The 54,742-nt window shown below is 69.2% G+C and carries 55 protein-coding genes (2 of these 55 only partly in view); 33 read left to right on the forward strand and 22 right to left on the reverse strand.

Features of this window, described 5'->3' with window-relative positions; genetic code table 11:
- Nucleotides 1-1,204: the 3' end of a FecR family protein gene (locus tag AC1DSA_RS02485; RefSeq protein ID WP_477885695.1), read on the forward strand. The gene continues 1,364 nt to the left of window position 1, outside the view; only the last 1,204 of its 2,568 coding nucleotides appear in the window; the start codon falls outside the window, past its left edge; the stop codon is at nt 1,202-1,204.
- Here AC1DSA_RS02485 and AC1DSA_RS02490 read toward each other — a convergent pair.
- Entirely contained in the window at nt 1,197-1,454 is a 258-nt protein-coding gene (locus AC1DSA_RS02490; RefSeq protein ID WP_477885697.1) for a hypothetical protein, read from the reverse strand. The genes AC1DSA_RS02485 and AC1DSA_RS02490 overlap by 8 nt on opposite strands.
- 172 nt (nt 1,455-1,626) lie before the next feature.
- Between AC1DSA_RS02490 and AC1DSA_RS02495 the strand changes: the two genes are divergently transcribed.
- Nucleotides 1,627-3,120: an AMP nucleosidase gene (locus AC1DSA_RS02495; RefSeq protein WP_477885699.1), complete on the forward strand. Its 1,494-nt coding sequence runs from the start codon at nt 1,627-1,629 to the stop codon at nt 3,118-3,120.
- 7 nt (nt 3,121-3,127) lie between these two features.
- Here AC1DSA_RS02495 and asd read toward each other — a convergent pair whose 3' ends face one another.
- Complete coding sequence (gene asd / locus AC1DSA_RS02500; RefSeq protein ID WP_477885701.1) at nt 3,128-3,991, reverse strand: archaetidylserine decarboxylase; 864 nt, start codon at nt 3,989-3,991, stop codon at nt 3,128-3,130.
- A gap of 89 nt (nt 3,992-4,080) precedes the next feature.
- On the opposite strand from asd, the gene AC1DSA_RS02505 reads away from it, so the two are divergent.
- The 4 genes from AC1DSA_RS02505 to AC1DSA_RS02520 are packed head-to-tail and all read left to right on the forward strand — an operon-like array spanning nt 4,081 to nt 7,650.
- Nucleotides 4,081-5,007, forward strand: a complete 927-nt coding sequence (locus tag AC1DSA_RS02505) for an ATP-binding cassette domain-containing protein (protein WP_477885703.1) — start codon at nt 4,081-4,083, stop codon at nt 5,005-5,007.
- Complete coding sequence (locus tag AC1DSA_RS02510) at nt 5,007-5,810, forward strand: ABC transporter permease (RefSeq protein ID WP_477885705.1); 804 nt, start codon at nt 5,007-5,009, stop codon at nt 5,808-5,810. Before AC1DSA_RS02505 ends, AC1DSA_RS02510 begins: the two co-directional genes overlap by 1 nt.
- 8 nt (nt 5,811-5,818) lie before the next feature.
- Entirely contained in the window at nt 5,819-6,304 is a 486-nt protein-coding gene (locus AC1DSA_RS02515; protein ID WP_477885707.1) for a hypothetical protein, read from the forward strand.
- The gene (locus tag AC1DSA_RS02520) at nt 6,301-7,650 is read left to right on the forward strand and encodes a GAF domain-containing protein (protein WP_477885709.1); all 1,350 of its coding nucleotides are present in this window, start codon (nt 6,301-6,303) and stop codon (nt 7,648-7,650) included. Before AC1DSA_RS02515 ends, AC1DSA_RS02520 begins: the two co-directional genes overlap by 4 nt.
- Here AC1DSA_RS02520 and AC1DSA_RS02525 read toward each other — a convergent pair.
- Both AC1DSA_RS02525 and AC1DSA_RS02530 read right to left on the reverse strand, forming a co-directional pair.
- Entirely contained in the window at nt 7,647-8,381 is a 735-nt protein-coding gene (locus AC1DSA_RS02525; RefSeq protein ID WP_477885711.1) for a hemerythrin domain-containing protein, read from the reverse strand. The two genes, AC1DSA_RS02520 and AC1DSA_RS02525, sit on opposite strands and share 4 nt — an antisense overlap.
- Nucleotides 8,382-8,485: 104 nt before the next feature.
- Nucleotides 8,486-10,144: a GMC family oxidoreductase gene (locus tag AC1DSA_RS02530; RefSeq protein ID WP_477885713.1), complete on the reverse strand. Its 1,659-nt coding sequence runs from the start codon at nt 10,142-10,144 to the stop codon at nt 8,486-8,488.
- 75 nt (nt 10,145-10,219) lie between these two features.
- Between AC1DSA_RS02530 and AC1DSA_RS02535 the strand changes: the two genes are divergently transcribed.
- From AC1DSA_RS02535 to AC1DSA_RS02550, 4 genes are all read left to right on the forward strand, one after another.
- Nucleotides 10,220-11,029 carry a crotonase/enoyl-CoA hydratase family protein gene (locus tag AC1DSA_RS02535; RefSeq protein ID WP_477885715.1) on the forward strand — a complete coding sequence of 270 codons (810 nt, stop codon included), beginning with the start codon at nt 10,220-10,222 and terminating at the stop codon, nt 11,027-11,029.
- 91 nt (nt 11,030-11,120) lie between these two features.
- Nucleotides 11,121-11,570 (forward strand): MarR family winged helix-turn-helix transcriptional regulator, encoded by a 450-nt coding sequence (locus AC1DSA_RS02540; RefSeq protein WP_477885717.1) that lies wholly within the window; start codon nt 11,121-11,123, stop codon nt 11,568-11,570.
- 51 nt (nt 11,571-11,621) lie between these two features.
- Nucleotides 11,622-12,041, forward strand: coding sequence for an organic hydroperoxide resistance protein (locus AC1DSA_RS02545; RefSeq protein WP_477885719.1), 420 nt, complete (start codon nt 11,622-11,624; stop codon nt 12,039-12,041).
- A gap of 23 nt (nt 12,042-12,064) precedes the next feature.
- Nucleotides 12,065-13,072, forward strand: a complete 1,008-nt coding sequence (locus tag AC1DSA_RS02550) for a serine/threonine protein kinase (RefSeq protein ID WP_477885721.1) — start codon at nt 12,065-12,067, stop codon at nt 13,070-13,072.
- Here the strand turns inward: AC1DSA_RS02550 and AC1DSA_RS02555 are convergent.
- Nucleotides 13,069-13,944 carry a fumarylacetoacetate hydrolase family protein gene (locus AC1DSA_RS02555; RefSeq protein WP_477885723.1) on the reverse strand — a complete coding sequence of 292 codons (876 nt, stop codon included), beginning with the start codon at nt 13,942-13,944 and terminating at the stop codon, nt 13,069-13,071. The two genes, AC1DSA_RS02550 and AC1DSA_RS02555, sit on opposite strands and share 4 nt — an antisense overlap.
- Nucleotides 13,945-14,018: 74 nt before the next feature.
- Here AC1DSA_RS02555 and AC1DSA_RS02560 point away from each other — a divergent pair, with 74 nt between their 5' ends.
- Genes AC1DSA_RS02560 through AC1DSA_RS02570 form a run of 3 tightly spaced genes read left to right on the forward strand, consistent with a single transcriptional unit; the run spans nt 14,019 to nt 16,671 of the window.
- Entirely contained in the window at nt 14,019-14,984 is a 966-nt protein-coding gene (locus tag AC1DSA_RS02560) for a tripartite tricarboxylate transporter substrate binding protein (RefSeq protein WP_477885725.1), read from the forward strand.
- An 11-nt stretch (nt 14,985-14,995) separates the two neighbouring features.
- A complete protein-coding gene (locus AC1DSA_RS02565; RefSeq protein WP_477885727.1) occupies nt 14,996-15,976 on the forward strand; it encodes a tripartite tricarboxylate transporter substrate binding protein in 981 nt (326 codons plus the stop codon).
- Nucleotides 15,976-16,671 (forward strand): molybdate ABC transporter substrate-binding protein, encoded by a 696-nt coding sequence (locus AC1DSA_RS02570; protein WP_477885729.1) that lies wholly within the window; start codon nt 15,976-15,978, stop codon nt 16,669-16,671. The genes AC1DSA_RS02565 and AC1DSA_RS02570 overlap by 1 nt, the downstream gene beginning before the upstream one ends.
- Nucleotides 16,672-16,744: 73 nt before the next feature.
- Here AC1DSA_RS02570 and htpG read toward each other — a convergent pair whose 3' ends face one another.
- The gene (htpG, locus tag AC1DSA_RS02575) at nt 16,745-18,655 is read right to left on the reverse strand and encodes a molecular chaperone HtpG (RefSeq protein ID WP_477885731.1); all 1,911 of its coding nucleotides are present in this window, start codon (nt 18,653-18,655) and stop codon (nt 16,745-16,747) included.
- A 159-nt stretch (nt 18,656-18,814) separates the two neighbouring features.
- On the opposite strand from htpG, the gene AC1DSA_RS02580 reads away from it, so the two are divergent.
- Complete coding sequence (locus AC1DSA_RS02580) at nt 18,815-19,006, forward strand: hypothetical protein (protein ID WP_477885733.1); 192 nt, start codon at nt 18,815-18,817, stop codon at nt 19,004-19,006.
- A gap of 157 nt (nt 19,007-19,163) precedes the next feature.
- On the opposite strand, the gene AC1DSA_RS02585 is transcribed toward AC1DSA_RS02580, so the two are convergent.
- On the reverse strand, nt 19,164-20,516 hold the full coding sequence (locus AC1DSA_RS02585; protein WP_477885735.1) for a sensor histidine kinase: 1,353 nt from the start codon (nt 20,514-20,516) through the stop codon (nt 19,164-19,166).
- Complete coding sequence (locus AC1DSA_RS02590; protein ID WP_477885737.1) at nt 20,513-21,190, reverse strand: response regulator transcription factor; 678 nt, start codon at nt 21,188-21,190, stop codon at nt 20,513-20,515. Before AC1DSA_RS02590 ends, AC1DSA_RS02585 begins: the two co-directional genes overlap by 4 nt.
- 306 nt (nt 21,191-21,496) lie before the next feature.
- Here AC1DSA_RS02590 and AC1DSA_RS02595 point away from each other — a divergent pair, with 306 nt between their 5' ends.
- The 5 genes from AC1DSA_RS02595 to AC1DSA_RS02615 all read left to right on the forward strand — a co-directional run bounded on the left by AC1DSA_RS02595 (nt 21,497) and on the right by AC1DSA_RS02615 (nt 26,509).
- Complete coding sequence (locus tag AC1DSA_RS02595; RefSeq protein ID WP_477885739.1) at nt 21,497-22,015, forward strand: hypothetical protein; 519 nt, start codon at nt 21,497-21,499, stop codon at nt 22,013-22,015.
- A 63-nt stretch (nt 22,016-22,078) separates the two neighbouring features.
- Complete coding sequence (locus AC1DSA_RS02600; protein ID WP_477885741.1) at nt 22,079-22,549, forward strand: hypothetical protein; 471 nt, start codon at nt 22,079-22,081, stop codon at nt 22,547-22,549.
- Between the two features lie 38 nt (nt 22,550-22,587).
- Complete coding sequence (locus AC1DSA_RS02605) at nt 22,588-23,310, forward strand: fimbrial biogenesis chaperone (RefSeq protein WP_477885743.1); 723 nt, start codon at nt 22,588-22,590, stop codon at nt 23,308-23,310.
- Complete coding sequence (locus tag AC1DSA_RS02610; RefSeq protein ID WP_477885745.1) at nt 23,307-25,676, forward strand: fimbria/pilus outer membrane usher protein; 2,370 nt, start codon at nt 23,307-23,309, stop codon at nt 25,674-25,676. Before AC1DSA_RS02605 ends, AC1DSA_RS02610 begins: the two co-directional genes overlap by 4 nt.
- Nucleotides 25,673-26,509, forward strand: coding sequence for a spore coat protein U domain-containing protein (locus AC1DSA_RS02615; RefSeq protein ID WP_477885747.1), 837 nt, complete (start codon nt 25,673-25,675; stop codon nt 26,507-26,509). Before AC1DSA_RS02610 ends, AC1DSA_RS02615 begins: the two co-directional genes overlap by 4 nt.
- A gap of 58 nt (nt 26,510-26,567) precedes the next feature.
- On the opposite strand, the gene AC1DSA_RS02620 is transcribed toward AC1DSA_RS02615, so the two are convergent.
- On the reverse strand, nt 26,568-26,945 hold the full coding sequence (locus AC1DSA_RS02620; protein ID WP_477885749.1) for a DUF805 domain-containing protein: 378 nt from the start codon (nt 26,943-26,945) through the stop codon (nt 26,568-26,570).
- A 140-nt stretch (nt 26,946-27,085) separates the two neighbouring features.
- Between AC1DSA_RS02620 and AC1DSA_RS02625 the strand changes: the two genes are divergently transcribed.
- The 8 genes from AC1DSA_RS02625 (at nt 27,086) to AC1DSA_RS02660 (ending at nt 32,264) form a co-directional block, all read left to right on the forward strand.
- The gene (locus tag AC1DSA_RS02625; RefSeq protein ID WP_477885751.1) at nt 27,086-27,568 is read left to right on the forward strand and encodes a hypothetical protein; all 483 of its coding nucleotides are present in this window, start codon (nt 27,086-27,088) and stop codon (nt 27,566-27,568) included.
- A 94-nt stretch (nt 27,569-27,662) separates the two neighbouring features.
- Nucleotides 27,663-28,205, forward strand: coding sequence for a glycine zipper 2TM domain-containing protein (locus tag AC1DSA_RS02630; RefSeq protein WP_477885753.1), 543 nt, complete (start codon nt 27,663-27,665; stop codon nt 28,203-28,205).
- 13 nt (nt 28,206-28,218) lie between these two features.
- Nucleotides 28,219-28,458: a PepSY domain-containing protein gene (locus tag AC1DSA_RS02635; RefSeq protein WP_477885755.1), complete on the forward strand. Its 240-nt coding sequence runs from the start codon at nt 28,219-28,221 to the stop codon at nt 28,456-28,458.
- Between the two features lie 10 nt (nt 28,459-28,468).
- The gene (locus AC1DSA_RS02640; RefSeq protein WP_477885757.1) at nt 28,469-29,140 is read left to right on the forward strand and encodes a response regulator transcription factor; all 672 of its coding nucleotides are present in this window, start codon (nt 28,469-28,471) and stop codon (nt 29,138-29,140) included.
- On the forward strand, nt 29,137-30,471 hold the full coding sequence (locus AC1DSA_RS02645) for an ATP-binding protein (RefSeq protein ID WP_477885759.1): 1,335 nt from the start codon (nt 29,137-29,139) through the stop codon (nt 30,469-30,471). Before AC1DSA_RS02640 ends, AC1DSA_RS02645 begins: the two co-directional genes overlap by 4 nt.
- Before the next feature lie 81 nt (nt 30,472-30,552).
- Nucleotides 30,553-30,927: a nuclear transport factor 2 family protein gene (locus AC1DSA_RS02650; protein ID WP_477885761.1), complete on the forward strand. Its 375-nt coding sequence runs from the start codon at nt 30,553-30,555 to the stop codon at nt 30,925-30,927.
- 57 nt (nt 30,928-30,984) lie between these two features.
- Nucleotides 30,985-31,878 carry a reductase gene (locus AC1DSA_RS02655; protein ID WP_477885763.1) on the forward strand — a complete coding sequence of 298 codons (894 nt, stop codon included), beginning with the start codon at nt 30,985-30,987 and terminating at the stop codon, nt 31,876-31,878.
- An 80-nt stretch (nt 31,879-31,958) separates the two neighbouring features.
- Nucleotides 31,959-32,264: a hypothetical protein gene (locus tag AC1DSA_RS02660; RefSeq protein ID WP_477885765.1), complete on the forward strand. Its 306-nt coding sequence runs from the start codon at nt 31,959-31,961 to the stop codon at nt 32,262-32,264.
- Nucleotides 32,265-32,273: 9 nt separating this feature from the next.
- On the opposite strand, the gene AC1DSA_RS02665 is transcribed toward AC1DSA_RS02660, so the two are convergent.
- The 4 genes from AC1DSA_RS02665 to AC1DSA_RS02680 form a co-directional block, all read right to left on the reverse strand.
- Nucleotides 32,274-32,996: a c-type cytochrome gene (locus tag AC1DSA_RS02665; protein WP_477885767.1), complete on the reverse strand. Its 723-nt coding sequence runs from the start codon at nt 32,994-32,996 to the stop codon at nt 32,274-32,276.
- An 87-nt stretch (nt 32,997-33,083) separates the two neighbouring features.
- Entirely contained in the window at nt 33,084-33,809 is a 726-nt protein-coding gene (locus tag AC1DSA_RS02670) for an anti-sigma factor (RefSeq protein ID WP_477885769.1), read from the reverse strand.
- Between the two features lie 9 nt (nt 33,810-33,818).
- A complete protein-coding gene (locus AC1DSA_RS02675; RefSeq protein ID WP_477885771.1) occupies nt 33,819-34,409 on the reverse strand; it encodes an RNA polymerase sigma factor in 591 nt (196 codons plus the stop codon).
- Nucleotides 34,410-34,503: 94 nt separating this feature from the next.
- On the reverse strand, nt 34,504-35,163 hold the full coding sequence (locus tag AC1DSA_RS02680; protein WP_477885773.1) for an NUDIX hydrolase: 660 nt from the start codon (nt 35,161-35,163) through the stop codon (nt 34,504-34,506).
- 79 nt (nt 35,164-35,242) lie between these two features.
- Here AC1DSA_RS02680 and AC1DSA_RS02685 point away from each other — a divergent pair, with 79 nt between their 5' ends.
- Nucleotides 35,243-36,649, forward strand: coding sequence for an amidase (locus AC1DSA_RS02685; RefSeq protein ID WP_477885775.1), 1,407 nt, complete (start codon nt 35,243-35,245; stop codon nt 36,647-36,649).
- 10 nt (nt 36,650-36,659) lie between these two features.
- On the opposite strand, the gene AC1DSA_RS02690 is transcribed toward AC1DSA_RS02685, so the two are convergent.
- From AC1DSA_RS02690 to AC1DSA_RS02700, 3 genes are read right to left on the reverse strand one after another with little or no spacing between them, the layout of a single operon-like run.
- Nucleotides 36,660-37,376: a hypothetical protein gene (locus AC1DSA_RS02690; protein ID WP_477885777.1), complete on the reverse strand. Its 717-nt coding sequence runs from the start codon at nt 37,374-37,376 to the stop codon at nt 36,660-36,662.
- A 1-nt stretch (nt 37,377) separates the two neighbouring features.
- Nucleotides 37,378-38,604: an FAD-dependent oxidoreductase gene (locus AC1DSA_RS02695; RefSeq protein ID WP_477885779.1), complete on the reverse strand. Its 1,227-nt coding sequence runs from the start codon at nt 38,602-38,604 to the stop codon at nt 37,378-37,380.
- Between the two features lie 23 nt (nt 38,605-38,627).
- Nucleotides 38,628-39,386, reverse strand: a complete 759-nt coding sequence (locus AC1DSA_RS02700) for a response regulator (RefSeq protein ID WP_477885781.1) — start codon at nt 39,384-39,386, stop codon at nt 38,628-38,630.
- Between the two features lie 175 nt (nt 39,387-39,561).
- Here AC1DSA_RS02700 and AC1DSA_RS02705 point away from each other — a divergent pair, with 175 nt between their 5' ends.
- Together AC1DSA_RS02705 and AC1DSA_RS02710 are read left to right on the forward strand one after the other, a co-directional pair.
- Nucleotides 39,562-40,524, forward strand: coding sequence for a hypothetical protein (locus AC1DSA_RS02705; RefSeq protein WP_477885783.1), 963 nt, complete (start codon nt 39,562-39,564; stop codon nt 40,522-40,524).
- A gap of 16 nt (nt 40,525-40,540) precedes the next feature.
- Nucleotides 40,541-41,743, forward strand: coding sequence for an MFS transporter (locus AC1DSA_RS02710; RefSeq protein ID WP_477885785.1), 1,203 nt, complete (start codon nt 40,541-40,543; stop codon nt 41,741-41,743).
- On the opposite strand, the gene AC1DSA_RS02715 is transcribed toward AC1DSA_RS02710, so the two are convergent.
- Nucleotides 41,697-44,489 (reverse strand): hybrid sensor histidine kinase/response regulator, encoded by a 2,793-nt coding sequence (locus AC1DSA_RS02715; protein WP_477885787.1) that lies wholly within the window; start codon nt 44,487-44,489, stop codon nt 41,697-41,699. The genes AC1DSA_RS02710 and AC1DSA_RS02715 overlap by 47 nt on opposite strands.
- Nucleotides 44,490-44,671: 182 nt before the next feature.
- Here AC1DSA_RS02715 and AC1DSA_RS02720 point away from each other — a divergent pair, with 182 nt between their 5' ends.
- On the forward strand, nt 44,672-45,484 hold the full coding sequence (locus AC1DSA_RS02720; RefSeq protein ID WP_477885789.1) for an alpha/beta fold hydrolase: 813 nt from the start codon (nt 44,672-44,674) through the stop codon (nt 45,482-45,484).
- A 3-nt stretch (nt 45,485-45,487) separates the two neighbouring features.
- On the opposite strand, the gene pgi is transcribed toward AC1DSA_RS02720, so the two are convergent.
- The 5 genes from pgi to AC1DSA_RS02745 all read right to left on the reverse strand — a co-directional run bounded on the left by pgi (nt 45,488) and on the right by AC1DSA_RS02745 (nt 52,330).
- Complete coding sequence (gene pgi / locus AC1DSA_RS02725; protein WP_477885791.1) at nt 45,488-47,020, reverse strand: glucose-6-phosphate isomerase; 1,533 nt, start codon at nt 47,018-47,020, stop codon at nt 45,488-45,490.
- Between the two features lie 4 nt (nt 47,021-47,024).
- Nucleotides 47,025-47,972: a transaldolase gene (gene tal, locus AC1DSA_RS02730; protein WP_477885793.1), complete on the reverse strand. Its 948-nt coding sequence runs from the start codon at nt 47,970-47,972 to the stop codon at nt 47,025-47,027.
- Between the two features lie 38 nt (nt 47,973-48,010).
- Nucleotides 48,011-49,057, reverse strand: a complete 1,047-nt coding sequence (locus tag AC1DSA_RS02735) for an ABC transporter ATP-binding protein (RefSeq protein WP_477885795.1) — start codon at nt 49,055-49,057, stop codon at nt 48,011-48,013.
- Nucleotides 49,054-51,249, reverse strand: a complete 2,196-nt coding sequence (locus AC1DSA_RS02740) for an ABC transporter permease (protein ID WP_477885966.1) — start codon at nt 51,247-51,249, stop codon at nt 49,054-49,056. The genes AC1DSA_RS02735 and AC1DSA_RS02740 overlap by 4 nt, the downstream gene beginning before the upstream one ends.
- 67 nt (nt 51,250-51,316) lie before the next feature.
- Nucleotides 51,317-52,330 carry an ABC transporter substrate-binding protein gene (locus AC1DSA_RS02745; RefSeq protein ID WP_477885797.1) on the reverse strand — a complete coding sequence of 338 codons (1,014 nt, stop codon included), beginning with the start codon at nt 52,328-52,330 and terminating at the stop codon, nt 51,317-51,319.
- A 170-nt stretch (nt 52,331-52,500) separates the two neighbouring features.
- Here AC1DSA_RS02745 and zwf point away from each other — a divergent pair, with 170 nt between their 5' ends.
- Complete coding sequence (zwf, locus tag AC1DSA_RS02750; protein ID WP_477885799.1) at nt 52,501-53,955, forward strand: glucose-6-phosphate dehydrogenase; 1,455 nt, start codon at nt 52,501-52,503, stop codon at nt 53,953-53,955.
- Nucleotides 53,955-54,742, forward strand: partial view of a MurR/RpiR family transcriptional regulator gene (locus AC1DSA_RS02755; protein ID WP_477885801.1) — the 5' portion only. Its footprint extends 61 nt past the window's final position; 788 of the gene's 849 nt are visible here — the first part of the coding sequence; it begins with the start codon at nt 53,955-53,957; its stop codon lies beyond the right edge, outside the window. The genes zwf and AC1DSA_RS02755 overlap by 1 nt, the downstream gene beginning before the upstream one ends.

Here is a 54,742-nt window from a genome sequence, read left to right on the forward strand (position 1 = left end):
GCAAGCGAAAGCCGACGCCGACGCCCGTGCGATGGCGCAGGCGCAGGCCGACGCGCGTGTCAAGGCGGAAGCCGACAACCGCGCCAAGGCGGACGCGGACGCACGTCTGAAGACGCAGGCGAAGGCCGACGCCGACGCGCGCGCCAAGGTCCAGGCGCAGGCCGACGCACGCGCCAGGGCCGAAGCCGATGCGCGTGCGAAGACCGAGGCCGATGTCCGTGCGAAAGCGCAGGAGTCGGCCGACGCCCGCGCCAGGATGGAAGCGGAAGCCCGGCTCAAGGCACAGGTGAAGGCCGAAGCGCAGGCCCGTTCGAGGGCGCAGGCGCAGGCCGATGCCCGCGCCAAGGCCGACGCCGAAGCCCGCGCCAAGGTCCAGGCACAGGCCGAAGCCCGAGCCAGGGCGGCGGAAGCGGAAGCCCTGGCCAAGGCACGCGCGAAGGCCGACGTGGAAGCCCGCGCCAAGGCGGATGCCGCCAGGGCCCAGGCGGCACGCGAGCAGCAGGAACGCCAGCGCGTCGCCCAGCACCGCGCCGAAGAGGAACGCCGCGCGGCCGCCGCGCGGGCGGAAAGCGAACGCCGCGTCGCCGCGGCCGAAGCGCGGCGCAACGAAGAAGAACGACGGCACGCCCAGGCCAGGCGGGATCAGGAACAGAAGCGCGTCGCCGCCAGGCGTGCCGAGGACGATCGCAAACACGCCCAGGTGGGCAAGCGCGAACAGGAACAGAAACGGGTGGCCGCCGCAAAGCGCGCCCAGGACGAACGTCGCCAGGCGCAAGAGGCCAAGCGGGCCGCCGAAGACGAGCGCCGCCTGCAGGCGAAGCGGGCCGCCGAGGAAAAGCGGCTGGCCGCCGCCAAGGCCGATGCCCAGAAGATCGCCGAAGGCCGCCGACTCCAGCTGGTGCGCCTGCAGGAACAGGCGCAGCGCGAGGAGGTGTCCGTCCAGTCACGCCGCGAACAGCAGGCGCGCCGGGCGGAGGAAGATCGACGCGAGGAAGCGGCGCGCCGGGAGGACGCGACCCGCCGGGACGACCAGGCGCGGCGCGAGGAACTGGCCCGCCGTGAAGAACAGGTCCGGCGTGAGGAACAGGCGCGCCGGGAGCATGAGCGGCGCGAGCAGGAAGTGTGGCTGCGGCAGCAGCAGTACCAGTCGCAGCAGCCGGCGCGCCCGGCGCCGATGGGCGTGCCGGCGCGGCGCGTCAGTTGACGCGGCGGGTGTAGGTGCGGGTCACGGCCGCCGGCTTGTCTTCTTCGGGCGGCAGGTAGATCGTGGTGCGGTCGATCTTGGCGTCGAAGGCGGCGATCTCGGCGGTCGCGCAACGGATCACCGGGCGATCGAGCGGGTGGCACTGGCGCTGGCTCAGTTTGGTCAGTTCCTCCGACCGTTCCACGTGGGCGCGGACTTGGGCCGGATCGACCATCAGGGCAAAGGGATTGGCGGCCAACGCTGTCGTCATTTTCTTGGGCTCCTTGCTTTCGTTCGCTCTTGGCGACGTCGTTCTGGATGACGCAAACTGTCGGTCCTGCACGCAAGAGGCGCGGTCAGCGGAGTGCGTTTGACCATGTAGGACGGTGGCGCACCGCCGGTCGGGTTGGAAGCCATTGCAAGGGGAGTTGCACAATAGGCGCATGCCATTCATGCCGCCCTTCATCGCCCCCACCCTCCACAACGATGCCGAAAGCGCCCTGGACCAGGTGCGTGCGATCTACGGGCAGCAGATCAACCACCTGCGCGAGGCGATGCAGCGGTTCGTCGCCGGGGAAAGCATGCCGTCCCGCGTGCGGGCGTGCTACCCCTACGTGCGGATCCACACCAGCAGCGTGGTGCCGCAGGCGGCCCTGGAAAATTCCGGCGTGTCCTATGGCTTCGTCGCCAGTGCCGGCCGCTACGAGACGACATTGACGCGCCCGGACCTGTACGGCCCGTACTACCTGCAGCAGTTCCGCCTGCTGCTGCAGAACCACGCCGTGCCGCTGGAAGTGGGCACCAGCAACGAGCCGATGCCGATCCACTTTTCCTTCGCGGAGCACGACCACATCGAAGGCAACCTTCCGCCCGCGCGGCGCATGATGATGCGCGACCTGTTCGACCTGCCGGACCTGGCCAACATGGACGACGGCATCGCCAACGGCTCGATGCGCTTCGACCACGCGCATCCGCACCCGCTGTCGCTGTTCACGGCCTCACGGGTCGACTACTCGCTGCACCGGCTGCGCCACTACACGGGCAGCACGCCGGACTGGTTCCAGAATTTCGTGCTGTTCACGAACTACCAGTTCTACATCGACGAATTCATCAAGCTCGGCCACGAGGAAATGAACCGCCCCGACAGCGAGTACGTCGCCTTCGTCGAGCCGGGCAACGTGGTGACCCGCCGCTTGGGCCTACCGGGCGAGCCCCACGACAGCCTGGGCGCGCCGCCGCCCCGCCTGCCGCAGATGCCGGGCTACCACCTGATCCGCCCGGGGCACGACGGCATCACCATGGTGAACATCGGCGTCGGGCCGGCCAATGCGAAGAACATCACCGACCACGTGGCGGTGCTGCGGCCGCATGCGTGGATGATGCTCGGTCACTGCGCGGGGCTGCGCAACAGCCAGCAGCTCGGGGACTACGTGCTGGCGCACGGCTACGTGCGCGAGGACCACGTGCTGGACGAGGAACTGCCGCTTTGGATCCCCATCCCGGCGCTGGCGGAGATCCAGGTCGCCCTCGAGCAGGCCGTCGCCGATGTCACCCAGTGCCAGGGCCCCGACCTCAAGCGCATCATGCGGACCGGCACGGTGGCGAGCACCGACAACCGCAACTGGGAACTCCTTCCGGGCAACGAGCCGCAGCGGCGCTTCTCGCAAAGCCGTGCCGTCGCGCTCGACATGGAAAGCGCCACCATCGCGGCCAACGGCTTCCGCTTCCGCGTTCCCTACGGCACGCTGCTGTGCGTCAGCGACAAGCCGCTGCACGGCGAGATCAAGCTGCCCGGGATGGCCAACCAGTTCTACCGGGAACGCGTCGACCAGCACCTGCGAATCGGCATGCGCGCGATCGAGATCCTGCGCTCGGAGGGGCCGCAGCGGCTGCACAGCCGCAAGCTGCGCGCGTTCGACGAGGTGGCTTTCCAGTAGCCGCGCGTCACAGCGCCGCTTCGCTCTCGATCAGCGTGCCCATCGCCTCGCCCAGGCGCACCGGCCGCGTCGGCGCCCAGTCGGGGGTGAAGGTCAGCACGTTCTGCGGGAACAGCATGACCACGGTGGAGCCGAGCAGGAAGCGCCCCATTTCCTCGCCCTTGCGCAGCACGACCTGCTGGTCGTCGTAGCGCCATTCCCTCGGCTCGCGCGTGCGCGGCGGATTCACCACCCCGTGCCACACCGTCGCCATGCTGCCGACGATGGTGGCGCCCACCAGCACCAGCACCATCGGGCCGTGCGCGCAGTCGAATACGCAGACCACGCGCTCGTTGCGTGCGAACAGGCTGGGCACGTGGCGGGCGGTGAGCGGGTTCACCGAGAACAGGTCGCCCGGGATGTAGATCATCCGGGTGAGACGTCCTTCGCAGGGCATGTGGATGCGGTGGTAGTCCTTGGGAGCGAGGTACAGGGTCGCGAAGTGACCGTGGTCGAAGCGGTGCGCGAGCGCCTGGTCGCCGCCCACGAGGGCGCGCGTCGAATAGCTGTGGCCCTTGGCCTGGAACAGCTGGTCGTGCTCGATCGGGCCGAACTGGCTGATGGCGGCGTCCACCGGGCAGACGAAGGGGGCGGCGGCGAGGGTCCGCGCGCCCTCGCGCAGCGGCCGCGTGAAGAAGTCGTTGAAGCTCGCGTAGCTCTCGATGCGCGGATCCGCCGCCTCCTGCATGTCCACCTTGTAGTGGGCGACGAACTTGCGGATCACCCAGTGCGTGAAGCCGCCCATGCGCGCGCCGGCGAGCCGGCCTGCCAGCACGGTCAGCAGTTTCTTGGGCAGGAGGTACTGCTGCGTGATGGGAAGGGGTGGGGGCAAGGGCCGTCCTGGTGGCAAAACGAAAATTCTACGGCCGCCGGCCGCGCGACAGCGCCAAAGCGCCGGCTGCGACACAATAGCCGGCTTCCATGACCCAGCCCCTCCTGGATGCCCATCGGCTGACCAAGCGCTACGGCGACACGACCGTGGTCGACGACCTGTCCTTCCGCATCGACGCGGGGGAGTGCCTGGGCGTCATCGGCCCCAACGGGGCCGGCAAGACCACCACCATCCGCATGTGCCTGGGTCTCACCGAACCGGACGCCGGCGAGATCCATGCCCTGGGCCTGCGGATGCCGCGCGACGCCCTGGCCATCAAGGCCCAGCTCGGCGTGGTCAGCCAGTTCGACTCGCTCGATCCCGATTTCAGCTGCGCGGAGAACCTGATGGTGTACGGCCGCTACTTCGGCATGCCCGGGCCGCGCATCAGCGAGCGCATTCCCCGCCTGCTGGAGTTCGCGGCCCTGACCCACAAGGCGGACGCCCGGCCGGGCGAGCTGTCGGGCGGCATGCGGCGGCGGCTGTCGCTGGCGCGCGCCCTCGTCAACGATCCGAGGCTGCTGATGCTGGACGAACCCACCACCGGCCTGGACCCGCAGGCGCGCCACCTGATGTGGGAGCGCCTGCAGGTGCTGCTGCAGCAGGGCAAGTCGATCCTGCTCACCACGCACTTCATGGACGAGGCCGAGCGGCTGTGCAACCGGCTGCTGGTGCTGGACCACGGCCGCAAGATCGCCGAGGGCCGGCCGCGCGACCTGATCGCCGAGCACCTGGAACCCGACGTGGTCGAGGCCTACGGCAACGGCGCGCTGCAGCTGGCCGAGTCGCCGCTGAAGGCGTACGCCGGGCGCACCGAGGTGAGCGGCGAGACGGTGTTCTTCTACACCGAGGACGCCCGGCCGCTGCTGGAAGCGCTCGGCCGCGAGCATCCCAAGCTGCGCACCCTGCACCGTCCCTCCAACCTGGAGGACCTGTTCCTGAAACTCACGGGCCGGCAGATCCGGGAGGGCGGCTGATGGTCAACCACCCTTCGCACTGGCGCGCGCCGCAGCTGTCCTTCCGCTGGTGGCCGGTGTTCCGCCGCAACCTGCTGGTCTGGCGCAAGCTCGCCATCCCCAGCCTCATCGGCAACATCGCCGAGCCGCTGATCTGGCTGGTGGCCTTCGGCTACGGCATGGGCGCGCTGGTCGGGCGCGTGCGCTTCGAAGGCGCCGAGGTGCCGTACATCCTGTTCCTGGCCAGCGGCTCCATCTGCATGAGCGCGATGAACGCGGCCACCTTCGAGGCGCTGTACTCCGCGTTCTCGCGCATGCACGTGCAAAAGACCTGGGACGGCATCATGAACGCGCCGGTCAGCCTGGACGACATCGTGATGGCGGAAATGCTGTGGGCGGGCTACAAGGCCATCTTCACGGTCACTGCCATCCTGTTCGTGATGCTGGCGCTGAGCATCTCGCACAGTCCCAAGCTGCTGGTGGCCTGGCTGGTGTTGCTGGGGGCCGGCATCACCTTCTCCTGCATCGCGCTGATTTTCAACGCGCTGGCGAAAGGCTACGATTTCTTCACCTACTACTTCACGCTGTTCCTGACCCCCATGATGTTCCTGTCGGGCGTGTTCTTCCCGCGCGAGCAGCTGCCGGAGCTCGTGCGCCTGGTGTCGGCGTGGCTGCCGCTCACGGCCGCGGTGGAACTGGTGCGGCCCATGTTCATGGACCGCTGGCCCGTGGATCCCGTGCGCCACCTGCTGGTGCTCGCGGCCTATGCCGTGGGCGCGTTCTGGATCGCGCTGGCGCTCACGCGCCGCCGGTTCGCCGCCTGAGCGCAGCCATGGCCGTCCCGCTGCCGCCCGACCTGGTCGCGATGATGGCGCGGGGCGTCTCGGTCATCGTCGCCTCCCGCGACGCCGGGCTGCGGCCCAACCTGATGCGCGCCGTGGGCAGCCGGGTGGAGGAGGATGGGCGCACGATCACCGTCTACCTGTCGCGGCGGCAATCGCGCCAGGTGATGCAGGACCTGGCTGCGACCGGCAGCATCGCCGTCGTGTTCAGCGAACCCTCCACGCACCGCACCGTGCAGCTGAAGGCAGCGCGCCTGGACATGCGCAACGCCGATCCGCAGGACATCCCCGTTCTGGAGCGCTATCGCGAGTCGATGGAGCGCGAAATCCAGCAGGTCGGCTTCGCCCCACCGCTCACCCGCGCGATGCTGGCGCACCGGCTGGAGGACGTGGTGGCCGTGCGCTTCACGCCGGAGCAGGCCTTCGACCAGACCCCCGGCCCGCGCGCCGGCACGCCGCTGGGGAGCACCAGGTGAGCGCCCCCACGCTGCAGGACATCCGCTGCTGCTTCGAAGGCATCATCCCCGCGGTGGTGGCGACCTGCAGCGCCGACGGCGTGCCCAACGTCGCCTACATCTCGCAGGTGTTCTATGCCGACGAGCGCCACGTCGCTCTGTCCTTCCAGTTCTTCAACAAGACGCGGCAGAACATCCTGGCCAACCCCTACGCCACGGCACTGCTGATCGACCCCGGCACGGCGCAGTTCTACCGCCTGCACATCCGCTACCTGCGCACCGAAACCGAGGGCCCCCTGTTCGAGGGCATGCGGGCGCAGCTCGCGGGCATCGCATCGCACACGGGCATGCAGGGCGTGTTCCGGCTGCTCGGCTCCGACGTGTACGAAGTCGAGAAGATCGAGGCACTGGAAGGCGATCCCCTGCCCGCGCCGCCGCGGCGCAACGGCCTCCTCGGCGCGGTGCGGCGTACCAGCGAGCGGCTCGCGCGCTGTGCCAGCCTGGACGAGGCGCTCACGGCGACGCTCGGCGGCCTGAACGATCACCTGGGCATCCGGCATGCCATGGTGCTGATGCTCGATCCGGCCGCGCAGCGCCTGTACACGGTGGCCAGCTGCGGCTATGCGACTTCCGGCGTGGGCTCCGAGATCGGCCTGGGCCAGGGGGTGATCGGCGTGGCGGCGCGCGAGCGCACGCCGGTGCGCATCGGCCACATGACCAATGCCGCGCTCTACACGCAGGCCATGCGCAGCAGCTTCGATGCCAACGTGCCCGACCACGAGCCGGTCACGGACATCCCCTATCCCGGCCTCGCGCAGCCGCACAGCCAGCTGGCCGTGCCCATCCAGAGCGGCGGCCGGACCCTGGGCGTGCTGTTCGTGGAGAGCACCGAGGAACTGCAATTCAGCTACGAGGACGAGGACGCCCTGGTCGCCATCGCCGGCCACCTGGGCTCGGCCATCGAGCTGATGCAGGCGGCCAACGAGGCGGGCGATGCCCACCCGGCGCCGAATGTGCCGGAACGCCCCGTCACGCCGGCCGCCGCGGCGCCGCTCGTGGTGCGGCACTTCTGCGCCAACGACAGCATCTTCCTGGGCGACAGCTACCTGATCAAGGGCGTGGCCGGTGCGATCCTCTGGAAGCTGCTGCGCGACCATCGCCAGCTGGGACGCACCGAGTTCAGCAACCGCGAACTGCGTCTCGATCCCGCGCTGCGGCTGCCCGACGTCAGCGACAACCTGGAGGCGCGCCTGCTCCTGCTGCAGCGCCGCCTGGTGGAGCAAGGCGACGGCCTGCGCATGGAGAAGACCGGCCGCGGCCGTTTCCGGCTGGTGCTCGAGCGGCCCGTGAACCTGGTGGAGGCCTAGGCTTTGGCCAGGCCGGGGGCCGGCTTCAGTTGCAGCGCGTGCGCCAGCTTGGTCCACTCGGGCATGGTGAGGTGCGCCCGGGCGAGTTCCAGGATGGCCGCAAAAGCGGGCGGGGGCGCCTTGGCGCGCATGTCCGCCAGCAGTTGGAACCGCTCCATGGGATTCATGAAGGGAACCAGCCAGCGCGCCACCGACATCATTTCGTCCGGCGGGATGGACGCGACCAGTGCGTCATGGATCGCGAGCAGTTCCGCATCCGTGTAGCGCGCCCACAGCACGGCGTTGTGGGCCGTTTCTTCCACGTGCATGTGCTGGAAGTTCTCGGCCACGAACAGCGCCAGCCCGCGGTACAGGCGTAACGCCGCGGCGTCGCGCTTCGGCGGGGCCGCACCCCGGACCTGTGCGACCAGCTCGGCCAGCTGCGCGATGGCCCGGGTGTGTTCCTCGTGCTCATGGGCGATGCGGTCGCTGGCACCGGCGGCGCGCGCCTCGATGGCGGGATGGAGGAAGGCATTCTCGTGGGCGAGATGCCCGCCGCACACGCCCAGCAGCTGCAGCACGCGGTTTTCCACCTGCGACACGTCCTGCTCGTCCATGGGATCCATGCGGCCGACGGCCAGCAGGGTGTCGGCCATGAAGGCGCGCAGTGCCTTGTGGATGCCGGAGTAGATGTCGAAGCGGGGCGCCTCGGCGGCCGCGACGTGCGCGAGTTCTTTCGGGGTGATCTGCATGGTCTTCTTTCCGTTGGGGACGGCATCGGCGCCGTGGGAAGAAGTCTAGGAATGCAGGCCCGAGGGCGTTCTGAAGAATCCCTTATCGGAATCTTGCAGGAACCTTAAGCAGCGACGGTCTCGGTCGCAGCGTGAACTGCTTCACGGCCGGCGCGCGCCGCCTGCTTGACCAGGTCGGCGGCCTTCTCTCCGATCATGATCACGGGAGCGTTGGTGTTGCCGCCGACGATGCTGGGCATCACCGAGGCGTCCACGACACGCAGCCTTTCGATGCCGTGCACCCGCAGCTGGGCATCAACGACGTCCATGGGGCCCTGGCCCATGCGGCAGGTTCCCACCGGGTGGTAGATGGTGTCCGCGTGGCCGCGCACGAAGGCTTCGATGGCGGCATCATCCCGGGCCTGCGCCGAGGACGCCAGTTCGCGTCCGCGGAAGCCCGCCAGGGCAGGCTGCTGCAGGATGTTGCGCATGACCTGGAAGCCGCGCACCAGGCGCTTTACATCGTCGGGCTCGGCCAGGAAGTTCGGGTCGATGCGCGGCGGTGCGAGCGGGTCGGCGCTGGCGAGCGTCAGCGCGCCGCGGCTCTTGGGACGCAGCAGGCACACATGGCAGGAATAGCCGTGGCCGAACACGGTCTTGCGTCCATGGTCCACCAGCTTGCCGATCACGAAATGCAGTTGCAGGTCGGGGAGCGATTCGTCCGGCGCGCTGCGGATGAAGCCTCCGGCCTCCGCGAAATTGGTCGTGAGCAGCCCGCTGCGCTGCCTGCGCCACTCGAAGATGCCCTTCACCACGTTGACGAGCCCGGGCAGCGAGAGGCCGAACAGGTCGGTCAGGTGCGGCGCGTCCACCACCTGCACCACGTCGACGTGGTCGTGCAGGTTCTGCCCGACGCCCGGCAGGTGGTGCGTCACTTCGATCCCGTGCTGGCGCAGGTGGTCGGCCGGGCCGACGCCCGACAGCATCAGCAACTGCGGCGACAGCAAGGCGCCGGCACTGAGCAGCACTTCGCTGCGCGCGCGCAGTTCCTGCTCGACCCCCTGCTGGCGATAAGCGACACCGACGGCCCGCCGGCCCTCCAGCAGGACGCGGGTGGCCTGCGCGCCGGTGAGCACGTGCAGGTTGGGACGGTTCAGGTGGGGTGTGAGGTAGGCCTTGGCCGCGCTGTGGCGCTCGCCGTTCTTGTGCGTGACCTGGTAGAGGCCGACACCCTCCTGTTGCGCCCCATTGAAGTCGTGGTTCTCCGGATAGCCCGCCTGCTTCGCCGCCTCCACGAACACGGAGCCGAAGCGATGCGGACTGCGCAGGTCCATCACGTTCAGCGGACCCGTTGCGCCATGGAAGGCGTCGGCGCCGCGCTCGTTGTGCTCCGATTTCCTGAAATAAGGCAGCACCTCGTCCCAGGACCAGCCGGCATTGCCTTCGGCGGCCCACCGGTCGTAATCGGCATGGTGGCCGCGGGCGTAGATCATCGCGTTGACCGAGCTCGATCCGCCCAGCACCTTGCCGCGGGGCTGGTAGCCGCGGCGGCCGTTGAGGCCAGCTTGCGGCACGGTTTCGAAGCCCCAGTTCGCGTGGCCATTCTTGGCCAGCACCGCGAGACCCGCGGGACAGTGGATCAGGACGCTGGTGTCCGGGGGGCCCGCCTCGAGCAATGCGACCTGCACCTGCGGGTCCTCGCTCAGGCGTGCCGCGAGCACGCAGCCCGCCGAGCCGCCGCCGACGATCACGTAGTCCACGGTGCGGGGAAAGGTAGCGGCCATCGAAGTCTCCTGAAGCTGCATGCAGTCTAGGCAAACCCTCGCCAATCCGGCCGGGTGGCTGCTCTAATGCGGCTCATGGAAAACGCCATGCCGCCCGCCGAGGGCACCATCACCATCGAACGTCGGGACGCCTTGCTGCTGATCGGCATCAACCGGCCCGCCAAGCGCAACGGCTTCACGCCGCGCATGTTCCGCGAGCTGGCCGAAGCCTACACCCTGCTCGACGACGATCCCGGCCTGCGCGTCGGCGTGCTGTTCGCGCATGGCGACCACTTCACCGCCGGACTGGACCTGCCGACCATTGCGCCCTCGATCCAGCGAGGCGAGAAACTGTGGCCGCAGGACGCGGTGGAACCGTTGAACCTGGGCACGCCCGGCTACCGCCGCCGCACCAAGCCCGTGGTGGCCGCGGTGCAGGGCATCACCTTCACCCTGGGGATCGAGCTGATGCTGGCCGCGGACATCGTGGTGGCGTCCGACGATTGCCGCTTTTCGCAGCTGGAGGTGCAGCGCGGGATCATGGCCACCGGGGGCGCGACGCTGCGCATGGCGGAGCGGGCCGGCCTGGGCAACGCCCTGTTGCACCTGCTGACCGGCGACGAATTCGACGCGGCGGAGGCGCTGCGCCTCAACTTCGTGCAGAAGGTGGTGCCCAAGGGACGGCAGCTGGAGGAGGCGCTGCGCATCGCCGAATCGGTTGCGGGACAGGCGCCGCTGGCCGTCGTGGCAACCCGGCTCAATGCGCTGAAGGCGGTGGAGCGCGGGCCGCTGGAGGCGATGGCGGAGTTCATTCCCGTGCAGCAGCGCCTGTCGCGCACGGAGGACGCGGCGGAGGGCCTCAAGTCCTTCGTCGAGAAGCGGCGGTCGCGCTTCAGCGGGCGCTAGCCCACCGCGCCGGTCACCGCGCCGTCCTTGCTGGACTGTCAGCAAACTATTTAGATTGCACGCAATTGAATTTGGCGATATACTTCTCGCCATGCCGAACCGCAGCCTCTCCCCCGACGCAGCCCTGCTGCTGGACAACCAGCTGTGCTTCGCCTTGTACTCCGCATCGCTCGCGATGACCAAGCTGTACAAGCCCCTGCTCGACGAGCTGGGACTGACCTATCCGCAGTACCTCGTGATGCTGGTGCTGTGGGAAGGCGACGGGCTGATGGTGTCCGAACTGGGCCAGCGCCTGTCGCTCGACTCCGGCACCCTCACCCCGCTGCTCAAGCGCCTGGAAGCCGCAGGACTGGTGAGCCGCCTGCGCGATGCCGCGGACGAGCGCCGCGTCCACATCCACCTGACCGCCGCCGGCCGCCGCCTGAAGACGCGGGCTGCCAAGGTCCCCGCCTGCGTTCTCGCCGCGAGCCAGTGCTCCATCCCCGAACTGCTGCAGCTGACCGGCCAGGTGCGCGCGCTGCGCGAACGCCTGGCGGCCTGACGATCCCCACCCCCTCCGCTTCCCCAGGAAGCCCTCATCAAAGGAAGAACCATGAGCACCCCTCTCGACAAGGTCCTGTACACCGCGAAGACCCACGCCGTCGGCGGCCGCGAAGGCACCGGCCGCTCCGACGACGGCCGCATCGAAGTGAAACTGTCCTCCCCCGGCGGCGCGGGCAACGGCACCAATCCCGAGCAGCTGTTCGGTGTCGGCTACTCCGCCTGCTTCCTGGGCGCGATGAAGGCCGTGGCGCCCAAGGTGGGCGTGAGCGTGCCGGCGGACACCGCCATCGACGCCGAAGTCGACCTCGGCCCGACGTCGCTGGGCTACGGCATCGCCGTGCGCCTGAAGATCACCCTTCCCGGCCTGGAACGCGCGAAAGCGGAGCAACTGGTCACCGAGGCTCACAAGGTCTGCCCCTATTCCAACGCCACGCGCGGCAACATCGACGTCCAGATCACAGTCGCCTGAGCGTCCGCGGCGCACAATGCCGCATGACTGCCGACGCCCGCCATCCGTACGAGACCCTCACGCCCGACGCGGTGCTGGACGCACTGGCGTCGGTGGGCCTCTACGGGGACGGGCGTCTTCTTGCGCTCAGCTCCTACGAGAACCGCGTGTACCAGGTGCACCTGGAGGAGCCGTATGAAGGCGCTTCCATCGTCGTGGCCAAGTTCTACCGGCCGGGCCGTTGGAGCGAGGCGCAGATCCTGGAGGAACACGCCTTCGCGGCCGAACTGCTGGCGGACGAGGTGCCCGCGGTCGCGCCGCTGGCGCCCGGCGGAAGCACGCTGAACCACCACGGGGGTTTCGCCTTCAGCGTCTCGCCGCGCCGCGGCGGCCGGATGCCGGAGCTGGACGACGGCGAGGTGCTGGAATGGATCGGCCGCTATCTCGCGCGGCTCCACATCGTCGGCGCGCGCTCGCCGTTCCAGGTGCGGCCCGCGCTCGATGTCCAGAGCTTCGGCGAAGAGCCGCGCGACTGGCTGCTCGCCCACGACGCGATCCCGCTGGACGTGCAGGGCGACTGGGCGCGGGGTTGTGACCTGGCGCTGGACCAGATCCGCGCCGCGTTCGACACCGCGCGGCAGGCGGGCGTGCGCCACCTGCGGCTGCACGGCGACTGCCATCCCGGCAACATCCTCTGGACGCCCGACGCGGGGCCGCACTTCGTCGACCTCGACGATGCGCGCACCGGTCCCGCCGTGCAGGACTTGTGGATGCTGTTCTCGGGGGAACGCGCCCAGCGGCAAAAGCAGCTGGGCGCACTGCTGGACGGCTACGAGCAGATGCGCGACTTCGACCGCGCGGAGCTTGCGCTGATCGAGCCGCTGCGCACGCTGCGCCTCATCCACTACAGCGCCTGGCTCGCGCGCCGCTGGGACGATCCCGCCTTCCCCCGCGCCTTCCCCTGGTTCGGCAGCTCCGACTACTGGCGGGGCCAGGTGCAGATGCTGGAGGAGCAGAGGGAGGCGATGGAGGAGCCTCCCGTCGTTGCCTAGCGCAGCGGGTTTTCGAGCACGCCGATGCCGGCGATCTCGATCCGCACGACGTCGCCCGGCTTCAGGTACTTCGGCGGGTTGAAGCCGATGCCCACGCCGGCCGGCGTGCCGGTGGCGATCAGGTCACCGGGGTACAGCGTGATGCCGGCGGAAATCGTCTCGATCAGCTTCGGGATGTCGAAGATGAAATCCTTGGTGTTGGCGTTCTGCCGCAGCTCACCGTTGATCCAGCACTTCACGTCGGTGTTCTGGCCGTCGCATTCGTCGGCCGTGACCAGCCACGGGCCCATCGGGCAGAAGGTGTCGAAGGACTTGCCCAGCAGCCATTGCGAGTGGCGGCCCTGCCAGTCGCGCGCCGTCATGTCGTTGATGATGGTGTAGCCCCACACGTGCTGCATGGCGTCGGCGGCCTTGATGCCCTTGCCGCCCTTGCCGACGACCACGGTGAGTTCCGCTTCGTAGTCGATCGCCGTGGAGACCTCGCCCGGGAACAGGATCGCGTCATTGGGACCGATCACGGACTCCGGCACCTTGGAAAAGATGATCGGGTCCTTCGGGATGTCGCCACCGGACTTGGCGCTGGAGTCGAAGCCGCTGCCGGCGAACTCCTTGGCATGCGCGTGGTAGTTCTTGCCCACGCAGAATACGTTGCGGCGCGGGCGCGGGATCGGCGCGCGCAATTGCACCTGGGCCAACGGAATCGGACTGCCCGTGGCGGGCAATGCGCGGCCGGCGGCCTGTGCCTCCACGATGGGGAGCGCGCCCAGCGCGGCCTGCTCGGCCGTCAGCTGGAAGGGTTCGACCATGCGGCCGTCGGCGGAAATGCGGCCGACGGCGGGCTGGCCCTGGTAACGGAATGCGGCGACTTTCATAGTGAAAACTCTCTATCGCGGCCACGATGCCGCTCTGTAGCATGCTAACAAAACGTCCCTCAGGAGTTCCCCCAATGTTGCGCCGGATTTTCGTGGCCGCGGGTCTTTTCACCGCGGCCGGCCTTGCTGCCGCGCAGGCCGCCTACCCCACCAAGCCCATCACGATGATCGTGCCGTTCCCGCCCGGCGGGCTGGCGGACATCGTCGGGCGGCCGGTCGCGGAGGCGATGGGGCGCGACCTCGGCCAGCCGGTGGTGATCGAAAACAAGGGCGGCGCCGGCGGCGGCATCGGCATGGCCCAGGTCGCCAAATCCGCCCCGGATGGCTACACCATCCTCATGGCCCTTTCCTCGTACAGCGTGCTGCCCGAGGCCGACCTGCTGCTCGGCCGCCAGCAGATGTACGCGTACAACGCGCTGCGCCCCATCGCCCGCATCACCGCCGACCCGACCGTGCTGGCCGTGCGGGCCGATGCCCCCTGGAAGACCGTGAAGGACTTCGTCGAGGATGCGCGCAAGCGCCCCGGCGCGATCAACTTCGGCTCCTCCGGCAACTACGGGACGATGCACGTGCCGATGGAAATCCTCAAGCAGGTCGCCAACGTGCGGATGACCCACATCCCGTACACGGGCGCCGGTCCGGCCGTGGTCGCGCTGCTGGGCGGCCAGGTCGATGCGGTGGCCTCCGGTCCCGCCACGGTGCTGCAGCAGGTCAAGGCCGGCAAGCTGCGCGTGCTGGCGCATTGGGGCACCACCAGGCTGGAGACGATGCCCGACGTGCCCTCTCTCAAGCAGTCCGGCTACAACGCCGAGTACGCCCAGTGGTCCGGCGTGTTCGTGCCGGCCGGCACGCCGGAGCCCGTGGTGCAGCGCCTGCGCGCCGCCGCGCGTGCTGCCGCCAACGATCCCAAGGTCAAGGACGTGATCATGAACGCGGGCAGTCCCGTTCTCTACCAGGACACGCCCGACTTCGAGAAGTACGTGCAGGGCGACGTGCAGCGCATGCACGACGTCGTCAAGAAGATCGGCAAGGTCGAATAAGGAGGCTTTCCATGAAGCGCCACACGTTCCTGCGCTGGCTCGCGGCCGGCGCCTGTGCCGCGGGGCTGTTGCAGGCCCTGCCTGCGGCCGCGCAGAACTGGCCCACGCGACCGGTGCGCATCGTCGTGCCTTTTGCCACGGGCGGCCCGGCGGACGTGTTCGCGCGCTTCCTCGCGCAGCGCCTTCCGGACCAGCTGGGGCAGGCCTTCGTGGTGGAGAACCGGCCGGGTGCCGGCGCGGTGATCGGCACGGACCTGGTCGCCAAGGCGCCGGCCGACGGCTATACGCTGCTGCTGATGTCGAACACGCACACCGTGAACGAGACGCTGGTGCCCAACAAGCCCTACGAGCTCGAGCGCGACTTCGTGGCCGTCGCGCCCATCAACTACTCGGACCTCGTGCTGGTGGCGCACCCCTCGGTGACCGCCAACAACATCCGCGACCTGGTGAAGCTGGCCAAGGAGAGGCCGGGCAAGCTGAACTACGCGTCTTCCGGAACCGGCACGCCGTACCACATGGCCGGCGAGCTGTTCAAGAGCATGTCGGACACCAAGATCGTCCACATCCCGTACAAGGGCAGCTCGGGCGCGCGCACCGACGTGCTGGGCGGCCAGGTCGACCTGATGTTCGACGCGGTCACCACCATGACCGAACAGGTGAAGTCGGGCAAGGTGAAGGCGATCGCCACCACCGGCAAGAAGCGCTCGGCCGTGCTGCCCGATGTGCCCACGGTGGACGAATCCGGCGTGCCCGGCTACGAAGCGACGATCTGGCTCGGGCTGCTGGCGCCCAAAGGCACGCCGGCCGCGATCGTCACGCGGCTGAACGAAGCGGTCAGCAAGATCGTCAGCCAGCCCGACGTGCAGCAGGCCTGGGCCAAGCAGGGTGCGGTGCCGCTGGTGATGAATGCGCCCGCGTTCGACAAGTACGTGCGCGACGACATCCAGAAGTGGGCGAAGGTCATCAAGAGCGCCAACATCAAGGCCGAGTGATGCCAAGGACTCTTCGCATCCTGAGCGGCGGCGCGGCGCAGGGCCTGGTGGGCCGGGTGCAGGCGGCCTTCGAACAACAGCATGGCTGCCGCATTGAAGGCAGCTTCGGCGCGGTCGGCGCGATGAAGGACAAATTGCTCGGCGGTGCGCCGTGCGACCTGCTGATCCTCACGCAGGCGCTGGTCGACGAGCTCGCCGGGCAGGGCCGTGCGGATGCCGCATCCGTGCAGCCGGTCGGCCTGGTGAAGACCGGCGTGGCACTCAAGGACAAGAGACGGGCCGTGACCATCGGCTCGGAAGCCGACCTGAAGGCGTTGCTGCAATCGGCGCCCGCGATCTACTTCCCCGATCCTGCCAAGGCCACGGCGGGCATCCACTTCTTCAAGGTGCTGCAGGCGCTGGGCCTGGCCGGGGACACGGGCAAGTTCAAGACCTACCCGAACGGCGCCACCGCCATGGCAGCGCTGGCACAGGCATCCGAGCCCGATGCCGTCGGCTGCACGCAGGTCACCGAGATCCTGATCACGCCGGGCGTCCGCCTCACGGGCCTGCTGCCGCCGCCGCATGAACTGCTCACGACCTACACGGCTGCCGTGACCACGGCGGCCGAGGAGCCCGAACTCGCGCGCGCGCTCATCGCGGCGCTCACCGATCCGGCAGCCGCGGAAATGCGCAGCCGCTGCGGCTTCGAATGATCCGTTGCGGCGCGTCCCTGCGCGCGCCACAGCGGACGCCCTTGCCGCACGCCGCGCCTGGGAAGTCGCCCGATCAGGCCAGCAGCGCGTTCACCCGCTTCACATAGGCCGCAGGGTCCTCCGGAAGCCCGCCCTCGGCCAGCAGCGCCTGGTCGAACAGGATGTGCGCCAGGTCATGGAAGTTGGGCGAGCCTTCCAGCTTCTGCACCAGCGGGTGCGAGGCATTCACCTCCAGCACCGGCTTGACCTCCGGCGCCTTCTGCCCCGCCTGCTTGAGCAGCCGGGCCAGTTGCAGGCTCATGCCGCCTTCGGTCACGACCAGGCAAGCCGGTGAATCGACCAGCCGCGTGGTGACGCGCACGTCTTCCGCCTTGTCCTTGAGGGCTTCCTTCAACCTGGCCAGCACCGGCTTGAAGGATTCGGCGGCGTCCTCCGCCGCCTTCTTCTCGGCCTCGTCCTGCAGCTTGCCCAAGTCCACCTGGCCCTTGGCGACAGACTGCAGCGGCATGCCGTCGAATTCGGGCAGGTGCGACAGCGCCCATTCGTCCACGCGGTCCGTCATGTACAGCACTTCGATGCCCTTCTTGCGGAAGATCTCCAGCTGCGGGCTGTGGGCGGCGGCGGCCTGCGTCTCGCCGGTGACGTAGTAGATCGCGTCCTGACCTTCCTTCATGCGGGCCTTGTAGTCGGCCAGGGACACGCTGCTGGTGTCGCTGGCCGTCGACGCGAAGCGCAGCAGCCTGGCGATCCGTTCACGGTTGCCGAAGTCCTCGCCCAGGCCTTCCTTGAGCACCGCGCCGAATTCGGAATAGAAGGTCGCGTATTTGCCTTTGTCCTCGGCACTCGCGGCCTCATCCTTCTCGGCTTTCGCCAGGTCTTCCAGCATCGCGAGCACGCGCCGCGTGTTGCCTTCGCGGATCGCCTTGACGTCGCGGCTTTCCTGCAGCAGTTCGCGGCTCACGTTCAGCGGCAGGTCAGCGGAGTCCACCACGCCCTTCATGAAGCGCAGGTAGGCCGGCATCAGCGCTTCGGCCTCGTCCATGATGAAGACACGCCGTACGTAGAGGCGGACACCCGCCGCCTTGTCGCGATTCCACAGGTCGAAGGGCGCGTGCGCGGGAACGTACAGCAGCTGCGTGTACTCCGTGCTGCCTTCCACCCGGTTGTGGCTCCAGGCCAGCGGGTCCTGGTGGTCGTGGCTGACGGACTTGTAGAACTCGCGGTACTGCTCGGGCGTGATGTCCTTCCTCGCCCGCGCCCACAGCGCCGTCGCCTGGTTCACCGTCTCCCACTCGTCGGCCAGCACGTGGTCCCCGGGCTTGCCGTCCTCGCCTTCCTTCCATTCCTCCTTGCGCATCAGGATGGGCAGCGCGATGTGGTCGGAGTACCTGCCGACGATCGATTTCAGCTTCCAGGACGACAGGTAGTCGAGCGCGTCGTCGCGCAGATGCAGGGTCACGCTGGTGCCGCGCTGCGCACGGGTGAGGGACTCCACCTCGAAATCGCCGGCGCCGGCGCTGGTCCAGCGGACGCCTTCTTCCGGCTTCAGGCCGGCGCGGCGGGACTCCACCGTGATGCGGTCGGCGACGATGAAGCCCGAGTAGAAGCCCACGCCGAACTGGCCGATGAGCTGCGCGTCCGCCTTCTGGTCGCCGGACAGCTTGCTCATGAATTCGCGCGTGCCGCTCTTGGCAATCGTGCCGAGGTTCTCGATGGCTTCCTGCTCGGACAGTCCGATGCCGTTGTCGGAAACGGTGAGCGTGCGGGCATCCTTGTCGAAGCTCACGCGAATTTCCAGCGTGGGTGCGTCTTCGTACAGCTCGGAATGGTGCAGCGCCTCGAAACGCAGCTTGTCGCAGGCATCCGAGGCATTGGAGATCAGCTCCCGCAGGAAGATCTCCTTGTTGGAGTAGAGCGAGTGGGTGACGAGGTGCAGCAGCTGCGCAACCTCGGCCTGGAAGGAGAGGGTCTGTTTCTGGCTCATGGCTTTGTGGGGGATCGCGCTCACGAGCTAGGGGCGGCCCGTGAACATTTCAAGGCGACCGATGCTACTGCACTGGCGCGTGAACTATTCGACGATGCCGCCGAGTATCGGCGCCGAGCGGCACCGGAGCCGTGCAACGCGTCGTTACAGTCTCACCCCATGAGGATCGAGCTGCCTACCGCGACCTGGGCCGACACCGCGAACCGGGTCGAAGACGACGCGCACACGTTGACGCTGGCGCCGACGCCCCTACCTGGCTGGGTGGAGGGCCCCCTGCTACCCCACTCCGGCCCCACCCTCCACGTCAAGGTTCCGGACACGGAGCCGGTGGTGCTGTCGATCACGCTCTGACCTCCACCGCCAATGAAGAAGGGCTGCATGGCAGCCCTTTTCTATTTGGTCGCAGCCTGGCTCGGAAGCTCGGTTGACCCGAAGACATCTTGCCCGGGAGGACCATCGACCGCCTGCGCGCGACGACCCGCGCACCGACGTTCGCCTGCGGCGCAGCTCACGCGGCGGGCTCGATGCGCGCGATCAGGCCGCTGCGGTCTTCACGATTGCGCAGCGTGAGCAACAGGCCTGCGCGCTGCGCGGACGCCTTCGCGATTGCGAGCCCCAGGCCGCTGCCGTTGGCGCCGTTGCCCGGCACGCGGAAGAACCGATCGAACACGCGCGGCAGCAGCTCCTGCGGAATGCCCGGACCGGTGTCCACGACTTCCACGGCGACGCGGCCCTGCTCCTGCAGCAGGCGCACGTCCACCACGCCGCCTTCGGGCGTGTAGCGCAGGGCGTTCTCGATCAGGTTGTCGAGCAGGCTGCGAAGATCCCCCGAAGCGCAATGCATCGTGATCGGCGTGCCGCCGCCGTCCGCGCCCACGAACCCCAGGTCGATGTTGCGCTGGTCGGCCAGGCCGATCAGCGTGTTCATGCTCTCTCGCAGCTGCGTGCGCAGGTCGACGATGGCTGGCCCGTCCGCGCCGGCAGCTTCCTGGCGCGACAGCCGGAGCAACTGGTCGACGAGACGCTGCGCGCGCCGGACACCGGACTCCAGCTGCGCGAAGCGGTCTTCCGCGGCGGGACAGTTCATGTCGTGGCGCATGTTCTCCATCTGCAGGCCGATGGCGGCGATGGGCGTGCGCAGCTCGTGGGCCGCGTCCTGAACGAAACGGCGCTGCGTCGCGAAGGCGTCGCGCAGGCGCCGCAGCAGGCTGTTGAACGAACTCACCATCGGCGCGATCTCGCTCGGGATGTTCTTCACCGCGAGCTCCGAGATGGTGTGCTCGTCCTGTCCCGCCGCCTGCCGGGCGATGTCCTGCAAGGCCCGCGACATCGCGCGCGCAACCACCCAGAGCGCGAACATCGACAGCGGCAGCAACAGCAGGATCGGTGCGACGGCCGCACCGGCGCGTTCCGCGGCGAGCTTGGCGCGGAAGCCATCGCTCTGCAGCACCTGCACGGCATGGCTGCCCGGCTGGTAGGCGGGCAGCGTGTAGACCCGCCAGCCCCGGCCCTCGTGCTCCACGTCATGGAAGCCGGCCGTGGATTGGAGGCCGAGGGTCAGGTCGGGCCAGGAGGTGACCTTCTTCACGCCGGTCGGGTCATAGGTCTGCACCACGTAGGCGCCCCACTTGAGCACCCGCTCGGCGTCCAGCGGCATGGGCTGGATCGTCTGGTTGTCCGCGAGTGCCGTGGCCAGCTGCTGCATCTGTTCGTCCATGAACGTGTTGACCATGCGCGAGAACGACCAGTACGAGATGACCGCCGCCATGGTTCCGACCGCCAGGAACAGCGGCACCAGCCACAGCATCATCGCCCGGCGGATCGAGCACATCGGCCCATTGGGAAAGACATGCCATTTCACGTCTCTGCTCCCGCGCCGCCGCCGGCCACCCGCCAGCCGAGGCCGCGCACGTTGCGGATGGTGTCGGGTCCCAGCTTGCGACGCATGCCGTGGATCAGGACATCCACCGCGTTGCTGCTCACCTCTTCGCCCCAGCCATAGATGCGGTTCTCCAGCTGTTCGCGCGACAGGATGGCACCGGGTCGTTCCAGCAAGGCATGCAGCAACGCAAACTCCCGCGCGGAAAGCTGCGACCGCTCTCCTTCGACCAGCACCTCGCGGGTGGTGAGGTCAAGCTGCACCATCGCATTTCCGATCATCGAGTGGGCGCTGCCGTCGCGGCGGCGGATCACCGCCCGCATGCGCGCCAGCAGCTCGCGCATCTCGTAAGGCTTGAGCAGATAGTCGTCGGCGCCCAGGTCCAGGCCTTCCACCCGGTCGTCGACGCCGTCGCGCGCGGTGAGCACCAGTACGGGCGTCGCATCGCCGCGGCCGCGAGCGTGCCGCAGCACCTCGACGCCGTCCCGCTTCGGAAGTCCGAGGTCCAGCAGCACGCAGGCGTAGTCACCGTCGGCCCAGGCGCTCTGCGCCAGCAGGCCGTCCTTGACCCAGTCGACCGACCAGCCCTGCGCGGACAGCGCGTCGCGCAGGCTGTGCCCGATCATTTCGTCGTCTTCGACCAGCAGCACTCGCATCCGGGGACCTCCTGCCCAGGCTCCGAAGCTTAGGCCAGCTCTCTTAGACCGGTGTTAGACGAGCCGTCGCTTTTCCGCAGCTCCGCCGGTCTCCCGCGAAGAGCCTTTCATCCCGGCACCCGCGGACCAGACCCGGCTAATTGTGACAAACATCGCGAGTCACTCCGTCAGACTTTCCTAAGCTATTGATTTGATTGACTTTAAGTATTGCAAAACGTTTCTCGTAGCTCTACATTCCTAAGCATCGGTAGGGAGGTTGCCTAAGGCGCCTCACCAGATGTTCAACAAGGCAAGGAGTCATTGGGTATGAAAAAGCTGAACCTCATCGCTGCTGCGATCCTTTTTGCAAGTGCTGGCGCACAAGCCGCAGGCACGGCGCAGGACACGTTCGACGTGACCGTCAACTTCACCGCTGGCTGCTCGGTTCAGACCGCTTCGCTCGATTACTCCTTCACCTATACGGCCTTCGGTCCCGCGCAGTCGAAGTCCGGCTCGACCGTGTTCAAGTGCTCGCGCGGGCTGACCCCCACGTTCTCCTTCGACAACACCCCCGGCGGTGTCCAGACCGGTTCCAGCGCCGTGGCGCTGAACAGCCCCGTGACGGCCGAAGGCGTGATCAAGGGCATTCGCTACACCATCAGCGGCGCGACCTCCAAGTCGCAGGCCGGATCGTCCGCGACCGCGGGCGCCAACGGTACGGGCGGCAGCGACGGCACGGCGGACCTGTACACGATCGGATTGAGCGTGGACATCGCAGCCGACCAGGCCGGTGACAACACCAGCGGCAGCGGGACCCAGACCCGCACGCTGACCATCACTTACTGATCGCGCATGCGCCGGCTGGAACTCCGCTGTCCGGCCGACGAAGCAAGCTGCATCATGTGCTCCATGGACCGTCCTCACCGCCCGTTCGCCCGCCAGCTGCATGGCGCCGTCCTGGCGATTGCGCTGGCCGCCAGCGTTCCGGGCGCGCCCGCGCTCGCCGGCCAGGCGAGCGCTTCGTTCAACGTGACCATCAACTACGTGCCCGCTCCCACCAGTTGCACCGCAAGCGTCGGCAGCGGTGTCCCCCTGGTGCAATGCGGCCCCGTGCCCACCGGGCAGTCGGCGCCTGGTCCTGCGCCCGCGGCGATCACGCCGTCTTTCCTGCCCGGAACTCCGCCCTCGATCAGGACCGCGGGTTCCAGCGCGCGCGGCGCTCAGGACGCCCTGCGCTTTCGGTTGCCGGACACACGCATGAGGGTGGCGGGCGCGCTGGTGGAAGTGGGTGAGGAGAGCTTCTATGCGTGGGGTGAGTATTCCTCCCGCATCATCGCGGCGGGCGGCGTGGAATACGTTGAGATGACGGTGACCTGGTGAGTTAAGCTGTTGAGCTGGCACTCACTACGAGACCCGCGATGAAGCTTTATCACCGATCGGTTGTCCTCGCCGCCGTCGCCTTGTGCACGCTGCCTGCCAGCGCCGCCCAGTTCACCATCACCCCCGTTCGCATCTTCATGACGCCCAAGGACCGCGCCGTGGCGGTCACGGTCACCAACGAAAGCGACGAGGAAGTGGTGATGCAGGCGGACCTGTATACGTGGAAGCAGAAGGCGGACGGCTCGGACGACCTGGTCCTGACCGAAGACCTGATCCTCACGCCTCCCATCATCAAGCTCGCCCCGCGGGCGCGCCAGGTGGTCCGCCTGGCGCGGCTCACGCCGCCGCCGGGTGGTGAACAGCAAACCTACCGGCTCATCATGCGGGAGGTCCCCGAGGCGCGCTCCAATGCGCAGATCCAGCTCCAGGTCGCACTGGCGTTTTCGCTGCCCGTGTTCATCACCCCGCCGGGCGTCAAGCGGGACCTGCAGTGCGGCGCGGAGCGCGCGGGACCGGACACGGTGCGCGCGCTGTGCAACAACGCGGGCACGGCCTATACCCAGATTCGCGCGCTGGAAGTCCTGGACGAGAAGGGGGCCAAGCTGGCCGCGCGCGACACCGGCGGCTACCTGCTGCCCACCGTCAAGCGTTCCTTCGACATCAAACGCGCCGAGGGGAAGATTCCCGCCGGCAAGATCAAGCTGCAGGTTGCCCTGGACGACGGCACCCTCCAGTCCTTCGACGCCACCTTGCCAGAATGAGCCGGGGCAGGGTCTGCACGTTCATCGCGGCTGTACTGATGCAGGCCCTTGCGACCGGAACATTCGCCCAGAACACGCGGCCCGATACACCCGCGGGGCCGGCAATCCAGGACCGCATCATTCCGCTGGAGGCGACCGTCAACGGCGCCAAGGCCGGCGCCTGGCCCTTCGTGGAACGCGCCGGCGCGTTGTACGTCAGCCCCGAAGCCATCGAGGAATGGCGCCTGCGCATGCCCGCCAACGCCCAGGCGATCCGCGTGCGTGGTGCCGACTTCTTTCCGCTGGCGGTGCTGCCCGGCTTCAACGCCCGCGTGAACTACACCACCTTGTCGGTGGAACTCACCTTCGCGCCGGAGGCGTTTTCGGGGACCCGGCTCACGCTTGACACGGAGTCGCAGACCCCCAAACCCAGCCCCGTGTTGCCGAGCGTGTTCTTCAACTACGACCTGAGCTACCAGAACTCCTCGACCCGCGGCGCCCGGACGGTCCGCGATTTCGGAGCGCTGCTGGAGCTGGGCGCGTCCAACGACTGGGGCGTGGTCACCACCAGCGAGGTGGCGCGCAACCTCACCGGCGGGGTCCAGGGGCAACCGAAGGAATGGTTGCGCCTCGAGTCGACCTATACCCGCAACCTGCCGGACAAGAACCTCACGTTGCGACTGGGCGATGCATCGACGCGGATGGGCCTGTGGGGCCGCAACGTGTATTTCGGCGGCATCCAGCTGGGAACCAACTACGCTCTCACACCCGGCTTCCTCACGCAGCCGCTGCCGTTGCTGGCCGGCATCTCGGCCGCGCCCTCCACGGTGGAGCTGTACGTCAACGACGTGCTGCGCAAGGTCTCGCAAGTGCCCACCGGGCCTTTCGTGATCGACAACAGCCTCGGACTCACGGGCAGCGGCGAAACCCGCATCGTCGTTCGCGACGTGCTGGGCCGCGAAGTGGTGATCGCCCAGCCCTTCTTTACCAGCGTGCAGTTGCTGGCGCCGGGGCTCAACGACTGGAGCTTCGAGGCGGGCGCGGTCCGCGAGAACCTCGGCCTCACCGATGCCGACTATGGTCACCGCTTCGCCAGCGGCACCTGGCGGCGCGGCGTTTCCGATCGCCTGACGCTGGAAGGCCGCGGCGAGTGGACACAGCACCATTCCAACCTGGGTGCGGGTGCGATCGCGGCGCTGCCAGCCGACTTCCTCGGTCGCGCCACCTACGTGCGCAGCCGCGACGAACGAATCGGCGACGGCGACTTTTGGCTGTTGGGTGTCGAACGGCAATGGGTGCGCACGGCAGTGAGCGCGCAATGGCAGGCGGCGTCGTCACGCTACCGCGAACTCGGCATGGAGCTGGCGCAGTTCCCGACCCGCCAGCAGTTCGCCGCCAACGCCACCCAGCAGTTCGGGCGTTCTTCCGTGGCAGTGGGGTACGCACGCCTGGACCGGTACGACGGGCCCACCGTCACCACCTACAGCATGAACTACGGCTACCGTTTCCGGGAGAACATCACCGTCAACGCCAACGTGAGCAAGGTGGTCGGTCCGTTCGGCGGTACCTCCTTCGGTGTGACGCTGCAGATCCCCCTGGAGAACCAGCGGTTCGCGTCGGCGTCGGTCAGCAGCCATGGCAAGTCCCACGACGCGTATGCGAGCGTCGCGCAGTTCGCCACCGACGCCAACGACATCGGCTGGCGCGTGCTCGGAGGCCAGTTGAACAACGAGGCCCACGCCGAGGCGGGCCTCGACTACACGGGCCGCTACGGGCGCGTCTACACCGACCTGAGCGCCTCCCCTTCGCAGAACTCGCTGCGCGTCGGAGCTTCGGGTGGCATGGCGCTCGCCGCCGGCCGCGCCTTCTTCACGCGCCGGCTGGACGAAAGCTTCGCGGTGGTGGAACTCAAGGGCTATCCGGGCGTGGGCGTCGGCCTCGGGTCCACGCCGACGGCCGTCACGGACTCCGCCGGCATCGCCTTCGTGCCTTACCTGAGCCCGTACCAGAGCAACCAGGTCCGGCTGCAGGCCAGCGACCTGCCGATCAGCGCCGAGCTCGATTCGATCGAGCAGCAGGTGGTTCCGTCGTGGCGCAGCGCGGTGAAAGTCGTGTTCCCCGTGCGCAGCGGCCGGGCCGCACTGGTCAAGATCCACCAGGAAGACGGCGAACCCGTGCCTGCCGGAGCGGTCGTGCAGATCCGGGGCGACAAGGAAGAAATGTTCGTGGGCCGTCGGGGTGAAGCCTTCGTGACCGGCCTGCAGGCACAGAACGAGATGCTGGTGCGCTGGCGCGAGGGACGTTGCACGTTCTCGCTGCCGCTGCCGCCCGCCGCGAACGACGACGTCCTGCGCGTCGGTCCCGTGACCTGCCGGAGGGTCCGATGAAGGCACCGTGGTCCACGTTTCTGCTCTGGCTGGTTCTGCTGGTCGCCGGACCGGCCGCGCACGCGGCCATCACCTGCACCAGCATCACCACGCCGGGCGTGACGATCAGCTACGTGAACAACTCGACCACCAGCGTCCAGACCTTCTTCACGGTGAGCTGCACGCGCACGAGCGTGACCGATCCGGCAAGCGTCACCTACGACATCGCGGTGAACAACGGCACCAATCCCAACGGCGTGAACAACCGCGCCTCACTGGGCGGCGCGACGCTGCGCTACGACGTGTTCACGAATTCGGCCTGCAGCACGGCCTGGAAGAACCCGCGTTCGATCACCGACTCCATGAGCTGGAGCAACGGCGCGACGGGGACCCTCACCAAGCAGACCACCTACTGGGGCTGCATGGTCACTTCGCAAACGGCGCCGTCGACGGGGACCTACACCGACTCCATCGCCATGACGATGACCTACGGAACGAACACGCTGTTCGGAACGATCCCCGTTTCCATTTATGCGCCTGCGCTGTGCACCGTGGTTTCGCGACCCGGCAGCATCAACCTGGCGTACACCGCTTTCGGCGGACAGGCTTCGCAGAGCACCAGCTTCGGCCTGAACTGCACAGGCGGCATGCCCTACACCATCGCGACCGATGTCACGGAGGGCGTGCTCAGCGGCCTGCGCTACACGCTGGGTTTGAACGGCAGCTCCGCGACCGGCACCGGCGCCGTGCAGACCTATTCGGTCACCGCGACGATTCCGGCCGGCCAGGCCGGCGCTTGCGCCACGTCGAACTGCACCGCCACCCGGACGCACACCCTCACGATCAGTTATTGAACGCGGGTCTCCCGTACCAGGACGGGTCAATTCCCGGACCCGTCGCTTTGCGCAGGCGTCAGACCGCCCCGGGAGGCAGCGCCGGCGCGCTCCCCGGCTGTGCGGCGGCGTCCCCGTACTCGTTCGAGCCGGCGACACTCGGCTGCACCAGCCAGTAGATCATCACGGCCCAGCCGATGAAGGGGATCAGCCACACCAGCTGGAACCAGCCGCTCTTGCCCATGTCGTGCAGGCGACGCGCGCCCACGGCGAGCGAGGGAAGCAACAAGGCCAGGTTGGCCAGCATGCCGATCATCTCCAGCCGCAGCACGTTGAACACGGCCGCGACGAGAAAGCAGAACAGGGCGAACCACCAGAATTCCGGCCGGCCGGCGCGGCCGTTGAAGTCCGCGTACTTGTCCCGTACGCAGCGCAGGATGGATTGCTTGAAGTCCATGTTCCCACCTCCTTGGTCAGGCGCCGCAATGATACGGACCGCGCTCGCCAACGCAAGCGGATATCTGCTTTCCGTTCAGCGTGCGTTCACGCGGGTGCCCGCAAACTCACTGCACATCAACCCACCGTGCGAGGTGAATCATGCAAGCCACTCTCCGTTCCAAGCTGGCCGCCGCCGCGATGCTGCTCGTTCCGCTCGGCACGATGTTCGCGGCCGGGCCGGCCGCCGCCGAGCACCGCGACGGGGCCTACGACCGCGGCCATGGCTGGGGTGTCCAGCACGACCTGCGCGGCGATCGGCGCGCCCCGCGCATCTTCGACGTGACGCCGGACGCGGACGCGACCATCACGACCCGCGGTTGGACGCGGATCCTGGCTCACTTCCAGGATGACGAAAGCGGCGTCGCCGCCGTGTCGCTGAGTGTCGACGGGCGTGACGTCACCGGCCGCGCGCGGCTGAACAACGGGGAGCTGCGCTACGCGGAAGACCTGCTGCCCGGCCACCACTGGGCGCAGCTGGTGGTGAGCGACCGCGCCGGCAACACGGCACGCCGGACCTGGACTTTCTCGGTGTACCCCCAGGGGCCCTACGGCCAGGACGGTCCCGGCTACGACCGTTGGTAATCGGCAAAAGCGGAACCGGCGTTACGTTCGTTCAGCAAGCGTTCACGCAGGCCCGCCTAAGCTTCTTCCTACAACGAACCTCAGGAGTCTTTCAATGAAACGTGTCGCCCTTCTCGCCCTTCTCGCCACCGGCGCCGTGGCCGTCCAGGCCCAGAGCTTCGTGGACCGCGCCCGCGTGCAGAACGTGGAGCCGCAGTACGAATCGGTGCAGGTGCCGCGCCAGGAATGCGCGAGCCAGATCGTCAACGAGCCGCAACCGGTCGCGGGCAGCGGCGGCGGCTATGGCGGCGGCTATGGCGGCGTCATCATCGGCGGCGTGGCCGGCGGCCTCCTGGGCAACCAGGTCGGCAAGGGCCACGGCCGCGAAGCCGCCACCGCGGCCGGCGCCGTGATCGGCGCCATCGCCGGCGACCGCATCGCCAACAGCCAGCCGCAGGCCTACGTGAACCAGCCGCGCGAAGTGCGCAGCTGCCGCACCGTGAACGACGTGCAGCAGCGCCTGACCGGCTACCGCGTGACCTACGAATACCACGGCCAGCAGTACACCACCCTCACCCGCGAAGAGCCGGGCCGCACGATGCCCGTGCGCGTGTCCGTCACTCCGCTGGATGAGCGGGAGTACCATCGTCCCCAGTGAGAAAGAACCCTTCGTGAACACTATCCGCCCCCTCTTGTGCGCCGTGTTGCTGGCGATGGCCGGGCTCCCCGCCTGGGCCGACGTCAGTCGTGACGATGCCGCGGCCGTGGCCCAGCGCGAGACGGGCGGACGGGTGCTCGCGGTGGAACGCTCCGACGCCGGCGGCCGAGCCGTCTGGCGCGTCAAGGTGGTCACTCCGCGCGGCGACGTCCGCGTGGTGCTGGTGGACGTGGCAACCGGCCGCGCCCAATAGGGCCGCAGCGATGCGCCTGCTGTTGGTCGAAGACGACGCGGCGCTGCGGCTCGGGCTGGCGCGCCAGCTGGAAAACGAGGGCTACCGCGTCGACCAGGCCAAGGACGGCGAGGAAGGCCTCTTCCTTGCCCGCGAGTACCCCTTCGATCTCGCCATCGTCGACCTGGGCCTGCCCAAGCTCAATGGACTGACGATCGTGCAGCGGCTGCGCGCCGAAGGCCGCACCATGCCGCTGCTGATCCTCACGGCCCGCGGCAGCTGGCAGGACAAGGTGAGCGGCCTCGAAGCGGGCGCGGACGACTACGTCACGAAGCCCTTCGAGTACCCCGAACTCGCCGCGCGCGTGAAGGCGCTGCTGCGCCGCTCGATGAAGGCGGCCAGCGAGGTGGTGAGCTTCGGCCCCATCAGCCTCGATTTCTCGGCCCAGTCCGTGAAGCTGGAGGGCGAGGCGCTGGAGCTCACCGCGTTCGAATACCGGCTGCTCGAATTCCTCGTGCGCGAACGCGCGCGCGTGGTGCCCAAGCAGGAACTGGCGGACTATCTCTACCCGCATGGTGAGGACCGCGACAGCAATGTGCTCGAGGTGCTGATCGGGCGGCTGCGCCGCAAGCTGGACCCCGAGGGCCAGCTTGCACCCATCGAGACGGTGCGCGGCCGGGGTTACCGCTTCACCCTGGGATGACGTCCGGCTATTCGATCCGGGCACGTCTTTTCCTCGGTGCCGCCCTGGTGCTGGTGGCCTTCATGGCGGGCGCCGGATTCGCGGTGCAGCGCGCCCACGCCGACAGCGTGCGCGCGGTGCATTTCGGCCGCCTGCAAAGCACGGTCTACCTGCTGCTCGCCCGCGCGGAGCTGGACGACACGGGTGCGCTGCTGATGCCACCCGCCTTCGCCGAGCCGCGCCTGACGCTGCCGCAGTCGGGCCTGTACGCGAGCATCTACGACGTCTCGCGCCGCGAGCAATGGCGTTCGGCCTCCAGCCTCGGCGCCAATCCACCCTTTCGCATCGACGGGGTGCAGACGGGCGAGTGGCGCAACGACACCATCGATGGCAAGGACCAGTCCTACCTGGCCGTCAGCTATGGCGTGAACTGGGCGACGGGCAAGAGCGCAGCGCCGCTGGTGCTGTCGGTGCTGGAGGACCGCTCCGAATTCGACCGCGAGATCGCGGTGTTCGCGCGCACGCTGTGGCTGTGGCTGGGCGGCGCGGGCATCCTGCTGCTGCTGGCGCAGACGGTGCTGCTGCGCTGGGGCCTGTCGCCGTTGCGCCGCGTGGCGAGCGAGATTGCCCGCGTCGAAAGCGGCGAGCAGCAGCGCATCGAGGGCCGCTATCCCGACGAGATCCTGCCGCTCACCGACAACCTCAACACGCTGATCCAGCAGGAACGCGTGCGCCAGGGCCGCTACAAGGAGGCCCTCAGCTTCTTGGCGCACAGCCTCAAGACGCCGCTGGCGGTGCTGCGCAATGCGCTCCACGAGCCCGCGCAGCTGCCATCCGCCGTGGAACAGCAGGTGGCGCGCATGGACGACATCGTGCAGCACCAGCTGGGCCGCGCCGGCGCCGGCGGGGCGACGCGCTTCGCGCCGCCGGTACTGGTCTCGCCGATTCTCGACCGGGTGCGCGATGCGCTGGTGAAAGTCCATGCCGAGAAGGGCCTCGCGATCACGACCGAATGCCAGCCCGACCTGACCTGGCGCATCGACGAGGGCGACGTGTTCGAGATCCTGGGCAACCTGATGGACAACGCCGCCAAGTGGGCCAGGTCGCGCGTGAACGCGCGCGCATGGCGCGACGGCGGCCGCTTGCTGCTGCGCGTGGAGGACGACGGGCCCGGCTTTTCCGACACCGAGTCCGTCCTGCAGATCCACGTGCGCGGCGACGAGCGCGTCCCGGGCCATGGCGTCGGCCTCGCCGTCGTGAACGACCTCGTGGCCAGTCACCAGGGAGAACTGAAACTGTCGCGCAGCCCGCTGGGCGGGGCGCTGGTGGAGATCGTGCTGCCCGTCGCGTGACCCATGGGCTTGACCTCCGGGGTCATGGCCTGCACGCAGCGGCAGCGGCACGATGCGGTCCTCTTCAACCCAGGAGGTCCCATGCCAGCCACGGCCCAACTTCTCGTCGACCAACATCTTTCGGCCTACTGCGAACCCGATGCCGGCAAGCGCATCGAAGCGGTCCGGCGCCTCTGGCATCCCGGCGGGCGCCTGGTGGACCCGCCGTTGCAAAGCGCAGGCCATGCGGGCATCGCCGAACAGGGTGGCCTGCTGCTGCAGCAATTCCCCGGCCACCGCTTCGTGCGCCACACCGCCGTGGATGCGCACCACGAGTTCCTTCGCTACGGCTGGCAGCTGGTGAGCCCCGACGGCCAGCCCGTGCTGGAAGGCCTCGACCTCATGGAGCTCGATGTCGATGGGCGCATCTGCCGCGTGATCGGCTTCTTCGGTGCACAGCCGGCGGCGAGCACCTGAGACAGCCCCCGGGCGCGGCGTCGAAGTCGCGCGTACCATGCAGCGCAGGAGCAAGCCATGGCGACGGACGATCCCATCCCCTACATGGAGCGCACGCGCGCCTGGTACCTGGCCCTCGGCTACGGCAACCCGTACCGTTACGCGCACTTCGACACCGTGCCTTTCCAGCCGCTGCCCAAGCCGCTGGCCGAATGCGTCGTGACGCTGGTCACCACGGCGGCCCCCTACCAGCCGGACAAAGGTCCGCAAGGGCCTGGCGCGCCGTACAACGCGGCGGCGAAATTCTTCACCCCCTACGCCGGCGACACGGCGTACGACCATGACCTGCGCATCGCGCACGTCGCGATCGACCGCAAGCACACCTCGATGGCGGACAGCGACAGCTGGTTTCCCTTGCCGCTGATGCGCCAGTGGGCGCAGCAAGGGCGCTTTCGCCTCGCGGCCCGCTTCCACGGCATGCCGACCAACCGCAGCCAGCGCCACACGATGGACGTCGACATCCCGCTCGTGCTGGAGCGCTGCCGCGAGGATGGCGTCGACGCGGCGCTGCTCGTGCCCAATTGCCCGGTATGCCACCAGACCCTGTCGCTCACCGCCCGCGCGCTGGAATCCGCGGGCATCGCGACGGTGGTCCTGGGTTGCGCCCGGGACATCGTGGAGCACGCCGGCGTTGCGCGCTTGCTGTTCTCCGACTTTCCCCTGGGCAATGCGGCCGGCAAGCCGCACGATCCCGCATCGCAGCAGGCGACGCTGGCGCTCGCGCTGGAGTTGCTGGAGACGGCGACCGCGCCCCGCACGACGCTGCAGTCGCCGCAGCGGTGGAGCGCGTCGTCCGACTGGAAGCTCGATTACTGCAATCCCGATCGGGTCGACCCCGGGGAACTGGCGCGCCTGCGGCAGGAGTTCGATGCCGCGAAGCTGCAGGCGAAGCGGGACGCTCAAGCCCCTTGACGCCCGTCGGCGCGCCGCGAGAATGGGGCCCGCGGACCCCTGCGAGCGTCGCACAGGGTCTGCACCATGGAGGGCATCCGATGTTCAAGTGGTTCAGGAGGCGGGGTTCCGAGGTGCCGTCCGAAGCGCCCGCCGCCGAGGCCCGACGTCCGCCGAAAGCCCGACAGAGGCCCCCGGATTTCGAGCCGACCGAACCCTTGCCGCACGTGGTGGCGGAAGGCAACACGCAGGCGGACTGGAGCGCATGGGAAGACTCCATGACGGCGCTGGACAGCCAGTTCGCTTCGATGGACCCCGCGGCCCGCGTGCAGGTCCGCGAGTCCCGCTTCGGGACCATCGAGGACGACGATCCCTTCGCCGCGGTGGAACGCAAGCGCCGTCCTTGAGCGGTGCGTTCAGCGCAGCGATCCGATGTAGGCCGACAGCGCCTTGATCTCGTCGTCGGTGAGCGCCCGGGTCGCCTTGAACATGCGCGCCTCCGAGCGGTCCTTGTTCTCGCGGTAGCGCTTGATGCTCATGTTCAGGTAGTCGGGATGCTGGCCCGCGATGCGGGAGTTGCGCTCGCTGCCTCCACCGGACTCGCCGTGACAGCGCTTGCACCCGTCCTCGTACAGAACGCGGCCCTTTTCGGCGAGCACCGGATCGTTCACCTTGAAGTTCGCCGGCTCCTGGTCGGTGTAGTACACGGCGAGCCCGAAACGCTCTTCGTTGGACATGCCGCGCACGAGGCCTTCCATGAAGAAGTTGCCGCGGCGGCGGCCGTCATGGAATTTGTTCAGCTGGTTCAGCACGTACACCGTGTTCTGCGCAGCGAGGTTGGGCACTACGGGCAGCACGCTGTGACCGGCCGGTCCATGGCAGTTCGCGCAGAACGGGGCCAGCTTGGCGCCCAGCTTGTACGCCTGGTCCTGCATCTTGCGGTCCTGCCGCGCGGCGAGCACCTTGTCCTGGGCCCATTGCGGCAGCACCAGCAGGGGGTTGGACGCAGCGGCGCTGGCGGGACTGGCCGCAGGCGGACTGGCGACGTCGCTGCCGGCAGGCGACTGGGCCCGGAGGCCGGTGGTGGCGATGCCCAGGACCAGCAGGAAGGACATCCGCAAGAGGTTCGAAGTCTTCATGGATTCATGATGCATCGACACACATTAGTTGCATTGAGATACATCAAGGCCGAGCTGATCCGGCGCGACGCCAGCGCCGCCCCGGACTTAAGTCGTGGGAACGAAGGGGCCCTTGAACAACACCGGTCCCGTGGGGCCGCTTCCCAGCGGCACGCCGCCCTTGGGCTCCAGGCTGATGGCCAGGGCCGGCACCTGGCGCAACTGCCCCTCGGCTGCAGGCAGCCGGATCACACCGCCGCCTTCCACCACGCCGAGGGACTGGGGCGCCGCGCCGGCAGGCAGGGCCCAGAGCTGCAGCGAACGATCGGCCTGCTCGCGGAAGTCGCCCAGCCGCTTCAGGGTGAGGGTTCCGTGCTTCGCGTCGAAAGTCACCAGCATCGCCGGCGCCGATTGCGCGTCCTCCAGCATCGCCACGTAGCGGATCTCCGGCGTCGCGCTCAGCTGCGTGAGCTGGGCGCCGGTGTAGGCCGCCAGCGTGAAGGCGACGACGGCCGCGAATCCGCCGACCAGCGCCGCTGCCCGCCAAAAGCCGGCACCTCCCCGCGCCACGTGCGCCAGCGCGGCGCGGCGCGCTTCTTCCTCCTGGCGCAGGGCGATGGCGATCCGCTTCCAGACGTTGGGAGAGGGCGCCTGCAGCGGCTGCAGCTCGGTCATCGCCGACATGCGCTCCTGCCAGACAAGCGCGAGCGCGCGCAGCTGCGGGCTCTGCCGCGCCTGGCTCTCGAAGCGCCGGCGGGCAGCGCCGCGCAGGGAACCCAGCGCATAAGCGGCGGCCAGCCGGTCGGCCAGTTCGGGGTTGCGGGTCAGGTCCATGGCGCTTCCTCAGGCGAACCGCGACATGCAGCCGCGCAGCTGGTCCAGGCCGCGCCGGATCCAGGTCTTGACCGTGCCCAGCGGCAAATGCAGCAGGGTGGCGAGTTCGCTGTGGCTCAGGTCGCGCAGGTAGGCCAGGCTGACGACTTCACGCTGGCGCGCCTCCAGCTTGCGCAGGCATTCATGCAAGGCCCAGGCCGCCTCGCTGGCCTGCTGGGTGTCCATGGGGTTGGGGGAATCGCCGGCCACGGTTTCCTCGATCACGCCGTCGATCTCGATGGCCGCGTCGGCGCGCTCACTGTTCCGGCGCCGCAGGAAGTCGAGCGCGCGGCTGCGCACGATCATGCCCAGCCAGGCCAGCGGCGGACTCAGCGCGCTGCGGTAGGTGTCGGCCACGCGCCAGGCATGGAGGTAGGCCTCCTGCAGCACGTCTTCGGCCCAGTCCCGGTTCCGCACCACGCGCAGCGCCAGTCCGAACAGCTTGCCGGCCGTGAGGTCGTACAAGGCATGGAAGGCCTGCTCCCGCTCCGCGAAGGGCAAGGACGCCGTGGCCATCCGGTCCAGGAGGGCGATGAGTTGCGGATCGTTCGGTGAGTCCATGTCCCTAAGCTACGCGAGCCCGCGCCGTTTGGATTCAAAGCCCGCGGCGCACCGGGGGATTGGGCAGGCCGCGTGCGGTCCGTTCGAAGGCATGTCAGCGGCGCGCGAACAGCGGCTGGTCGAAGTGGTCGACGCGAGTCAGCCGGCCGGCGATGCAGACTTCGCGGAACTGGTACAGCACGGCCGCCGTGGGTGCGGCGATCCACGAGCCGCCCACCGGCATGCGCAGGATCTGCCGTCCCGGATCCTCCGAGGGCTCCAGCACCGGCGCATCACTGCGCATGAATTCGGCGACAGGGATGCGGTGCACGCTCGCCACCTCGAGCGCATTCGGCACGAGGCTGGATGCCGCGCCGCCCCACACCACGACCGGCGTGATGACGAAGCCGGACCGGGTGACGTAGTCGTCCAGCGTTCCCAGCACCTGGTCGGGTGCGATGCACAGGCCCACCTCTTCCTGCAACTCGCGCAAGGCCGCCGCTTCCGGCGACTCGCCCTCGTCGATCCGCCCGCCAGGCAGCGCCCACTGTCCGGCATGCCGGCGCAGCGTGGTCGCCCGCCGCGTGAGCAGCAGGGCGGCACGCTGGCTCCAGCCGACCGGCTCGGGAATCCCCCGCACGCCGGCGCCGGTGCCCTCCTCGACCAGCGCCACGGTGACGGCGGCCGCATGGTGCGGCCCGTGCGGGGCGCGCCGCACCGGCAAGGCCTGCAGGTGGTCGCGCACGCGTGCGCGCAGGTTCGCATCCAGCAGCATGGGAGGCATTCTGGCACCCGCGCCGGCACGGCCGGCGCGGCCCTGCGATCATCGATGCCCTGTCCACTCGGGAGATGCCATGGAAGCGAGCAAGGGAGCGCAGGCCAGCGCGGCGGAAATCGCCGCCGCCGTGCGCGCGGGTTCCGTCCGCGCCACCGACGTGGTGCGCGCCTGCCTGGACCGCATCGAGCGGCTGGAGCCGCGCGTGCGCAGCTTCGTCACGGTGACGGGAGAAGACGCCATGGCTGCCGCGCAGCGCGTGGACGCGCTGGTGGCGGCCGGCCGGGACCCGGGCCCGCTGGCGGGCGTGCCGGTCAGCGTGAAGGACCTGATCGCCGTCGGCGGGGTGCGCCAGACTTTCGGATCGCGGCTGCTGGCCGACCACATCGCGGCGAACGACGCCCCTTCCGTGGAGCGGCTGCGGGCTGCGGGCGCGTGCATCGTCGGCAAGTCCACCACCAGCGAGCTCGGCTCCAAGGCCGTCGGCGACTCGCCGCTCACGGGCACCACGCACAACCCCTGGAACCTGGACCACACGCCGGGCGGCTCCAGTTCGGGTGCTGCGGCGGGCGTCGCCGCCGGCCTCGTGCCCGTCGCGCTGGGCACGGACGGAGGCGGATCGATCCGCATCCCCGCGAGCTTCTGCGGCCTGTTCGGCATCAAGGCGCGGTACGGCCGCGTGCCGGTGTGGCCGCCGGCCGCCACCCCCGCGTTGGCGCACGTGGGCCCCATCACCTGCACGGTGCGCGACGCCGCCCTGCTGCTGTCGGTGATCGCGGGCCCCGATCCGCGGGACGTGCATGCGGTGACGGCGGCCGCACCGGACTTCCTGGCCAGCTTGACGCAAGGCATCGCCGGACTGCGCATCGGCTGGTGTGGCTCGTTCGGCTGGGGGCACGTCGACCCCGAGGTGCTCGCACGCTGCCGCGAGGCGGCGTTCTCGCTCGCACGCCAGGCCGCGCAGGTGCAGGAGGTCGCATCGCCCTTCGCGCGCGATCCCGCACCGGCGTGGAACCGGATGTTCTACGGCCGCATCGCCCGGCGGCTAGCGGAACTGGCGGCCACGCCGCAACGCATGGAACTGGTGAACCCGGCGCTGCGCGCGGCCGTGGCACAGCAGCAAGACGCCGGGGCACTCGACGACACGCAGGCCGAGGCGATGCGCGCACACGCAGTGGCCGAAGCCGAAGCCCTGTTCCGCCGCGTGGACGTCCTGCTGACCCCCACGATGCCGGTCACCGCGCCACCCGTGGGCGTGGACGTACCCGCCGGGCACGAGGGCCGCAATGCGGTCGACTGGTCTTACTTCACCTATCCGTTCAATCTCACGGGGCACCCCGCGGCCTCGTATCCGGTGGGCACGGACGCGGCGGGACTGCCTATCGGCCTGCAGATCGTGGGGGCCAGGGATGGCGAGCCGGAGATCTTCCGGGTGGCGGCCGCACTGGAGCGGCTGCATCCGATCCGCCTGCCGCGGATGGACTAGCGACCGGCGCTCACTCCAGCGGCACCACGGGCCGGATCCCCTCCAGCCCCGCCCGGTCCACGTTCACCATCTGCACGCCGGGTGGCGCGTACGGCGGGATGCCGCCGGGGCGCACGCTGACGTCGCGGATGCCGAAGACCGCCATGTCCTGCGGCGTCAGCGCATAGAAGTCCTCCACGCCGTAGGGCGGCAGTTTCGCGAACCAGCAGACGAATCCGTCCACGCCGATGCGCTGGAAGAATGCTGACTCGCGCCGCGCCAGCACGTGCGCGGCGGCGATTTCCGGCCGCGTCCACCGGCCTTCGCCGGTGTGCTGCAGGTGCAGGATGTGCGTCATGTTGCCGTGCCAGCCAACCGCCCCGGGTCCCCCGAGCAGCTTGCGCCGGCCGGCCAGGAAGACGTAGTTGGCGCAGGACGAGAAGCACGCTTCGGGAACCTCCACGTCCACGCCGCGCGCGGCCATGGCCTCGGCCATGTCCAGCGCGGGGATCACCAGGCCGCCCGGCGAAGTGATGACCAGGCGCCGCACGCCGGGATCCTGCAGCAACTGCAGGAACGTCGTGGCGGATGCATCGTCGATGCGCCCTCGGAACACGATCGCGTCGCCCTGCCGCTCCACGGTGGTGTCCGGAATGGACTGCGCGTGGGCGACGCCGGCGCCCGCGAGCACTGCGACCAAGAGGGCGCGGCGAGCGCGCGAACAGGATGCGATGGCGATACGGTGCACTTCAGCGCAAGCGTACCCGTTCCGGCCGCACGCCGATGCCGACCAGCCGGGCCGGGATGCGGCGCAGCAGCGGCAGGCGCTGCAGCAGGCGCACTGCCAGCGGCGGCGATGCCGGCGCGTCGCTGCGCGCGAGCAAGGGCGACAGCACGCTGTTCTGGATGGCCACCTGCGCGCGCTGCGTCACGCGCGCCGGCCACTCGCGCCGGCGCTGCACCGCCTGCAGGTCCGAATTCGCCAGGGTCCTTTCGCGCAGCGGTCGCGCCAGCAGGTTGGCGGCCGCGACCGCGTCCTGGATCGCCAGGTTGATGCCGACGCCGCCGACGGGCGACATGGCGTGGGCCGCATCGCCGATGCACAGCAGGCCCTCGCGCCACCACCGCGGCATGTGGTTGACCTGCACGCTCAGCAGCTTGACGTCGTCCCAGCCCTGCAAGCGGTCCACCACGTCCGAGAGGAACGGGGCAGTGTGCGCAACCCGAGCACGGAAGGCGGCGATGCCCTGGGCCTGCAGCGGTTCCAGCGAGCCCTTGGGAATGACGAAGGCGCACTGCCAGTAGCTGTCGCGGTTCAGCGCGACCAGCATGGCACCCGGCTGGATCACGCCGCCGGTGCGCGAAGGATGGCGCGCCGCGTCGCGCGGCAGGCGAAACCAGAGCACGTCGATGGGAGCCCCGGTGTCGACGGTGGCCAGGCCAGCGCTCTCGCGCAGCGTGGCATGGCGGCCGTCCGCACCGACCGTGAGGTCTGCGCGGATCTCGCCGACGCCGTCCTGCCCCTGCACCCGCACGCCGACGATGCGGCCGCCCTCCTCGATCACTTCGGTGGCCCTGCATCCCATGCGCAGCTGGAAGTGGGGATAGGCCTGCGCCTTGCGCGCGAGGAAGGCCAGGAAGTCCCACTGCGGCACCAGCACCAGGACCTGGCGCGCGGCGGACACGTGGCGGAAGTCGGCAATCGTCACGAGCTGGCCGAAGACCTCGCCGGTCAGTTCCGTGACTTCCTGGTGCGGTAGCTGCAGGAATTCGTCCAGCAGGCCCAGGTCGTCCAGCACCGTGAGGGTGGAAGGATGGATGGTGTCGCCGCGGAAATCGCGCAGGAAGTCGTCGTGTTTTTCCAGGACCACGACGCGCACGCCGGCGCGGGCGAGCAGGTAGCCCAGCATGAGGCCGGCAGGCCCGCCGCCGGCGATGCAGCATTGCGTCGCGACATCGGTCCCGGAAGTCGCCATGGAAGCGCTGTCGGCGCCTGCGCTCAGCGGCCGTCCGGCACGAACACGTAGCCTGCGTTGCGCACCGTGCGGATGAAGCGCGGCTCGCTCGCGGGATCCGGCTCGATCTTGCGGCGCAGGCGTCCGATGCGGATGTCGATGGACCGGTCGAACGGCTCCCACTCGCGATTGCGAGTGTTCAGCAGCAGCTGGTCGCGCGACAGCACCCGGTTCGGGTTCAGCAGGAAGACCTTGAGCAGGTCGAACTCCATGGCCGTGAGCGGCAGCTCGCCGCCGTCCTGGTCGAACAGGCGCCGCGCGTCCAGGTCGATGCTGCAGCGGCCGACCGCCTGCCGCGTGACGATGGGCGACAGCGGTGCGGGGGCGCTCGACGGCGCCACGGCGGGGGCCGCCGGCACGGGTTCGGGCTTCGCCTGCATCCGCCGCAGCACGCTCTTGATGCGCGCCAGCAGTTCGCGCGGATCGAAAGGCTTGGCGACGTAGTCGTCCGCCCCGACCTCCAGGCCCACCACCCGGTCCACCACGTCGCCCGACGCGGTGACCATGATGATGCCGACGTCGTAACGCTCGCGCAGGAAGCGGGCGAGGCTCAGCCCGTCTTCGCCCGGCAGGCGCACGTCCAGCAGGACGACGTCGGGCAGCTCACGGTCCAGCACTTCCCGCATCTGCGGGCCCGACTCGGCTTCACTCACGGTGAAACCGTGGCTGCCCATGTATTCGCGCAGCATGTCCCGCACCGACGCATCGTCGTCGACGACCAGCAGGCGGGCGGGTTGCGGCATGCGCTGGATTTTAGGAGCGGTCGGGCTCCGGGCGACGCTGTTACACGCCGGCAACACGACCGCAGGCGGCAATACAAAGCCACAACACGGGCGGCGGCGCGGGACGCAGCCGGGTTACCGGCGCTCCAGACACTGCAGCTCCCGCCGGTCCACCGGCATCTTCCAGGAGCCTGCCATGACCCATTCCCCGTCCACCCAGCGCTATCGCCAGCTCATCGAAGCCTCCCGGCGCGTGCGCTGGGACATCGACAAGGACGTGATCCGCGGGCGCAACTTCGACTACACCCGCACCTTCCTGCCTGCCGGGCTGTCCCTGGTCGAGGAGATCGCCTTCCTGACCCCGGCCGACCGCCGCTTCCTGTCCCAGGTGCAGGGCCGCAGCTACACCTACATCTTTGGCCTGGCCGAGCGCTTCATCGGCGCCAAGGTCATGGAGCTCGGCGGCTCGCACGCCCTGGGTGACCAGGTCGCGCTGGAAGCGCTGGTGCGCATGACCGACGAGGAGCTGAAGCACCAGGAGCTGTTCCGCCGCCTGGGCGCGATGCTGGCCGAGGGCATGCCCGGCGGCTGGCGCGCGGGCGCCGAGCCGAACGACGTCGCGCAGGCGGTGCTGTCCAAGAGCACCTGGGCCGTGCTGGCGCTGACGCTGGACATCGAGCTGTTCACCCAGGCGCACTTCCGCGCCAGCATCCAGCAGCGCGACGACCTCTGCCCCCTGTGGAAGGACGTGTACCTGTTCCACTGGAAGGAAGAGGCGCAGCACGCGATGCTGGACGAACTGGAATTCCTGCGCGCCGACGCCCAGCTGGCGCAGCCGCAGCGCGATGCCGCCGTCGGCGAACTGATCGAGCTGGTGGGCGCCCTGGACGGCATCCTGCAGGCCCAGGCCGGCGCCGACACCGAGTACTTCCTGGCGCACGCCAGCGGCAAGTACGACGACGCGCAGCGCCAGGAAATCGGCGGGCACGTGCTCAAGGCGTACCGCTGGCAGTACATCATCTCCGGAGTCCTCGAGCCGCGCTTCCGCAAGGTGCTGTTCGGCCTGCTGAGCGACGACCAGGCCAGGCGCGTGCAGGAAGCGCTCGCGCCGCTGGCGTACGCGGTGCCGGACCAGTTCGACATGCCGCTCGCGGCCTGACGCGGGAGAGACGGCCATGACCCGGACCGGCTGGCGCGTGGCCCTCACGGCCGGCGCACTCACTGCGATCGCAATGGGGGGGCGACAGGCCTTCGGCATGTTCGTCTCGCCCCTCAACACCGCCACCGGCCTCGGGCTGGCGGCGATCAGCCTCGCGCTGGCCCTCGGCCAGCTGGGGATCGGCCTGGCGCAACCCCTGCTGGGACGCTGGGCCGACCGCATCGGGCCGACCCGGGTGGTCACGATCGGCGCCGGGCTGCTGGCCCTCAGCACGGCGGCCCCGGCGCTGTCGTTCGCCGGACCCGTGCTGTTCGCCTCGCTGGTCCTGTCGGCCGTGGCCGGCAGCGCGGTCGCCAGCAACGGGCTGCTCATGGGCTCGGTGAACCGTTCGGTCTCGCCGGGCGATGCCGGCCTGGCCGTGGGCATCGTGGGAGCCGGTGCTTCGGCGGGCCAGCTCGTGCTCGGCCCGTTGCTGCAGTGGTTGATCCTCGCATTCGACTGGCAGGCGGCGCTCATGGCGCTGGCCGCCCTGAGCCTGGCGGCCTTTCCGCTGGCGCTGGTGCTGCGCGAAGCGCCGCGCCCTTCCCAGGGCGCGGGACGGGCGGACGCGTCGGTGTCCGATGCCCTGCGCAGCGCGGGGTTCTGGCGGCCGGCCCTGAGCTTCGCGATCTGCGGCATGCACGTGGCCTTCCTGGCCGCCCACATGCCCGGCGTCATCGAGCGCTGCGGCTTTCCTTCGGGGGTGGCTGGCGTGTGGATCGCACTGGCCGGCGCGGCCAACATCGTGGGCAGCCTGGCCTCCGGCATGCTGATGAAGCGGCTGCACCACGCGCGCTGGCTCGCTTCGCTCTACGTCGTGCGGGCGCTGGGCATCCTGGCCTTCGTGCTGGTTCCGCCCACGATGGGCGGCCTGCTGGCCTTTGCCGTCGTCATGGGCGCGAGCCACATGGCCACGCTGCCGCCGACCTCTTCGCTGGTCGCGCAGCGCTTCGGCACCGCACGGCTGGGCACGCTGTTCGGCATGGTGATGCTGGTGCACCAGGTGGGCTCCTCCGTCGGGATCTGGCTGGGCGGATGGCTCGCGCACCACACCGGCCGCGACAGCACCTTCTGGGCGATCGACCTGCTGCTGGCGCTGGCCGCCGCGGCCCTGGTGTGGCCCTGGCGCAGCCTCAGTGCTGGTGCGCCGGCAGCAGCAGCTTTCGCAGCGAAGTCCTGAGCACCGCGGGGTCCACCGGCTTCTTGAGCGCCAGCGTCACGCCGTTGGCCTCCAGCTCTTCGCTGCCGAAGTGCGCCGCGTTGCCGGTGACCAGCAGCACCGGCAGCTCGGGATGCAGGCGCCGCACTTCCCGCGCGAGCTGCAGGCCGGTCATGCCGGGCATCGTGAGATCGGTGAGCAGCAGCTGGACGTCGACCGGCGGCGCGGCCAGCCAGCGCAGCGCGGCGACAGGGTCCCGCAACAGCGTGACGCGCAGGCCCCAGTTCGACAGCTGTTCCTGCAGGTAGTCCCCGACGGAGGGATCGTCCTCCACCAGCAGCACGTCGGCCTGCGGCAGCTGCTCTCCTTCGGCCGCGTGCACCCGCAGTCCGGTGGCCGAGCGGTCCGCCGGCGCCACCGAGGGCAGCAGGATGGTGAAGGTGGCCCCCTGGCCGGGCTCCGTCTCCACCAGCACATGACCGTCGTGGTCGTGCACGATCCCGTGCACCATGGCCAGCCCCATGCCGGAGCCCTGGCCCGGCATCTTGGTGGAGAAGAAGGGGTCGAAGATCCGGTCCAGCAGTTCGGCCGGGATGCCCGGCCCGGTGTCGGACACGCGCAGTTCCACCCACGGCCCCGCCTCCACGGTGCCGCGGCAGGAGGCGCAGTGCAGGGCGGAACCCTCGCTGCGGCCCAGGCGAACCGTGATGCCGCCCACGCCCTGCATCGCATCGCGGGCGTTGATGCACAGGTTGAACAGGATCTGCTCCAGCTGCACGGGGTCGGCCACCACCCAGGCCTCGTCGCCCGAGGCGTCGGCGTCCATCCACTGCGCATCCAGCGAGATCGTCGTGGGCAGCGTGCTGCGCAGCAGGCGCAGCGTCTGACGCGTCAGCGGCGTCAGCGCGAGCGGTCGCGGGTCGCCCTTCTGCCGGCGTGAGAAGGCCAGCATCTGCGAGATCAGGTCGCGCGCGCGCTGTGCGGCCAGGTGCGCCTGCCCCAGCTGCCGCACCAGCGTGCCGTCGGCGAGCTGCTCGGCCCGCTCCTGGCCCAGCACCACGTAGCCCATCACGCTGGTGAGGATGTTGTTGAAGTCGTGCGCGATGCCGCCGGTGAGCTGGCCCACGGCTTCCATCTTCTGCGCCTGCCGCAGCTGGCCCTCGAGGGCGCTGCGCTCGGCCTCCGCCGCCCGCCGCGCCGTGATGTCGCGCAGGTGGCCGACGAAGATGTTGCCGTCCGGCCCGGCCGCCACGCTGATCGCGACTTCCACCGGGAACTCCGTCCCGTCCCGGCGGCTGGCCGTCGTTTCCACCAGGCGGCCGATCATGGGGCCGGAGTCGCCCTGCCGGTACGCGGCGAGGCCGCGTTCGTGCCCCCGCCGATGGCGCTCCGGCATCATCAGCTGCGACAGCTTGTGGCCGATCACTTCCTCGCGCTTCCAGCCGAACACGCGCTCCGCGGCGCTGTTGAATTCCAGGATGATGCCGTGCTGGTCCATCGCGATCACGCCGTCGAAGGCCGCCTCCACGGTGGCGCGCAGGCGGGCCTCGCTGCGCTGCAGCTCGCGCTCGCGGGCGCGCCGTTCGCCGACGTCGCGCACCACCACCAGCGCGTGCGGCCGGCCGCGATGGCTGAAAGGCATCGCCCGCAGTTCCGCCTCGAACGTGGTGCCGTCGTTGCGGATCGCGCGCGACTCGACCGTCAGGGTTTCGCCGCCCAGCGCGCGCCGGATCAGGGCATAGCGTTCCTTCACGTACTCCGGCGGCAGCCCCGGCGCATAGCCCCCGGACAGGACGGCGGTGCGCGGATAGCGGTACATCGCCAGGCCGGCCGGATTCACGTCCACCACCTGGAACGACTCGTTCCACAGGAACAGGCCGTCGGAGGAGAGCTCGAAGATCAGCCGGTACTGCTCCTCGCGCAGCTGCATCTGTTCGGCCGCCTTCTTGCGGTCGGTGATGTCGCGGGCGAACGTGAGCAGCACCCGGCGACCTCCAAGGGTCGCGGGCTTCACGGTCACCTCGTCCCAGTGCAGGCTGCCGTCCTTGTTGCGGCGCCTCCATTCGAAGGTGGGACAGCGGCCCTCGCGCGCCAGCGCCACGTACTGCCGCGCCTCGGTGCGGGTGTACGGCGGTTCGCCGTCGCTGATGTCGTTGGCCGACAGCTTGCGCAACTCCTCCGCCGTGTAGCCCAGCGAGTCGCAGGCCTTGCGGTTCACGTCGAGGATCGCGCCGCTGTTCCAGTCCAGGACCAGGATGGAGTTCTCCGACGCGTCGAAGATCGCGCGGTAGCTCGCGCGTGACTGGTCGAGCGCCTCGGTGATCCGGGGCCGGTCCAGTTCCGCCGCCACCCGCTCGGCGAACACGCGCAAGGTGGCGTGCGTGCGTGCGTCGTCCGGCATCGGCCCGCGCGAGAGCACCGCGACCACGCCGAGCGGCCGCCCGCCGCGGCCCAGGATGCTGGCGCCGGCGTAGCTCTGCGCACCCAGGGCACGCGAGCCGTCGTCCGCGGGATAGAGCTCCTGCAGCCGTTCGGACACGGCGACCTGCCCGTGTTCCAGCACCACCCGGCACGGGCCCGTCTCCACCGGATAACGGCCGCCTTCCATCAGGCGACCGTCCACGCACAACGAGTGCACCCGCAGCGTGCCGGGGTCCTCGGGATCGAGCTGTGCGACCACGGCGACCTCGACGCCCAGCAGCGCCGTCAGCAGCTGCGTGAGCTCGTCGAACAGGCCATCGGGCGCGCGGACAGACGCGAAGTCCATGCGGGCAGTGTCCCCCCGCTGGCGCACGCGGCGCAAGTCGCGGGTGGTGCCGATTACAAGCCGAATACAAACCGGCGCAGGGAAGGGCCCCGGCATGCGCAAGCCGCAACAAATGCGGCCCGGCGCGGCATTGGCGCGATACGCACGCCGGCGAAGCTTGCGCCATTCCCCAAGGAGAGACCATGCACACCATCACTCGCCTTCCCGTCCCTTCCGGCCGCGCGCCGACCATCGCCATCCACAGCAGCGCGAGCAGCCCCCGCCAGTGGGACGGTTACCGCACGCTGCTGGAACCCACCGCGCCGCTGCTCACGCCGACCCTGCTCGGCTACGACAGCGACGCGGAGTGGGTGCGCGGACTGCCCGTCACCCTGGAGGCGGAGGCGCAGAACCTGATGGACGTGCTGCTTACGGCCGGCCAGCCGGCGCACCTGGTGGCGCACTCCTACGGCGGCGCCGTGGCGCTGCAGGCGGCCTTGCTGTGGCCGCAGCGGGTGCGCTCGCTCACGCTGTACGAGCCGAGCGCCTTCCACCTGCTGCGGCGGGACAGCGCGAGCGTGGCGCAGGCGGAGGAGATCAGTGCCATCGCGCGGCGCGTGGAGTTGCTGGCCCTGTCCGGAAGCAATGCCGAAGCCGCCGCACTGTTCGTCGGCTACTGGTCCGGACCGGCCGCCTGGCAGCGCATGCCGCAACACCGCCAGGCGGACGTTGCGCGGCGCATGTCGAAGGTGCGGGCCGAGTTCGGTGCGATCTTCCATGCCGGCTTCGATGCTCGCAGCCTGCAACTGACACCCTTCCCGGTGCGGGTGGTGATGGGCGATCGCTCGCCGGCCCCGGCCCGCCGGGTGGCCGAGCTCCTGCGCCAGCAGGTGCGCAAGGCGGAGGTGATCCGCATCCCTGAGCTGAACCACATGGCGCCGCTGACGGACCGCGCGACGCTGGCGCCCCTGCTGTTTCCGCACGCCCTGCTGCGCGACTTGCCGCTCGCGGCCTGAGCCTCAGCGCAGGCGCTGCAGCAGGCCCGCCGTGGACGGGTCCAGTCCCTGCGTGTCGCCGGAGGCGAGGCGCTGCGCGATGTCGGTGGCCAGCACCTTGCCCAGCTCGACGCCCCACTGGTCAAAGCTGTCGATGCCCCAGACGGCGCCACTGGTGAACACGCGGTGCTCGTGGAGCGCGAGCAAGGCGCCCAGCGAGGCCGGCGTCAGAGCTTCGAGCAGGAAGAAGGTGCTGGGCCGGTTGCCGCTGAAGTTGCGGTGGCCGCCAGCATCCGCCTTGCCCTGCATCAGAGCCTGCGCCTGCGCGAGCGCATTGGCGAGCAGCAGCTCGTGGTGGCCGGGCAGCCCATGGGCCGGCTTGCGGACGGCGACGAACTCCACCGGCACGCGGTCGCTGCCCTGGTGCAGCATCTGGAAGTAGGCGTGCTGGCCATTGGTGCCGGGCTCGCCCCACAGCACGGGAGAGGTGCCGAAGCCGAGCGCCTGGCCGCTGGCATCCACGCTCTTGCCATTGCTTTCCATCTCCAGCTGCTGCAGGTACGCGGGCAACCGGCGCAGCGCGCTGTGATAAGGCGCGATGCTGCGGCTCGCGAAGCCATGGAAGTTGCGGTACCAGACGTCCAGCAGGCCCAGCCGCACCGGCAGGTTCTGCGCCAGCGGTGCGCTGCGGAAGTGCTCGTCCATCGCGTGCGCGCCGGCGAGCAGTTCGCGAAAGCCCTGGGCGCCGATGGCGATCGCGATCGGCAGGCCGATGGCCGACCACAACGAATAGCGGCCGCCCACCCAGTCCCAGAAACCAAAGGAGGTGGTAATGCCGAACTGGCGCGCGGCCTCCACGTTGGTCGTCAGCGCGGCGAAGTGGCGCGCCACGTCGGTGCCGCCCTGCTGGCCAAACCAGGCCCGCGCCGAGCGCGCGTTGGTCATGGTCTCCAGCGTGGTGAAGGTCTTGGACGCCACCAGGAACAGCGTGCCGTCCGCGTGTACCTTCTTCAGCACCGCGTCCAGTTCATGCCCGTCGACGTTGGACACGAAGTGGAAGCGCTTGCCGGGGAGGACGAAGGAGTCCAGCGCGGCGACCGCCATCTGCGGGCCGAGATCGGAGCCGCCGATGCCGATGTTCACCACGTCGGTGATCGCGCCATCGCCACGCACCTGTTCCGCGAAGGCCAGCATCGCCGCCAGCGTGTCGTGCACGGCGACCGAGTCGGGGTCGCTGCCATCGCGCGGCGCGCGCAGCAGCCAATGCTTCACCGCCCGGTTCTCGGTGGTGTTGATGCGCTCGCCGGAAAACATGGCATCCCGCTGCGCTTCCACCTGCGTTTCGCGCGCGAGTGCCAGCAGGCCCTCCTCGGTGTCCGCGTCGAGCAGGTTCTTCGACAGGTCCGCGAACACCAGCGGCGCCTGCTGGCTGAAACGGTCGAAGCGCGAGGGGTCCTGCATGAACGCGGTGCGCAGGTCGAAGGCGGCGCCGCTCGCGCGGAATCGCTCCTGCAGCTGCCCCCAGGCAGCCGTCTGGTCGCAGCGGGGCCGGCTCATCACGTCAGGCCGCCTGCACCAGCTTTTCCAGCTTCACCGCATCCGCGGCAAAGGCGCGGATGCCCTCGGCCAGTTTTTCCGTGGCCATCGCGTCCTCGTTGAGCGCCCAGCGGAACTGGCGCTCGTCGTACTGCACGCGCCGGATTTCGCTGGCCTTGGCCTGCGCGGGATCGAGCGCGCGCTGCAGGGGAGCGTCGGACTTCTGCAGCTCGGCCATCAGTTCCGGGCTGATGGTGAGCAGGTCGCAGCCGGCCAGCGCGAGGATCTGGCCCGTGTTGCGGAAGCTCGCGCCCATCACCTCGGTGGCGATGCCGAAGTGCTTGTAGTACTGGTAGATCTGGCGCACCGACTGCACGCCGGGGTCGTTGGCGCCGGAGCTGGCCTGCTCGTCCCACTTCGCACCCGCGCTCTTCTTGTACCAGTCGTAGATGCGGCCCACGAAGGGCGAGATGAGCTGCACCTTCGACTGCGCGCAGGCGACCGCCTGGCAGAACGAGAACAGCAGGGTCAGGTTGGTGTTGATCCCGCGCTGCTGCAGCTTGGCCGCCGCCTGGATGCCTTCCCAGGTGCTGGCAACCTTGATCAGCACGCGGTCGACCGGCACGCCCTCGGCCTGGTACAGCTCGATCAGGCGCTCGCCACGGCTGAAGCTGGCTTCGGTGTCGAAGCTCAGGCGGGCATCGACCTCCGTGGAAACGCGGCCGGGGATGTGCTGCAGGATCTCGGTGCCGAAGCGGACGATCAGCCGGTCCATCGTCTCCTCCAGCGGCTTGCCGCGGAAGCGCTGCACCGTCTCCTGCAGCAGGTGCGCGTATTCGGGCTTCTGCACCGCCTTCAGGATCAGCGAGGGATTGGTGGTGGCGTCGCGCGGGTGGTACTGCGCGAGTTGGCGGAAGTCGCCCGTGTCGGCGACAACGGTGGTGAACTGCTTGAGGGCGTCCAGTTGGTTCATGCGGCCATTATCCGGCCGGCGCGCGGCGGCCGGCCGGCTCAGTCGCCGTGCACCACCGAGACGCCGTGACCGGCGAGCTGCAAGCCCACGTCGCTGCCAAGGCTGAGCATGCGGTCGAGGTCGGATGAAAGCACGAAGACCGGGCCGAGCTCGGTCTCGAAGGTGTATTCGTAGGCACTGCCCAGATAGGACAGCTTGGCCAGGCGCCCGTTGAGCCCGTAGCCGGGCGGACCCACGTGCCAGGCTTCGGGACGCACCGCGACCTTGACCGAGCCGACGGGCACGGGCTGCCGCGGTTCGAAGCTGAGCGGGCCCAGCGTGACCCGCCCGCTGCCGTCAGCCCGGGCCGGGAACAGTGTGGCCTCGCCCATGAAGCCCGCGACGAACTCGCTCGCCGGCACTTCGTACAGCTCCTGGGGCGTTCCGCGCTGCGCGATCCGGCCCTGGTCCATCACGACGATGTGGTCGCTCACGGCCAGCGCCTCGGCCTGGTCATGCGTGACGTAGGCGACGGTGAGCTGCAGGCGCTGCTGCAGCGCGCGGATCTCCTCGCGCATTTCGCGACGCAGGCGCGCATCGAGATTGGACAGGGGTTCGTCGAACAACAGAACGGCCGGCTCCAGCACCAGCGCGCGGGCCAGCGCCACCCGCTGCTGCTGGCCGCCGGAGAGTTCGCTCGGCAGGCGCGCGTCCAGGCCCACCAGGCCGACCATGCGCAAGGCGTCGATCGCCCGCTGCCGGGCCGGATGGCGCGGAATGCCGGACATGCGCAGGCCATAACCCACGTTCTCCACCACGTCCATGTGCGGGAACAGCGCATAGCTCTGGAACATCATGCTCACGTTGCGCTGCGCGGGACCCAGGGTGGTGACGTCCTTGCCGGCGATGAGGATCTGCCCGCCCGTGGGCACTTCCAGGCCGGCGATCATGCGCAGCGTGGTGGTCTTGCCGCAACCCGACGGGCCCAGGATGGTGGTGAGCGTGCCGCGCGGCACCTCGAAGCTGACCTCGCGAACCGCCGCCGCCGCCGAGGGATCGCTGCCGTAGCGCTTGCTGACGTTGCGCAGCTCGATGCCGGCGCTCATGCCAGGCCTCCCGCTTCCGCGGCGCGGCGTCCGAGCCGGCGTTCGCCCACCAGCAGCTGGATGCCCGCCGTCGCCACGCTCATCATGAGGATCAGCACCGTGCAGTAGGCGAGCGCCACGCCGTAGTCGCCGTTGCCCACGCGGCCGATGATGTAGGTGGTGGCGAGTTCGTTCTCCGCGGTCACCAGGAAGATCACGGCCGACACGGTGGTGATCGCGCGCACGAAGCTGTAGACCAGGGCGGCCACCAGCGCGGGCTTGAGCAGGGGCAGGATCACGTGGCGCAGCGTGCGGACGGTGGAGGCGCGCAGCATCATCGATGCTTCGTCCAGGGACTTGTCGATCTGCTGGAAGGCGGCGGTGCCGGCGCGCACGCCGACCGGCAGGTTGCGGAACACGAAGCACAGCACGATGATCAGCGCCGTTCCCGTCAGTTCGAAGGGCGGCACGTTGAAGGCGAGGATGTAGCTCACGCCCAGCACCGTGCCCGGAATCGCGAAGGCGAGCAAGGCGGAAAACTCGAACAGGCCCTGGCCGCGGAAACTGGTGCGAGCGAGCAGCCACGCGACCAGCAGTCCCAGGGCAGCGGTGAGCGGCGCGGCGATCGCCGCCAGCTTGATTGTGGTGAAGAAGGAATTCCACGCCGTGCCGGCCCAGACCAGCCCGAACGCGCCCCACTCCAGGGAGAAGGCGGTGCGGAAGTGCGCCAGCGTGGGCGTGTAGTCGCGGCCCCAGGTCTGCACGAATCCGCCGGCGAAGGCGAACAAGTAGACCACCAGCGTGAATGCGAGCCAGGGCAGTGCGATGCCCTGCACCAGGCGCCGGACGCGCGAGGGCAGCGCCATCGGCACGCCGGAATCGCCCTTGCCACCCACGGTGGTGTAGTTGCGGCGCCCCAGAACGCGGCGCTGCAAGGCAAACGCGGCCAGTGCGAACAAGGTGAGCAGCCAGGCCAGCGAGGCCGCGCGGCCCTGGTCGTATTGCGCGCCGACGATGGCAAAGAAGATCTCGGTCGACAGCACCGAGAACTGCCCGCCCAGCACGATGGGATTGCCGAAGTCCGCCATGCTCTCGATGAAACCCACCAAGAAGGCGTTCGCCAGTCCGGGCCGCAGCAGCGGCAGGGTGATGGTCGCGAAGGTGCGGTCGGCGTCGGCCCGCAGCGTCTGCGCGGCCTCCTCCAGGCTGGGAGCGATGCCCTGCACCACGCCGCGCATGATCATGAAGGCGATCGGCGTGAACGCAAAGGTCTGCGCGACCCACACGCCAAAGCCGCCGTAGAACCAGCGGGACGGCGCCAGGCCCAGCGTCGACTCCAGCAACTGGTTGACCAGGCCGGCACGGCCGAACAGCAGGATGAGGCCCAGCCCCACCACGAACGGCGGCGTGATGATCGGCAGCAGGGCCAGCACATTGAGCGGCTTTGCATAGCGGCGCGGGCCGCGCTCGGCCATGAGCGCCAGCAGCGTGCCCAGCAAGGTGGTGCTGGCCGCGGCGGCGATCCCAAGGAACAGCGTGTTCCACGCCACGCCGCAGCGCACGCCACCGGCGAGGCATTGCAGGCCGAAGTTGCGCTCGCTTGCGATGCGCTGCGCGAACGAACCGATCCCGGCATGGCCGTCCTCGCCGACGAAAGCGCCGGCCAGCGCCCGGGACACGGGGAAGACGATGAACAAGGCGAGCAGGCTGCCGCAGAGCACGACCGCGGAGGCAACGAACAGGTCGCCGCGGAACAGTCCGCGACGCGCGATGCCGAACGCGCCGAGCACGGTGAGCGCCACCAGGACGATCGCCGCACCCCATCCCATGCCGAACTGCTGCCCGGCGAACGCGCCGAAGGCCTGCTCCAGCCAGGCAAAGGTCCAGCCCTTGGCGCCGATCGCAAAGCCCGTGGCCAGCAATGCGATCGCGCCGCCGAAGCCGCCTGCCAGCAGCAGGTGCGACTGGCCCCGTCCCGGCGGCATCGCCGCGCCGCCCGCACACGCGACCAGGCCGACGAGGCCGGCCAGCAACCAGGGCCGCCCCAGCAGCAACGCCTGCACGATGCCGTTGCCGGTCTCGCCGGCTTGCCAGACGCGATGCAGCGCCAACAGACCCTGCCCATCCTGCAGCGCGTACCAGGGGAACAGCGCGTAGGCGAGCAAGCCGGCAAGCGTCCAGGCCCACAGCGGCGCGTTCGGCCGGCGCAGCAGCGGGGACGCCGGCGGCAATGCGAGCCCCGCCGCCTCCTCGGAATGCAGTGCGGGCGAGCTCACCGGTCTACCGGGGCTGCGAGTTCACTTCCCTTTCCCAGCGCTGAATCAATCGGCGCCGCTCCGCGCTGGCGCCGTACTTGGCGTAGTCGTAGTCGATGAACTTGATCTTCTTGAAGTCCGGCACGCGCGCATCGACCTTCGCGGACTTGTTGCTCGGGAGCTGGAACTGCTTGGCCGCCGCCGCCATCTCCTGCGCGCCCGGCGTCAGCGCCCATTCATAGAACTTCTTGGCGGCCTCCAGGTTGCGCGCGCCCTTGATGATGCTCATGGAGCCGATCTCCGCCCCCGTGCCGTCCGCGGGCGTGATGGTTTCGACGGGAAAGCCCTGCATCTTCTCGCCGGGACCGTCGTGCACGAAGCTGATGGACACGGCGGTCTCGCCGCGCGCCACCGCCTTGATGGGGCCGGTGCCCGAGCGAGGATAGTTGCTCACGTTCTTGTGCAACTGCTTCAGGTAGTCGAAGGCCTTGTCTTCGCCCATCAGCTGCACCAGCGTCGCGATCATCGTGTAGGCCGTTCCGCTGGAAGCCGGGTTGGCCACCTGCACCTCGCCCTGGTAGGCCGGCCGCGCGATGTCCGCCCAGGTCCTGGGCACGGGCAGCTTCTTGCGCGCCAGCAGCTCGGTGTTGTAGCCGAACCCGAGCGGGCCGGAGTAGATGCCGACCGTCTTGTAATTCGACTGCTTGGCCTGCTGCTGCGCCCACTCGTGCAACTGAGGCAGCGACGGCGACTTGTACTCCAGCGTGAGCCCCTGCTCCGCCGCCTGCAGGTGCGGGTCGCCGGTGCCGCCGAACCAGACATCCGTCTTGGGGTTGTCCTTCTCGGCGATCAACTGCGCGAGCGCCTCGCCCGAGCCCTTCATGGTGACGTTCACCCGCGTCCCGGTCGTGCGCGCATACACCGTGGAGATCATGTTGCACCACTCGGCCTGGACCGAGCAGATGACGTTCACCTGGCCCTGTGCGGCGGCTGCGCCGGCCATGGCCAGGGCCACGACCCCGAGGCAGAACTTTCGCATGGTCCCCTCCAAAGTAACGGAATTACCGCGCGAGCTTAGAGGCGCCACCATGGCGTGGCAGCTGGGGTTAACACCAGATCACAAGATCGCGCCGCCTTCCCCGGTTCGGCAGCGTCAAGCAAGCCTGAAACTAAGTTACAGTAGCGGCGAGCCCTCCCCCACAGAACCCCATGAGTTTCGACCTCGTCCTGTTCGGCGGCACCGGCGACCTTGCCTGGCGCAAGCTGATGCCCGCCCTGTTCCAGGCCTTTCGCCACGGCACGTTGCCGGAGGGTGGCCGCATCATCGGCATCGCCCGCGACGCGCTCAGCGACGACCAGTACCGCGAACTGATCCGCTCCCGCTTCGACAACGTGGAGCTGGCCAAGCGACCCACGCCCGAGGAGTTCGCGCGCTTTGCGCAGCTCCTGCATTTCCTGCGCATGGACCTGTCGCAGCCACAGGACTACCGCAAGCTGGCGGAGCTGCTGCGCGAGCGGCACGCGGAAACCGTGGTGATGTACCTGGCCACCGCGCCGGATCTGTTCACCGGGGTGTGCGAGCAGCTGGCTGCCGCCGGCTTGAACCGGCCGAACACGCGGCTGGTGCTGGAAAAGCCGCTGGGCCACGACCTCGCGTCCAATCGCGAGATCAACGAGTCGGTGCGACGGGTGCTGACCGAGCGCCAGATCTTCCGCATCGACCACTACCTCGGCAAGCCGGCGGTACAGAACCTGTTTGCCATGCGCTTCGGCAACGCCTTGTTCGAACCCGTCTGGCGGCGCGAGCACATCTCCAACATCCAGATCACCATCGCCGAGGACCTCGGCGTGGAAAAGCGTGGCGCCTTCTACGACAAGACCGGCGCCTTGCGCGACATGGTGCAGAACCATGCGCTGCAGCTGCTGTGCGCGCTGGCGATGGAGCCGCCCATCAATGCGCACGCGGACGCGATCCGCGACGAGAAGCTGAAGGTGCTGCGATCGCTCAAGCCCTGGACGCCCGAGGGCATCGACCAGCACGTGGTGCGGGGGCAGTATGCGGCCGGCATGCTCAATGGCCATCCGGTTCCGGGTTACCGCGAGGAGCCCGGTGTGAAGCCGGAAAGCCGCACCGAGACCTTCGTCGCGCTGCGGACCGAGGTCGCGAGCTGGCGCTGGGCCGGTGTCCCTTTCTACATCCGCACCGGCAAGCGCCTGGCCTCGCGCGATGCGCAGATCGTGGTGAACTTCCGCGAGACGCCGCACGCCATCTTCAACGCGCCGCCCGGCAGCTGGAACCGGCTGGTGATCCACCTGCAGCCGCGCGACGGCCTGCAACTGCACCTGCTCGCGCAGGGCCAGGAGAACCGCCGCAACGGGCCGATGCTGGCGCCTGTGCACCTGGACCTGGACTTCGACAAGCGCTTCGGCTCGGAACGCGTGGGCGCCTACGAGCGCCTGCTGCTGGACGTGATCGCCGGACGGCTGAACCTGTTCGTGCGCAGCGACGAACAGGAAGCGGCCTGGCGCTGGGTGGAACCCATCATGGAGCACTGGGCCGGTGACGAACGCGGCCCCCGGCCCTACGCGGCCGGCACCTGGGGACCGAGCGCATCCAGCGCCATGATCGCGCGTGACGGCTTCTGCTGGCCGGAGGAGTGCTAGTGCTCGACCGCATCAAGGCCTCCATGCCCTCCCTGGCGCCGGCGGAGCAGCGGGTCGCCCGGCTCGTCCTCGGCGACCCGCGCGCCTTCGCCAACCTGCCGGTGAGCGAACTGGCGGAACGGGCGCACGTCAGCAAGCCGACCGTGGTGCGCTTTTGCCGCAGCGTGGGCTACGACGGTCTCTCGGATTTCAAGTTGAAGCTCGCCGGCAGCGTCAGCGAGGGCGTGCCCTTCATCCACCGCAGCGTGGACCCGGACGACAAGACCAGCGACGTGCTGGTGAAGGTGATCGACAACGCCGTCGCCGCTTTCCTGAAGTACCGCAACGACGCTTCCACCTACGCCATCGAGAAGGCGGCGGAGGCGCTGGCGGCCACCTACAAGACCGGGCGCCGCATCGAGTTCTATGGCGTCGGCAACTCCGGCGTGGTCGCGCTCGATGCGCAGCACAAGTTCTTTCGCCTGGGCGTGAACACCATCTCCTGGAGCGACGGCCACATGCAGGTGATGAGCGCCACCCTGCTCGGCCCCGGGGATTGCGTGGTGGTGATCTCCAACTCGGGCCGCACCCGCGACCTGATGGACGCCTGCGACATCGCGCGGCGCAACGGAGCGACCACGATCGTGATCACCTCCACCGGCTCGCCCTTGTCGACGGCGGGCCACATCCACCTTGCTGCCGACCACCCCGAGGGCTACGACCGCTATAGCCCGATGGTCTCGCGCCTGCTGCACCTGATGATCATCGACGTGCTGGCCACGACGGTGGCGCTGCGCATCGGCGGCAG

It is taken from the genome of Ramlibacter sp. P4_H7, from assembly GCF_056400765.1.

Coding starts and splice junctions, on each gene's coding strand:
- AC1DSA_RS02490 (WP_477885697.1), bottom strand. CDS start 1,454: ATGACGACAGCGTTGGCCGCCAATCCCTTTGCCCTGATGGTCGATCCG.
- AC1DSA_RS02495 (WP_477885699.1), top strand. CDS start 1,627: ATGCCATTCATGCCGCCCTTCATCGCCCCCACCCTCCACAACGATGCC.
- AC1DSA_RS02505 (WP_477885703.1), top strand. CDS start 4,081: ATGACCCAGCCCCTCCTGGATGCCCATCGGCTGACCAAGCGCTACGGC.
- AC1DSA_RS02510 (WP_477885705.1), top strand. CDS start 5,007: ATGGTCAACCACCCTTCGCACTGGCGCGCGCCGCAGCTGTCCTTCCGC.
- AC1DSA_RS02515 (WP_477885707.1), top strand. CDS start 5,819: ATGGCCGTCCCGCTGCCGCCCGACCTGGTCGCGATGATGGCGCGGGGC.
- AC1DSA_RS02525 (WP_477885711.1), bottom strand. CDS start 8,381: ATGCAGATCACCCCGAAAGAACTCGCGCACGTCGCGGCCGCCGAGGCG.
- AC1DSA_RS02530 (WP_477885713.1), bottom strand. CDS start 10,144: ATGGCCGCTACCTTTCCCCGCACCGTGGACTACGTGATCGTCGGCGGC.
- AC1DSA_RS02535 (WP_477885715.1), top strand. CDS start 10,220: ATGGAAAACGCCATGCCGCCCGCCGAGGGCACCATCACCATCGAACGT.
- AC1DSA_RS02540 (WP_477885717.1), top strand. CDS start 11,121: ATGCCGAACCGCAGCCTCTCCCCCGACGCAGCCCTGCTGCTGGACAAC.
- AC1DSA_RS02545 (WP_477885719.1), top strand. CDS start 11,622: ATGAGCACCCCTCTCGACAAGGTCCTGTACACCGCGAAGACCCACGCC.
- AC1DSA_RS02550 (WP_477885721.1), top strand. CDS start 12,065: ATGACTGCCGACGCCCGCCATCCGTACGAGACCCTCACGCCCGACGCG.
- AC1DSA_RS02555 (WP_477885723.1), bottom strand. CDS start 13,944: ATGAAAGTCGCCGCATTCCGTTACCAGGGCCAGCCCGCCGTCGGCCGC.
- AC1DSA_RS02560 (WP_477885725.1), top strand. CDS start 14,019: ATGTTGCGCCGGATTTTCGTGGCCGCGGGTCTTTTCACCGCGGCCGGC.
- AC1DSA_RS02565 (WP_477885727.1), top strand. CDS start 14,996: ATGAAGCGCCACACGTTCCTGCGCTGGCTCGCGGCCGGCGCCTGTGCC.
- AC1DSA_RS02570 (WP_477885729.1), top strand. CDS start 15,976: ATGCCAAGGACTCTTCGCATCCTGAGCGGCGGCGCGGCGCAGGGCCTG.
- htpG (WP_477885731.1), bottom strand. CDS start 18,655: ATGAGCCAGAAACAGACCCTCTCCTTCCAGGCCGAGGTTGCGCAGCTG.
- AC1DSA_RS02580 (WP_477885733.1), top strand. CDS start 18,815: ATGAGGATCGAGCTGCCTACCGCGACCTGGGCCGACACCGCGAACCGG.
- AC1DSA_RS02590 (WP_477885737.1), bottom strand. CDS start 21,190: ATGCGAGTGCTGCTGGTCGAAGACGACGAAATGATCGGGCACAGCCTG.
- AC1DSA_RS02595 (WP_477885739.1), top strand. CDS start 21,497: ATGAAAAAGCTGAACCTCATCGCTGCTGCGATCCTTTTTGCAAGTGCT.
- AC1DSA_RS02600 (WP_477885741.1), top strand. CDS start 22,079: ATGGACCGTCCTCACCGCCCGTTCGCCCGCCAGCTGCATGGCGCCGTC.
- AC1DSA_RS02605 (WP_477885743.1), top strand. CDS start 22,588: ATGAAGCTTTATCACCGATCGGTTGTCCTCGCCGCCGTCGCCTTGTGC.
- AC1DSA_RS02610 (WP_477885745.1), top strand. CDS start 23,307: ATGAGCCGGGGCAGGGTCTGCACGTTCATCGCGGCTGTACTGATGCAG.
- AC1DSA_RS02615 (WP_477885747.1), top strand. CDS start 25,673: ATGAAGGCACCGTGGTCCACGTTTCTGCTCTGGCTGGTTCTGCTGGTC.
- AC1DSA_RS02620 (WP_477885749.1), bottom strand. CDS start 26,945: ATGGACTTCAAGCAATCCATCCTGCGCTGCGTACGGGACAAGTACGCG.
- AC1DSA_RS02625 (WP_477885751.1), top strand. CDS start 27,086: ATGCAAGCCACTCTCCGTTCCAAGCTGGCCGCCGCCGCGATGCTGCTC.
- AC1DSA_RS02630 (WP_477885753.1), top strand. CDS start 27,663: ATGAAACGTGTCGCCCTTCTCGCCCTTCTCGCCACCGGCGCCGTGGCC.
- AC1DSA_RS02640 (WP_477885757.1), top strand. CDS start 28,469: ATGCGCCTGCTGTTGGTCGAAGACGACGCGGCGCTGCGGCTCGGGCTG.
- AC1DSA_RS02645 (WP_477885759.1), top strand. CDS start 29,137: ATGACGTCCGGCTATTCGATCCGGGCACGTCTTTTCCTCGGTGCCGCC.
- AC1DSA_RS02650 (WP_477885761.1), top strand. CDS start 30,553: ATGCCAGCCACGGCCCAACTTCTCGTCGACCAACATCTTTCGGCCTAC.
- AC1DSA_RS02655 (WP_477885763.1), top strand. CDS start 30,985: ATGGCGACGGACGATCCCATCCCCTACATGGAGCGCACGCGCGCCTGG.
- AC1DSA_RS02660 (WP_477885765.1), top strand. CDS start 31,959: ATGTTCAAGTGGTTCAGGAGGCGGGGTTCCGAGGTGCCGTCCGAAGCG.
- AC1DSA_RS02665 (WP_477885767.1), bottom strand. CDS start 32,996: ATGAAGACTTCGAACCTCTTGCGGATGTCCTTCCTGCTGGTCCTGGGC.
- AC1DSA_RS02670 (WP_477885769.1), bottom strand. CDS start 33,809: ATGGACCTGACCCGCAACCCCGAACTGGCCGACCGGCTGGCCGCCGCT.
- AC1DSA_RS02675 (WP_477885771.1), bottom strand. CDS start 34,409: ATGGACTCACCGAACGATCCGCAACTCATCGCCCTCCTGGACCGGATG.
- AC1DSA_RS02680 (WP_477885773.1), bottom strand. CDS start 35,163: ATGCTGCTGGATGCGAACCTGCGCGCACGCGTGCGCGACCACCTGCAG.
- AC1DSA_RS02685 (WP_477885775.1), top strand. CDS start 35,243: ATGGAAGCGAGCAAGGGAGCGCAGGCCAGCGCGGCGGAAATCGCCGCC.
- AC1DSA_RS02695 (WP_477885779.1), bottom strand. CDS start 38,604: ATGGCGACTTCCGGGACCGATGTCGCGACGCAATGCTGCATCGCCGGC.
- AC1DSA_RS02700 (WP_477885781.1), bottom strand. CDS start 39,386: ATGCCGCAACCCGCCCGCCTGCTGGTCGTCGACGACGATGCGTCGGTG.
- AC1DSA_RS02705 (WP_477885783.1), top strand. CDS start 39,562: ATGACCCATTCCCCGTCCACCCAGCGCTATCGCCAGCTCATCGAAGCC.
- AC1DSA_RS02710 (WP_477885785.1), top strand. CDS start 40,541: ATGACCCGGACCGGCTGGCGCGTGGCCCTCACGGCCGGCGCACTCACT.
- AC1DSA_RS02715 (WP_477885787.1), bottom strand. CDS start 44,489: ATGGACTTCGCGTCTGTCCGCGCGCCCGATGGCCTGTTCGACGAGCTC.
- AC1DSA_RS02720 (WP_477885789.1), top strand. CDS start 44,672: ATGCACACCATCACTCGCCTTCCCGTCCCTTCCGGCCGCGCGCCGACC.
- pgi (WP_477885791.1), bottom strand. CDS start 47,020: ATGAGCCGGCCCCGCTGCGACCAGACGGCTGCCTGGGGGCAGCTGCAG.
- tal (WP_477885793.1), bottom strand. CDS start 47,972: ATGAACCAACTGGACGCCCTCAAGCAGTTCACCACCGTTGTCGCCGAC.
- AC1DSA_RS02735 (WP_477885795.1), bottom strand. CDS start 49,057: ATGAGCGCCGGCATCGAGCTGCGCAACGTCAGCAAGCGCTACGGCAGC.
- AC1DSA_RS02745 (WP_477885797.1), bottom strand. CDS start 52,330: ATGCGAAAGTTCTGCCTCGGGGTCGTGGCCCTGGCCATGGCCGGCGCA.
- zwf (WP_477885799.1), top strand. CDS start 52,501: ATGAGTTTCGACCTCGTCCTGTTCGGCGGCACCGGCGACCTTGCCTGG.